Genomic DNA, 57671 nt, shown 5'->3' with positions numbered 1-57671 from the left:
TCGGGGCAGTGATGGTCTTGCATGACGTCACCGAGCAACGGGCCTTCGAACGCGTGCGCAGTGAGTTCGTCCTGCGGGCGTCCCATGAGCTGCGCACTCCGGTGACGGGCATGCACATGGCGTTCGGGTTGCTGCAGGAGCGCATGCATTTCGCCGAGGACTCCCGCGAGGCGGACCTGCTCAATACGGTCAATGAAGAAATGCAGCGGCTGATGCAGCTGATCAATGACCTGCTTAATTTCTCCCGTTACCAGAACGGCTTGCAAAAGCTCACCCTGGCGCCTTGCTCCATCGAGGAACTGTTGGAAGCGGCGAGGATGCGCTTTGCCGCACAGGCCGAGGCCAAGGGCATCGAGTTGCTTGTGGAAATCCAGGGTCCTTTGCCGCGCCTGCACGCCGATGCCGCGCAGTTGGAGCGGGTCTTGGACAACCTGATCGATAACGCCATGCGCCACACCAACGACGACGGCCAGATTCGTTTGCAGGCCCGACGCCATGGCGAGCGGGTGATCATCAGCGTTGAAGATAACGGCGAGGGGATTGCCTACGGCCAGCAAGGACGGATCTTCGAACCTTTCGTCCAGGTCGGACGCAAGAAGGGCGGTGCCGGCCTCGGCCTGGCGCTGTGCAAGGAGATCGTGCAGCTCCACGGTGGACGCATGGGCGTCTATTCCCGGCCAGGGCAGGGCACGCAGTTTTATATGGCCCTGACCGTCTGAGCAGGCGTCAGGCTTCGTCGTCCAGGCGTCGTCCAAGCCGACGCCGCCCGCGGGTAATCAATTCGATCAGTTGCACCGCGCTGAGCGCATGGGCGAACAACCAACCCTGACCAAACTTCACGCCTTCGCTGCTCAAATATGACGCCTGGGCCTCATGCTCGATGCCCTCGGCAATCACCTTGAGCTGCAATGCATGGGCCATGCGAATGATGTGCGGGGCCACGCCACTGCTGGCGGCATCATGACCCAGGGCGTCGATGAACGCCTTGTCGATCTTCAGGCAATCGACTGGCAGTGTTTGCAGGTAAGCCAGGCTGCAATAACCCGTGCCGAAATCATCGATCAGCACCTGATGCCCTACATCACGCAGCGATTGCAAGTTGTCCCGGGCAACCAGTGCATCAACCAGCCCGCGCTCGGTCACTTCAAAGGCAATCTGATGCGCCGACACGCGATGCAGCGCCAGCAAACGGGCGATCACTTCGCCGATGCGCGGCACCATCACGTCACATGCCGCCAGGTTCACCGAGATGTACAGGTGGGGATTGGCCCGCAATAGCTGGCCCAACTGGTCGAATAGCCGCTGGAGGACAAAATCGGTTATCTGGCGGATCTGCCCGGTGTCTTCAGCCATCGGTATGAACAGGTCTGGGCTGGTGAGGGTCCCGTCTGGTCGACGCCAGCGCAGCAGGGCTTCGGCGCCTACGCAGTTGCGGCTGTGCAGGTCGAAAATCGGTTGGTAAAGCACCTGCATTTCACCGCGCCGGATGGCCCCGTGCAGTTCCGCGTCCATGGATTGGCGCTGACGTGCCAGCAACAGGACCTGGAAGCCAATGCCCAGCCCCAGCAGCAGGCTGATGGGCAGCAACCACCAGGCATTAGTCGGAATCTGCAGGCTGCTGCGCGGCGCTATCAACACCAGTTGATATTCCGGATTGTCGGTCGACATCCGGTAAATCAGCCGGGTCTGCGTGACTTGCAAGGCGCTTTGACTTTTGGGTGGCCAAGGTTCCGTCGGCGGCCAACGCTGCTGGGTACCCAGTACCGGAATGGCTCGCTCACCTTGATCAAGAACCACCAACAGACTGCTGCCCGGGGGCAGGTCGACAACGTCGGTCAGGTGTCCGCGAGACGTCGCGACTCGGAAATTGCCGCGCCCCAACATCAACGCCGCGCGATTTTCGTCGGGCTCCGTGGTGGTGTTGAGCCAGTAACTGTAGGCCGGACCCCGCAAGTCAGGTGGGCGAGCCCACGACAAACCGCTCTGGCGCGGGCGATTGGAGCATACGCCGTTGCTGTCGATATAAGCCGCCTCGTATACAAAACGATAGTTGAAGCTCACCTGTTGCAGGGTGGCGATCATGTCATCGTTGCAGCCGCGCAAGGGTTGCGCCTGCAAGTCGTCGAGGCTTTCGCGCAGTTGCCCGAAAAGCTGTTCCAAGCGTTGCAGGAAGCGTTCGCCTTGGGCATTCATCTGTTCGCTTTCACGCTGCTGGATCTGCTGCACTACCACAAACAGGCTTCCCGCCAGCAACAGTCCCGTACTCAGGGCAGCCGCTATCATCGCCAGTAAGATAGGGCGATGGAGCCAGCTTTGCAGAGTCTCGCGGGCAGCCGTCATCATTGGTAATCCGAAAGTTACCAATGAGTTATAGCTTCTGTTTTGAATTTAGCCCGGCCAGTCGGACGGGCGTCATTATTTTGTCTGGTTGAGCACCTGCAAAATCGCCGCGCTTTGCGCGTCTGGCACGCCGTCGAACCGGGCCGGCCGGTAGCGCATCTGGAAGGCCGCCAGGACCTGATGAGTGGCGACGTCCCATTCGCCAGTGCGCGGAGTGGGGTAGCCGAGGCGGGCCAGCTCGGCCTGGAACCAACTGGCGCTCGGTAGCTGCTCGGCGTAAGCGGCTTGCTGCCGTGCCACAGCCTGTTCGTCTGGCCAGACACCCAGGCCGGCCTGTGCCAGGCGTTTCCACGGAAACAACGGCCCCGGATCCAGCTTGCGCATGGGCGCAATGTCGCTGTGCCCGATGATATTGACGGGGTTGATCGCGTTACGTTGGGTGATGTCCTTGAGCAAGACTATCAAGGATTGCACCTGAGCCTCGCTGTAGGGAAACCAGAGACGCCCGGTCGGCGTATCGATGTAGCCTGGATTGACGATTTCAATCCCGATGGAGCTGGAGTTGAGCCATGTCCGGCCTTGCCATTCGCTTTCACCGGCATGCCATGCGCGCCGACCTTCATCGACCAACTTGTAGATGGTCGCGTCCTTATCGTCGCCGATGAGGTAATGGGCGCTGACTTCGCCGTGAGTCAGCAGCGACAGGGAACGCTCAAGGGACGCCGAAGTGTAGTGCACCACGACAAATTGGATGCGGCTGTCATGATTGACGGACGGATGGCTGGTGTCGAGCCGGGGACCGCTCGCGCAACCGGCCAGCACAAGCAACGCAACGAGGAGCGGGAGAAATTTCATGGCGAAGAGCGTACACGCAGAAAAATAGTGCAACAGTGTAACGTATAGCCCCGTGGATGACCGACCGAAGCCCAGATATTAAACAAAATGGAACAATTGGCCTCAGCCTAGCTCCACTCGGTTACGCCCGGCATTTTTTGCACGATAAAGCGCCTGATCGGCTCTTTTAAGCACCGTATCGCTGTGTTCTCCTGGCTTGAATGCCGTCATGCCCATAGACACCGTGATCGTTACCGGTTCGCCCTTGAAATGAAACGGACAGGCTTCGATGGCCGCGCGCAAGGCTTCGGCCAGTTTCGCCCCCGCCGCCAGCGGTGTATCCGGTACCAGCAAGACAAACTCCTCGCCGCCAAAGCGGGCGATGAAGTCCCCGCCGCGCACGCGCTTGCGCAACACCGAGGCGATGAGTTTCAGCACGCGGTCGCCGGCCAGATGGCCATAGTTGTCGTTGATCCGCTTGAAGTGATCGAGGTCGAGCATGGCAATCAGCAAGCTGTTGCCGTGTTGCTGCCACTCGCCAACTTCCCGTTCGAGGCGCTCGGTCCAGGCCGCCCGGTTAGGTAAACCGGTCAGCGGATCGACGAGCGCCTTTTGCCGCTGTTCTTCCAGGTTTTCACGCACGATCAGCGCGTCCTGCTCCATCAGCGCCACACGCTCGGCGAGGCTTTTCAGGCGGGCCGAGACCTCTTTCTCACGCTGGGCACGCTGCTTCTGATGCTGATCCATCGTGCCAAGCAGGCCTTCGAGGTGATTTTCCAAAACTTGCTTGAGGCCTTCCAGGTCGTCGGCTTGCTGCACACTGCTCTGCAAGCCATCGACCTGCTCGCGGATCTGCGTATCCATTTCCATGGAGGCGGACAGATTGTCGGCATGGTCTTCACTGGCGGCCTGCAAGGTGCTCTGGAATGACTCCAACCGATCATTGAGTCGCTGCAGATAGGCTTCGAATTCATGCTGGCCGCTGTCGGTGATCGCCAGCATCAAGACCGCAAGATCGTCGAGGATCGGCAGCAGTTCGTACCAGTTCAAGCCGTTTTGCAGGCGCTCACGCATGGCTTCCGCTTGGGGTCGGTGACGCTCGGGCAGCGTCAGGTCGCCCAGCAGGCCCAGCAGGGTGTCTTCGATATGCCTGGCGACCGAACTGTAGGAAGGCTCCGGGGAGTCGGGCAGGGCATAGTGAGCCTCTTCGGATTCAACCGTTGCGGGAAGCTCGGTGGGTTCTGCGGGCGCAACCGGTGTCTCGTTGAGCGGGGGCGCCTCTGGCGTCAACTCGTCGGGATTTTCCAGTGTCGGCGCGGGTTCGACGTGTTCACTGTCGGTCGGCGCCGGCTCCAAGCTCGGCGACTCCACTGGCTTGGGCATTACCGGCGCGGGGGTAGGCTTTTCGACGGGAGCGGTGGATATGACCGGCTCGGGCGGCGTATCAGGCGCGTGGACTGGCTCCGCTATCGGTGAGGGAGCGGGAGCAGGGGCCTCGAAGATTGCACCGGCTTCCGGCTGTGGAGGGGCGAGCGGTGCTGGGGCCGGCAACGCCGTTTCCATTGTGGACGCTGCGCTCGCCTGCACAGGCGCGGGCGGCTGGGGCGGCACCTCGTCATGGCCATGGCCACCGAACAATCGTTGCAGCAGGCCCGGGCGGCTCGGCTCATCAGGCGTATCCAGCACGCTCAGGGCCTTGCCCTGCAAGCTACTCAATTCGCTGAGCAACAGGGGAATCTCCCGAGCTTGGCCGACCCGGGCCTCCAACTGCTTGGAAAATTTCTTCAAGGGCCGGCTGACGTCCTTCGGCAGCGGCAACGTTTGCAACTGGGCGACCAAGGCGGTCAGTGCAGTGCTCATTTGTTCGACCCGAGTCTCGCGGCGCTGCTCGGAATCGAGTACGGCTTTCTCCAGCCGCGGCAGCAGGGCGGCGAGGGCGGCGTCCATATCGTCGGTGCGCACCACTTCGCGCATCTCTTTCATACACTGATCTACAACCCGGTCAGTGCCCTCGGCGGCCAAAGTACTGCGCACCAGGCCGCGACGCAGCAAGTCGAGCCGAGCGTCCCAACGGCGCTCAAGCTTTTCCTGCTGTTCGATGCTCTTGAGGTATTTCTCTCTCCAGCGTTCGGCGTCGTCGCTCATTCATCGGATCCGCGAGGGGCAGGACTCAGGGCGGGAAACGCGTCAGCCGTGAGCGAACCCGGCAAACGTATTTCGACCGCGACTGGCAGGTGATCGGAAATGGGCTGGGCCAACACCTCGAACCGTTCGAGGGTCAGGGTCGGGCTCAGCAGGATATGGTCCAGGCAACGCTGGGGGCGCCAGCTGGGAAATGTCGCTTCCAGTTGCGGGGCAAGCAGGCCAAGGTCCCGCAGAGGAGAAGTCTGCAGCAAATCGTTGGCATGGGTATTCATGTCGCCCATCAATACCTGGTGCTTGTAGCCACCAATCAATTCACGAATGTAGGCCAGTTGCATCGTTCGGGTACGAGCACCAAGGGCCAGGTGCATCATCACCACGACCAGCGCCTCTGGCCCTTCGCCGAAACGCGCCAGGATCGCTCCGCGCCCCTTGGGGCCCGGCAACGGATGGTCTTCGATCGCCCACGGCCGCAGGCGGCTGAGCACGCCGTTACTGTGCTGGCCGAGCCGGCCGAGGTTACGATTGAGTTGTTGGTACCAATAAGGAAAGGCGCCCAGTTGGGCGAGGTGTTCGACCTGATTGACGTAGCCGGACCGCAGGCTTCCGCCGTCGGCCTCTTGGAGCGCGACCAAGTCGAAGTCCTTCAACAGGTCGCCGATTTTCTGCAGATTGCCGGCACGTCCGGTGTGCGGCAGCAAATGTTGCCAGCCGCGAGTCAGGTAATGCCGGTAGCGCTCGGTACTGATGCCGACCTGAATATTGAAACTGAGCAACCGCAGGCGGCTGTCAGCCGGCAGGCCCGTGGATGCGACATGATGCTCGTTGACCCGTGGTTCATGTAGGCCAACGATGCGTTCGGTACTCCAGCGGGCCATGGGCGAGGGCCGCGCTTAGTTGGCGGCAGCCTTGGTGGCCGCTCGCTCTTTGGCGATCAGCTTGTCGGCCAGTTGCAGCGCTTCATTCGCACCGCCAGCAGAGCCGATGTCAAAGCGGTATTTGCCATTGACGACCATGGTCGGTACGCCGGTGATTTCGTATTTCTTCGCCAGCTCTTTGGCCTTGTTGATCTGGCCCTTGATAGCGAAGGAGTTGAAGGTTGCGAGGAACTTGTCCTTGTCGACGCCTTGGGTGGCGAGGAACTCGGCCATGTCCTCAGGATCGGTCAGGCGCTTCTTTTCGTTCTGGATTGCATTGAACACTGCTGCGTGGACTTGATGCTCGACACCCATCGCTTCAAGGGTCAGGAACATCTGGCCATGGGCATCCCATGGGCCACCGAACATCGCAGGGATGCGGACGAAGTTCACATCGGAAGGCAGCTTCTCAACCCAAGGGTTGATGACCGGCTCGAACGCGTAGCAATGCGGGCAGCCGTACCAGAACAGCTCCACCACCTCGATTTTGCCAGGCACGGCCACCGGTACGGGGTTGGTCAACTCGACGTAGGGGGCCTTCGATTCTTCGGCGTTGGCTTGGGCAGCCATGCCGAACAGGCTGGCGGCGACGAGCGCGGCGCTGATGATCAGATTACGCATGCTTTACTCCTGGACAATGGGTGGCCTCGCGAGACCTGTTTCTAAGACAGGCCGTGGCGGGTTCAAGTTCTCTAGTGTAACGGCAGCGGCCACAAAAAAGGGCGGCCAAAGCCACCCTTTTGATGCTCGCATCGACAGATTAATCGAGCGTTAACGTTGCGAGGGGCATCCCCTCGCAACGGCCTTAGTGCAGGCCCTGGATGTAGCTGGATACTGCTGCGATATCCTCGTCGCTCAGCTTGCGAGCAATGGTGCGCATGGTCATCGCATCGCCATCGTTGGCACGACCGCCTTCTTCCTTGCGGAAATCGGTCAGCTGCTTGGTGATGTACTGGGCATGCTGGCCGCCCAGGTGCGGGAAGCCGGCGGCAGCGTTGCCTTTGCCATCCGGGGAGTGGCAGCCCGTGCAGGCTGGCAGGCCTTTTTCCAGATTGCCACCGCGGAACAGTGCTTCGCCGCGCGCAACGAGTTTTGGATCGGCAGCGCCTACGCTGCCCTTCTGGCTAGCGAAATAAGCCGCGATGTCCGCCAGGTCTTGATCGTTCAGATTGTTCAGCAGGCCCGTCATTTCCAGCACGACACGCTTGCCGTCCTTGATTTCCTTAAGCTGCTTGGTCAAGTAACGCTCGCCCTGGCCCGCCAGTTTCGGAAAGTTGGGCGCCATGCTATTGCCATCCGGGCCGTGGCAGGCCCCGCATACGGCCGCTTTCGCCTGACCGGCAGCGGCATCGCCAGCGGCGTGGGCTACGCCGGATATCCCCAAGGTCAACAGCAGACTCACGATCAGTTTGTTCATCAGCTAATCCAACTACGGCTAAGGGTTAAAGAGTTATGGGCCGGGTTTACTCGCTCATCCACTGGATGATGGCTCGGTAATCCTCGGCACTGCAGTCCATGCACAAACCACGCGGCGGCATCGCCTTGAAACCCTGGGTCACGTGTTGCACCAGCGTCTCCATACCTTTCGCCAACCTCGGCGTCCAAGCTGCCTGATCACCCTTGCGGGGCGCCATGGGTAGTTGGCCGGAATGACAGGCACCACAAACACGGTTGTACACAGCTTCCGGATCCTGTGTAGCCTGAGCGCTGTAAAGCGGCATCAAGACACCGGCAGCTAGCAGCCATTTCGTCATAAAACGACCTTTTCAGGGTTGAGAGCGAGCTGCGTTCTAGTGCGCAATTTCGGTCGGTCGCTCCCGTGAGCTTCATCCTACGCTGGGACAAAGCGCACACAAAATCTGCGGCATTATATACTGGCGTCACTGAAACGGAAACGACACAGCTTGCCGCGTCCATTCCCGACGCCGCCCACATCGGAAATCCCATGCAACTGAAGAACCCCATCCTTGGCCTGTGCCAACAGTCCACCTTCATGCTCAGCGCCGCCAAAGTCGACCAGTGCCCCGACGATGAAGGTTTCGAAGTGGCCTTTGCCGGGCGTTCCAACGCCGGCAAGTCCAGCGCGCTGAACACCCTGACCCATGCCAGCCTGGCACGCACCTCGAAAACCCCAGGCCGCACACAGCTCTTGAACTTCTTCAAGCTAGACGATGAACGGCGTTTGGTCGACCTGCCCGGTTACGGTTATGCCAAAGTGCCGATTCCGCTCAAGCAGCATTGGCAGCGCCACTTGGAAGCCTACCTGGGCAGTCGCGAGAGCTTGAAAGGGCTCATCCTGATGATGGACATCCGCCATCCGATGACCGACTTCGACCTGTTGATGCTCGATTGGGCAGTCGCCAGCGGCATGCCGATGCATATTTTGTTGACCAAGGCCGACAAGCTCACTTACGGCGCAGCCAAGAACACGCTGCTCAAAGTGCAATCGGAAATCCGCAAGGGATGGGGCGACGCGATCACCATCCAGCTGTTTTCGGCGCCCAAGCGTATGGGCCTGGAAGAAGCCTATACGGTGCTGGCCAATTGGATGGAACTGGCGGACAAAGGCAGCGACGAAGCTGAATAAGCCAAATCGCAGGCAAAAAAAACCCCGGACTTCTTATGGGGAGGGGGAAGTTCGGGGTCCAAGTTCCGGACCGCTAGGGCGGGGTCCAGATATCTGCCAACACTTAACACAACATAGGAGCATTGAAGGGCTTCACCAGCCATTCAGAATCTCTGAGTGGCAATTCACGGGTTTAGTTCAGATTATTTTTGGAAATAACCGTAGGAATATTCCGAGCTAATCAAGCCGTTCCTGGCTTTGCGCAGACTCCCCGTAGCGAGCGAGCTTGCTCCCTCGCCACGAGAACCCCTCTAGACTTAGCGTCAGTGCGCCTCGTCCCAGTTATTGCCCACGCCCACTTCCACCAGCAGCGGCACGTCCAGGGTGGCGGCGGCGCTCATGTGCAGGCGAACCTCTTCGCGCACCTGATCGACCAGGTCTTCGCGCACTTCCAGCACCAATTCGTCGTGTACCTGCAGGATGACTTTCGCATCCAGACCTGACGCCGTCAGCCAGCCATCCACAGCCACCATGGCTTTCTTGATGATGTCGGCGGCGGTGCCTTGCATCGGTGCGTTGATCGCCGTGCGCTCAGCGCCTTTGCGCAGCGCCGGGTTCTTCGCATTGATGTCCGGCAAGTACAGCCGACGGCCGAAGATGGTTTCGACGAAGCCTTGCTCGGCTGCCTGGGCACGGGTGCGCTCCATGTATTCCAGCACGCCAGGGTAGCGGGTGAAGTAGCGGTCGATGTAAGCCTGGGACTGCTTGCGATCGACACCGATCTGCTTGGCCAGGCCGAAGGCGCTCATGCCATAGATCAAACCGAAGTTGATCGCCTTGGCACTGCGACGCTGATCATGGGTGACGGCTTCCAGTTCGACGCCAAAAACTTCGGCAGCGGTGGCTCGGTGTACGTCAAGGTCGTTGCGAAACGCGTGGAGCAACCCTTCGTCCTTGGCGAGGTGCGCCATGATCCGCAGTTCGATCTGCGAATAGTCCGCCGCCAGGAGCTTGTAGCCTTTCGGCGCGACGAACGCCTGGCGGATGCGCCGGCCTTCAGCGGTGCGAATCGGAATGTTCTGCAGGTTCGGGTCGATGGACGACAAGCGCCCGGTCGCGGCGACCGCTTGCTGGTAATTGGTATGGACGCGGCCGGTGCGGCTGTTGATCTGCTCGGGGAGGCGATCGGTGTAGGTGCTCTTGAGCTTGCTCAGGGAGCGGTACTGCATCAGCACCTTGGGCAGCGGGTAATCCTGCTCCGCCAGTTCGGCAAGTACCGCTTCGGCAGTGGAGGCCTGGCCCTTGGCGGTTTTGCTGAGCACCGGCAAACCAAGCTTTTCGTACAGGATCACGCCCAATTGCTTCGGCGAGCCCAGGTTGAATTCCTCGCCGGCGATGGCAAACGCCTCACGCTCCAGTGCCACCAGTTTTTCGCCCAACTCGACGCTTTGCACGCCCAGGAGGTTGGCATCGACTAACGCGCCCTGGCGCTCGATGCGCGCCAGGACCGGCATCAACGGCATTTCGATTTCGTTGAGGACTTTGCCCAGGCTCGGCGTGGCGGCCAATTTTTCCTGTAGGGCCTGGTGCAAGCGGAAGGTCACGTCGGCGTCTTCAGCGGCGTAGGGCCCGGCCAGTTCCAGGGAGATCTGATCGAAGGTCAATTGCTTGACCCCTTTGCCGGCGATGTCCTGGAAATCCGTCTTGCTTTGGCCCAGGTATTTCAGCGCCAGGCTGTCCATGTCGTGGCGGGTCGCGGTGGAGTCCAGCACGTAGGATTCAAGCATGGTGTCGAAGGCGATACCTTGCATGAAAATGCCATTGCCCTGATCACCGCCAATGGCGCAATTGGCCAGGATGTTGGTTTCGAACTTGGCATGCTGGCCGACCTTGAGCTTGTTCGGGTTTTCCAGCAACGGCTTGAGAGCGTTGAGCACCGTGTCGCGGTCCAGCTGCTCCGGCACGCCCATGTAGGAATGGGTCAGCGGGATATAAGCCGCCTCGAACGGGGCCACGGCGAACGACAAGCCAACGAGCTGCGAATGCTGGGCATCGCCACCGTTGGTTTGCGTGACCAGGGAAAACAGCGGCGCCTGTTCAAGCTTGGACAACCAGGCATCGAAGCTCGGCTGATCGAGAATGACCTCGTACTTCGCCTCGGCGCCCCCCGGCAGCTCGTCGGCAACTTCAATGATTTCCTGCCCGGCACGCTTGGCGTCACGCTGGTTATCTTCGAACCAGCTCTTGAATTCCAGCAACGTGTACAACTCGGCAAGCTTCTCGTGATCCGGCGCGCCCATCTGCAAGTCGTCGAGGCCGATGTCCAAGGGAACGTCGGTCTTGATGGTCGCCAACTCGTAGGAAAGAAGCGCCATTTCCTTGTGCTCTTCCAGCTTGGCGGCCAACGTCTTGGCGCCACGAATCGGCAGCGTTGCAACGATATCCAGTTGCGCATACAACTCGCTCAGGCCGCCGTTGACACCCACCAAAAGGCCGGAAGCGGTTTTTGGCCCGATGCCCGGCACACCTGGGATGTTGTCGGACGAATCGCCCATTAATGCCAGATAGTCGATGATCTGCTCCGGAGCGACGCCAAACTTCTCCTTCACGCCAGCCACGTCGAGTGCGCTACCGGTCATCGTGTTGACCAAGGTAATGTGGCCATCGACCAACTGCGCCATGTCCTTGTCGCCGGTGGAGATCACCACTGGGCGGTCGGCCGCCGCGCTGCTGCGGGCCAGCGTGCCGATCACGTCGTCAGCTTCGACGTTGTCCACGCACAGCAGCGGGAAGCCCAAGGCTTTCACGCTGGCGTGCAACGGCTCGATCTGCACGCGCATGTCGTCGGGCATGCTTGGGCGGTTGGCCTTGTATTCGGCGTACAGCGCATCGCGAAACGTCCCACCCTTGGCGTCGAACACCACCGCGAACGGGCTGTCCGGATACTGCTTGCGCAGGCTCTTGAGCATGTTCAACACGCCCTTGACCGCGCCGGTCGGCAGGCCTTTGGAAGTGGTCAGCGGTGGCAGCGCGTGAAAGGCGCGGTACAGATAAGAAGAACCGTCCACCAGGACGAGGGGGGCTTGGCTCATGAGCAGGATCAACCTTTTCGGCGGGTCCGGGGCTAGAATAGCGGGACCGTTGACGACAAAGGGACAAGGTTATCATGCGTACACTAAATCGCCTGTTACTGGCTGGCTTGTTTGCATTCACCCCGCTGGCCGTCATGGCCGCGGACGACGCACCTTCGGCGGACCCGGATGTCACCATCCGCACCGAAGGCGACAGAACCATTCAGGAGTATCGCCAAAACGGCTTCTTGTACGCGATCAAGGTCACGCCCAAAAACGGCAAGCCTTACTTCCTCGTGCGCGCTGACGGCACCGATGCAAACTTCATCCGATCGGACCAGCCGGATATGCTGATCCCTTCGTGGAAAATCTTTGAGTGGTAATACCGCTCTCGACTTCAACCGGCGCTCGATGAAGAGCGCCCGTACTGGCAGTTTTAACCATGTCTGTGTTCACGCCCCTGGCTCGGCCCGAGCTGGAAACCTTTCTCGCCCCTTATGGGCTCGGCCGCCTGCTTGATTTCCAGGGGATTGCCGCTGGCAGCGAAAACACCAATTTCTTTATCAGCCTGGAACGGGGCGAATTTGTCCTGACCCTGGTCGAGCGCGGCCCTGTGCAGGAGATGCCGTTCTTTATCGAGCTGCTGGATGTACTGCACGACGCCGACCTGCCGGTGCCTTACGCCTTGCGCACCACCGACGGCGTCGCGCTGCGGGAACTGGCGGGCAAGCCGGCGCTGCTGCAACCGCGCCTGGCGGGCAAACACATCAAGCAGGCCAACGCCCAGCACTGCGCCCAGGTCGGCGAATTGCTCGCGCACCTGCACCTGGCCACCCGCGACAACATGATCAAGCGCAAGACTGATCGCGGCCTGGATTGGATGCAGGAGGAGGGCGCCAAGCTGTTGTCGCACCTCGATGCCGAGCCTCGTCGGCTGCTTGAGGCGGCGCTTGATGAAATCACGCTGAAAAAGGTCGGCATCCTGGCGCTGCCGCGCGCCAACATCCATGCCGATCTGTTCCGCGACAATGCGATGTTCGAAGGCACGCACCTGACCGGCTTGATCGACTTCTACAACGCCTGCTCCGGGCCGATGCTGTATGACGTCGCCATCGCCCTGAACGATTGGTGCTCAGATGACGACGGTGGGCTCGATGGCCCCCGGGCGCGAGCGTTGCTGGGCGCCTATGCGGCGCTACGGCCGTTCACCGCCGCCGAGGCCGAGCTGTGGCCCACCATGCTGCGCGTGGCGTGCGTGCGGTTCTGGCTGTCGCGGTTGATCGCCGCCGAATCGTTTGCCGGGCAGGATGTGTTGATCCACGATCCGATGGAGTTCCAGCAGCGGTTGGCGCAGCGGCAGACGGTTCACACGGTGTTGCCGTTCGCCCTATAGCAGCAGGCCGGTGCGACGCTGGCTGCTCTTGTGGCGAGGGGATTTATCCCCGCTGGGGCGCGAAGCGGCCCCAAGAAATATCTACCACCACGGTTCATCAGACCGAAAGCAAGGGGCTGCTGCGCAGCCCAGCGGGGCGGTGCGACGTTTCGCTAAATCCCCTCGCCACAGGTTTGGCGCTCGGCGGTGGGGTTACAACGACTCCAGGCATCCGGCCAAATCATTCCCCAACTTCTCCAACAACTGCTCATACCCCTGCGCCGTCGCCGGGGTGTAACCCCCAAGTGCATCCAGCTCCGCCAGTTTCACCGGCAGGCCGGCCACCAGGGTTTCGGCCAGGCGCGGGCGCAGGGGCGGTTCGCTGAAGACGCAAGTCTTGCCCACGGCTTGCAAGCGCGTACGCATCGCCGCCACGTGCTGGGCGCCGGGCTGGACTTCAGCGGCCACGGCGAACACCCCGGCGTGCTTGAGGCCGTAGTTGTCTTCGAAATAATCGAACGCTTCATGGAAGACAAAATACGGTTTGCCCGCGACCCCAGCCAGACGTGCCTTGAGACGCGCATCCATGGCATCGAGGCGCTGATTGAAGCCCTTGAGGTTGCTCTGATAGCGGGCCGCGTTTGCCGGATCCGCTGCGCTCAGGTCAGCCGCCATCTTGGCAGCGATCACCCGCGCATTAAGCGGAGAGAGCCAAAGATGGGCGTCCACCGTGCCGGGGCGATGGTCGTGATCATGCTCATCGCTGCCGTGATCGTCATCTTCATGGGAGGCACTGTCGTCGGCGAAATGACGCAACTTGAGCCCTGGCAGGTCCTGCACTGCAACGGAAGGCAGCGTACGACCGTTCAGCACACGCGGTAGGAAACCTTCCATGTCAGGGCCGATCCAGTACAACAGGTCCACTGACTGCACCTTGCGTACATCCGATGGCCGCAACGCATAGTGGTGCGGCGAAGCTCCGGGCGGCAGCAGTACTTGCGGAACGGCCACGCCGTCCTGCACGGCGGCGGCAATCAGTTGCAGCGGCTTGATGCTGGTGAGGACCTTGACGTCGGCCTGAACCGAGCCAATCAGTAGAAAACTTGCGACAAAAGCGACAAAGAGCGAAAAAATTCGGGACACGATGACCACTCGGAGAGACAAGAACGAGTAACATAATAACGTCTCTCACTAAACTCGTCGCTGCCCATGCCTATTACGCCCCTTGCCAGTCGTCCACATGATCACTCCCACTGCGTGCACAGCGCCTTGTCCGAGGCCGACGCCATCTGCGCGCGCCAAGGGTTGCGCCTGACCGCCCTGCGGCGGCGCGTGCTGGAATTGGTCTGGCAGAGCCACAAGCCGCTGGGCGCCTACGACATTCTTGCGGTGCTCAGCGAGCAGGACGGTCGCCGCGCCGCGCCGCCAACCGTCTATCGGGCGCTGGATTTCCTCTTGGAAAACGGCCTGGTGCATCGCATTTCGTCGCTGAACGCCTTCGTCGGCTGCAACCATCCGGAGCACGCCCACCAAGGCCAGTTCCTGATCTGCCGTGAATGCCACGCCGCCATCGAGCTGGAACAGAAGTCCATCAGCGATGCCATCATCGCCAGTGCAAAGGACGTCGGCTTTGTGGTCGATACCCAGACCGTCGAAGTGGTTGGCCTCTGCTCCGGCTGCCAGGGGGCCTGATGGGCAATGCGTTGATCCGCCTCGAACAGGTGGCCGTGACGTTCGCCGGGCAGAACGTGCTGGACAACATTCACCTGAGCGTCGAACCGGGGCAGATCGTGACGTTGATCGGCCCCAACGGCGCCGGCAAGACCACCCTGGTGCGGGCCGTGCTGGGTCTGCTCAAGCCCGACAGCGGCAGCGTCTGGCGCAAGCCCAAGTTGCGTGTCGGCTACATGCCGCAAAAGCTTCATGTCGATGCGACCTTGCCACTGTCGGTGCTGCGCTTCTTGCGCCTGGTGCCTGGGGTGGATCGCGAACGAGCCTTGGCTGCCTTGAAGGAAGTCGGTGCCGAGCAGGTCATCGACAGCCCGGTGCAAAGCGTTTCCGGTGGCGAAATGCAGCGCGTATTGCTGGCCCGCGCCCTGTTGCGCGAGCCCGAACTGCTGGTGCTCGACGAACCCGTGCAAGGCGTCGATGTGGCGGGCCAGGCCGAGCTGTACAGTTTGATTACCCGTTTGCGCGACCGCCACCGCTGCGGCGTGCTGATGGTCTCCCACGACCTTCACTTGGTCATGAGCACCACCGACCAGGTGGTTTGCCTCAACCGTCACGTCTGCTGTTCCGGGCATCCCGAGCAAGTCAGCAGTGATCCGGCGTTTGTCGAGCTTTTCGGAAAGAACGCACAAAGCCTGGCGATTTATCATCATCACCATGACCACGCCCATGATCTGCATGGCTCGGTGGTCAGTGCCTCACCTGTTTCTACCCACGTTCACGGAGATGGCTGCAAGCATGGCTGATTTTCTGTTGTACGCCCTGCTCGCAGGCCTGGCCCTCGCACTGGTGGCGGGTCCCCTGGGCTCGTTCGTGGTCTGGCGACGCATGGCCTATTTTGGTGACACCTTGTCCCACGCAGCGCTGCTCGGCGTAGCGCTGGGGTTTCTGCTGGATGTAAGCCCGGCTATCGCCGTGACCGTTGGCTGCCTGTTACTGGCGGTGGTGCTGGTCACCCTGCAACAGCGCCAGCCGCTGGCGTCCGACACACTGCTGGGCATCCTGGCACCGAGCACGCTGTCCCTCGGGCTGGTGGTGCTCAGCTTCATGCGTGACGTGCGGATCGACTTGATGGCCTATCTGTTCGGCGACCTCTTGGCGATCAGCCCGACGGATCTTTCATGGATCCTCGGCGGCAGCGCAGCAGTGCTGCTGTTACTGGTCGCGCTGTGGCGTCCGTTGCTGGCGGTCACTGTTCATGAAGAGTTGGCACGGGTCGAAGGCTTGCCCGTGGTGGGCTTGCGGCTGGCGCTGATGTTGTTGATCGCGGTGGTGATCGCCGTGGCGATGAAGATCGTCGGTGTGTTGCTGATCACTTCGTTGCTGATCATCCCGGCCGCTGCGGCGCAGCGTCACGCCCGTTCTCCCGAACAGATGGCATTGGGCGCGAGCCTGCTGGGCATGCTCGCGGTGTGTGGCGGGCTGGCGCTTTCGTGGTTCAAGGACACCCCGGCCGGCCCGTCGATCGTGGTCAGCGCCGCGGCGTTGTTTCTGCTGAGTTTTGTCCTGCCCCGTCGAGGGGTGTAGACTTGCTCGCTTTTTGCGCAAATAGAGAGTCGCAGGAATGAACCCGTTCGCCTCCCGTTATCTGCTCCTTGTCGCGTTTTCCCTACTGCTGGGCGCCTGTCAGAGCACGCCGCCGGTCACCCAGGCTCCCGATACACGGGGCCCGGCCATCGCGCAGCTTGAACAAAGCCTGGCTGCCAATGAACTGGCCACCGCCGAAAATCAACTGACCGCGTTGCAGGCTCAATCGCCCGAAGATCCCTCGCTGGAACCCTATCAGCGCCAATTGGCCGAGGCGTATTTGCGTCGCAGCCAGATCGACCTGCAAAAAGGCGACGTGAATGCCGCCGCCACGGCGCTGAGCCGGGCACGCGCGCTGATGCCAAAAGCACCAGCCCTAACCGGCGAAGTCAACAGCGCAATTGCCGAAGCCCGCAAGGCCGAACTGGAAAAAGCCGAAGCCGCGCTCCAGGCCGCCGAAGCAAAACCGGTCGCCAAGGTGATCGATCCGAGTGCGCAAAGCACCACGGTTGCGTTGAACATCGGCGATATCCGGAAGATGCGTCATCAACTGGACGCGATCGCCGCAGATATAGTGAATTATCAATGTGATGTCAGCATCCAGGCGCCGCGTACCGACGATTACCCTTGGCTGGCCACCTTGCTGACCAAGCGGGTCAAGAAACTTGATCCGGGGTTTGAGTTGAAACTCCAGAAGCAAATTTTGCGCAGTGTGCCGGCGCAGGTTGTTCTAACGCCGCGCAAGCAGTAAAAGCATCGCGAGCGAGCTCGCTCGCGATAGCGCCCTACCAGACAGCAAATCTGTTTAGGCTGGAACCGCCTTCGCCTTCGGCTCCCGCGCCCAAACCCGATGCTGAGCAATCGCCGCAAAAAACCGCGAAAAACCGCTCGCATCCGCATCTTCGATCAACCCCGCATCCACCTCCAGCTTCAACTCCACCAACAACTGCCGGGCCTCACCATGAAGCCCAATGGCTTTCAGATGCTTGTAGGCCTCCAGCACGTAGTGCAACGCCACGCCGTCGCGACTCAAGGCCTTGATCGACTCCGCGCCACCGGGCACGAACACCGCGTCGAAGGCAATCGACGGCAGCCCTTCCATGGACGCATCTACCGCCAACGTCTGCCCATCGGCGGTGGTGACCGGCGCCGAAGTTGGCCCCAGCACTTTGGCGTGGGCGCCCTCAGCCTCCAGGGCCTGCTTGAGCGCATCGATGATCGCCCCATCGACACCGTTAGCCACCAACACCGCCACTTTGCGCGTCTTGATGTCGCCGGACAGCAGGTTCGCCTGGCTTAAGGCGGGGGATTGCTCCAGCGAAGGCGTCGGAACATCGACAGTACCGGCGGTCGGTGCCGGCAAGCCGAGGTTTTTCGCCACTCGCCCGGCCAGTTCCAAGTCGATGTTGGCGAGGATTTCATTGACCTGCCGCGCCCGGATGAACTCCCGCTCCACCTTGCCCAGCTCGAAGCTGTAGGCCGCGATGATGTGCTCTTGCTCGTGAGCGCTCATGCTTTTGTAGAACAGCCGTGCCTGGGAAAAATGATCGCCGAACGAATCACCGCGTTGGCGGATCTTGTGGGCGTCGATGCGCTCCGGATAACTTTCGAAACCGCCATCCTGCGGGCCGGGCGGGGTTTCCTTCGGCCAGCCGCCGTCAATGGAATTCGGCTCGTAGGAAGCGCGCCCCTTGTCGATGGTGGTGCGGTGCATGGCATCCCGCTGGCCGTTGTGCACCGGGGTGATTGCACGGTTGATCGGCAGCTCATGAAAATTCGGCCCACCGAGTCGGCTGATCTGCGTATCGGTGTAGGAAAACAGCCGGCCTTGCAGCAATGGGTCGTTGGAAAAGTCGATGCCCGGCACGATATGCCCGGGGCAGAACGCTACCTGCTCGACTTCAGCGAAAAAATTGTCCGGATTGCGGTTCAGCACCATCTTGCCCAACGGGGTGATGGGAACGAGCTCCTCAGGGATAATCTTGGTCGGGTCGAGCAGGTCGAAGTCGAACTTGTGCTCGTCTTCCTCGGCGACGATTTGCACGCCGAACTCCCATTCCGGATAATCCCCCGTCTCAATCGATTCCCACAGATCGCGTCGGTGGTAGTCGGTATCCTTACCGGCAAGTTTTTGCGCTTCGTCCCATACCAATGAACACGTGCCGGCTTTGGGGCGCCAGTGGAACTTGACGAAGCTGCTGCGACCTTCAGCGTTAATCATGCGGAAGGTGTGGACGCCAAAGCCCTGCATGGTCCGTAGGCTCTTTGGAATTGCCCTGTCGGACATCGCCCAAATCACCATATGAGCGGACTCCGGCACCAGCGATACAAAATCCCAGAACGTGTCATGGGCCGAACCGCCAGTAGGAATTTCGTTATGGGGCTCGGGTTTCACCGCGTGGACGAAGTCTGGAAACTTCACCGCATCCTGTATGAAAAATACCGGCATGTTGTTGCCCACCAAATCGAAGTTACCCTCGTCGGTGAAAAACTTCACAGCAAAGCCACGCACGTCCCGCACGGTGTCGCCGGAACCGCGTGGACCTTGCACGGTGGAAAAGCGCACGAACACCGGGGTCTTCTTGCTCGGGTCCTGTAGGAAACCGGCCTTGGTCAGTGCTGAATGCGCTTCATAGGTCTGAAAATAACCATGGGCGCCGGTACCGCGGGCGTGAACGATGCGCTCGGGGATGCGTTCGTGGTCAAAATGCGTGATTTTTTCACGCATGATGAAGTCTTCAAGCAGGGACGGCCCACGCGGCCCGACGCGGAGAGTGTTCTGGTTGTCGGCGATTTTCACGCCTTGGTTGGTACGCAAGGCCTGTTCGGTGGCGTCGGAGCGAAACTGCTCCAGACTCTCGAGCTTGGCGTTGGTATTGCTGCGATCCAGTGTGTCGGTCCCGGCCAGTTGGCTGGGGGCGGCAGGTTTTTTGGTGCTCATCAGGCATGACTCCTCGTTGCGATCCCCGCCGTGGCCAGGACCCGTGAGTTCGATGCGCCAGGCACGGTACCTGGGCATGTTTGGAGTTGCTTAATGAGTGACCGATGCCGTTTCGCTGTGTTCCTTTTTTATGTCCTTTGATCGCCTTATTGCCAATTCGCTGGTCCCATCTCAAATAAATGCTAAGAACCTCTATACGGACAGGCTAAAATGCGCGCCCGGCTAACCGCTGATCCTTTTCCAACGCGCCCCACAAGGTTCGCTACGTGATCGAGTTTCAAAACGTCCATAAAACCTACCGGGTATCCGGTAAGGATATCCCCGCCCTGCACCCGACCAATCTGACGATTGAGAATGGCCAGGTCTTCGGCCTGATCGGCCATTCCGGTGCAGGAAAAAGTACCCTGCTGCGCCTGATCAATCGCCTGGAAGATTCCACGGGCGGCAAGATCATCGTCGACGGAGAAGAAGTCACCGCCCTGGACGCCAGCGGCCTGCGCCGTTTTCGCCAGCAAGTCGGGATGATCTTCCAGCACTTCAACCTGCTGGCGTCCAAGACCGTGGCCGACAACGTCGCGCTGCCGCTGACGCTGGCCGGTGAGTTGTCCCGCAGCGACATCGACCGCCGTGTCGCCGAGCTGCTGGCGCGGGTAGGGCTGTCCGACCACGCCCGCAAATACCCGGCGCAGCTGTCCGGCGGCCAGAAGCAGCGCGTCGGCATCGCCCGCGCCCTGGCGACCAAGCCAAAAATACTGTTGTGCGACGAGGCCACCAGCGCCCTCGACCCGCAGACCACCGCCTCGGTGCTGCAACTGCTGGCGGAGATCAACCGTGAGCTGAAGCTGACCATCGTGCTGATCACCCATGAAATGGACGTGATCCGCCGAGTCTGCGATCAAGTGGCGGTGATGGATGCCGGCGTGATCGTCGAGCAAGGACCGGTGGCCGAGGTGTTCCTGCACCCCAAGCACCCGACCACCAAGCGTTTCGTCCAGGAGGACGAGCAGATCGACGAAAGCGAACAGCGCGACGATTTCGCACACGTGCCGGGGCGCATCGTGCGTCTGACGTTCCAAGGCGATGCGACCTACGCACCGTTGCTCGGAACCGTAGCCCGGGAAACCGGTGTGGACTACAGCATCCTGGCCGGTCGCATCGACCGCATCAAAGACACCCCCTACGGGCAACTGACCCTCGCCATCACCGGCGGTGACATGGAGGCGGCGTTCGCCCGCTTCACCGCGGCTGATGTCCACATGGAGGTGCTGCGCTGATGGAACTGTTGAATTCGTTTTTCTCCAACATCGACTGGCTGGAAATCTGGCTGGCGACCGGCGACACCTTCCTGATGCTGTTCGGTTCGCTGCTGTTCACCGTGCTGCTCGGCCTGCCGCTGGGGGTGTTGCTGTTCTTGTGCAGCCCGCGCCAACTGCTCGAAGCCCGGGGCCTTTATGCGCTGCTGTCGCTGATCGTGAACATCCTGCGCTCGCTGCCATTCATCATCCTGTTGATCGTGATGATCCCGTTCACGGTATTGATCACCGGCACCTCCCTGGGCGTGGCCGGCGCAATTCCACCGCTGGTGGTCGGCGCGACACCGTTTTTCGCCCGCCTGGTGGAAACCGCGCTGCGGGAAGTCGATCGCGGCATCATCGAAGCGACCCAGGCCATGGGCGCAACGACGCGGCAGATCATCGTCAACGCCTTGCTGCCGGAAGCCCGTCCAGGCATTTTTGCAGCGATCACGGTGACTGCGATTACGCTAGTCTCCTACACGGCCATGGCCGGTGTGGTCGGCGCCGGTGGCTTGGGCGACCTGGCGATCCGCTTCGGCTACCAGCGTTTCCAGACCGATGTGATGGTGGTCACGGTGGTGTTGCTGCTGGTGCTGGTGCAAGTCCTGCAAACCGTGGGCGACAAGTTGGTTGTGCATTTCTCTAGAAAATAAGGCCTCGCGCCAATAAACATGAGCCGGCCATTCGCTGGCAGGCGCCGAGAGCAGGCGCCTCAAAAGGAGTTAGCTGAATGAAGAAGTTACTGGTTGCCTTCGCTGCCGCCGCAGCGTTTTCCGCCCACGCCGACACCCTGACCGTCGCGGCCACGCCGGTCCCCCACGCGGAAATCCTCGAATTCGTGAAGCCGGCGTTGGCGAAGGAAGGCGTGGACCTCAAGGTCAAAGTCTTCACCGACTACATCCAGCCCAACGTACAAGTCGCTGAAAAGCGCCTGGACGCCAACTTCTTCCAGCACCAGCCGTACCTGGATGAGTTCAACAAGGCCAAGGGCACGCATTTGGTGAGCGTGGCGGGTGTGCACTTGGAACCACTGGGCGCGTATTCCAGTAAGTACAAGGCACTTACCGAATTGCCGGGTGGCGCTAACGTGGTGATCCCTAACGACGCTACCAACGGTGGCCGTGCGCTGCTGCTGCTGGCGAAAGCTGGGGTGATCAAGCTGAAGGATTCGAACAACATTCTGTCGACTACCAAGGACATTGTTGAGAACCCGAAGGACCTGAAATTCCGTGAACTGGAAGCGGCGACCATTCCGCGGGTGCTGACTCAGGTGGATCTGGCGTTGATCAATACCAACTATGCGTTGGAAGCCAAGCTTGATCCTTCCAAGGATGCGCTGGTTATTGAAGGTAACGACTCGCCTTATGTGAACATCCTGGTGGCTCGTGAGGATGATAAAGACAGTGAGGCGATGAAGAAGCTGGTGGCGGCGTTGCATACGCCGGAAGTGAAGGCTTTTATTCTTGAGAAGTACAAAGGGGCGGTTTTGCCGGCGTTTTGAGCTGATTGGGTGTGAAGAAACGGGGCTGTGCGGAAGCAAGGTCCCGTTTTTTTAAATCTGATGGCGTTACGCGCGACCTGTCATAGCAATATGGACAACCCCATCCGGCCAATTAGGAACACCAATAAAAAAAGAAACAATATACGAATTAATCCACTCCCATAACGCAAAGCCAAAAATGTGCCTGTCAGGGCACCCGCCATATTACACACCGCGACCAGCCCGCCAATTATCCACAGCACATGACCTGACGGTATAAAAAATAGCAGCGCCGCGCTAAACGTTCCCAAGTTAACCAGTTTTGCTGAAGCGGATGCATTAAGAAAATCGTAGCCAAAATACTTAACGAAAATAAATAACAAAAAACTACCACTGCCGGGACCAAAGACCCCATCATAAAATCCAATTACACCACCAAAAAAAACCCCAAGTAGCACTTCTCTGGGTCCGCATTGAGCGTTCGAGTGAACAAGCCCTAGATCCTTTTTTGCGAATGTATAAACAGCCATTACCACCAATACAAAAAAGACAAAATATTCCATTATCGCCTTCGGAACGAGCGAGACGGAAAAAGCGCCCACAAACGAAAATACAAAAGCCGAGAGCATAGTCGGAAGCATCAGCCTCCAAACAATTTTTATTCTTTTAACGTAACTAAATATAGAAGAAAGATTTCCTGCAAGTACAGCCAGCTTATTAGTTCCAAAAACTGTGCTCAGCGAGTGCTGAGGCAATGCGTGAAGGAGGGCGGGTACTTGAACCAGCCCACCTCCCCCCACGGCAGCATCGATCATCCCCCCGCAAAAAGCAAAAAAACCCAACGCAACCATGGCGTATTCAATTTGCATAAAAATCATCCACTATCAACTTCATTATCGGGCATTATTACCTAATTAAAAAACCTGAGCATGTACAGTCGATCTTTGGATAGTTCGGCCGAATTATATTCGGAAAGCATTCAAGAGATATCAATATTGATTAATAGCATTTTTTTGCCTACGCAATATCACCAGAAGCCACGCTGAGAGGGAACGCTTAACCAATGCAACCGCTTGCTGCTCTCCTTAAATTACAGCAGCGCTTCATGCAGGGCATGGAAAGCTCTTCCGACACGTTGATTGTAATCAAGCATAACGTCCTTGAGCTGATCAATATCAAGCCTCTGGTCGACAAGACGACCGAAAGCTTGCGCTGCGGCTAAAGCATGATCCTTAAAGGTTTACAGAAGGCAACGATCCAACATTCAAGTCACCATTAAGTGCGGGCAAATAATAGAAACCACAGGCAAGGCGCACAAGCCGGCGGGTTCCGGCGTAGTTGTAGGCAAAGGCGCTAGGATGAGTAGCTTGGTGGAAGGGTTGGTGGGGGGCGAATAAACAGAGTTCGTCTTTAGCCTGTAGTTCGGAACGAGAGTGCGTGCCTCAACCAAAAGCAAACCCGACGCATGGCGTCGGGTTTTCTGTGGCGGCTGTTTACCTGCTATCGCGGATCGACGTTATCCAGCACCCGATTCGTCAGCAATGAACCCAATTCGATCAATTGTTGGATGCCGAGAAGGATGTGACGACGCGGTCCTTCCAGGTCGAAGGCCAGGTTGCTGACCATCGCGTCGGCTGCCGCCAGGGTTTCGCTGAGGTTGGCGAGGAGGGATTCGTTGTCGGCATTTTTTGCGACGGTGAAGAGCTGGCCCGGTTGGGACGTATCTTCGGACTTTTCCGGTTTTGGTAGCAGGTAGTAATCCAAGGCACGATTGGTGGCTTCGTCGTGCTTTTTGGCTTTGGATTTGGTTCGCGGGGAAGCTGGGTCCGCCTCTGGCGGATTCGGTGTAGGTTTGAACATGTACTAAGTCTTGTAGGTGAAGCCGCAACCCTCTAGCTACTAAACAAGGGGTGGCAGCTGTACGCAGGTTAGTAGACCGGGGACTTAGCAAGCCGGCGCGCCCGAGGGCGCCCTGCGCACAACCGCCATCAAATACAGGCATGGAAATACCTGACTGATAGAGCTTTGCACCTTACTAAATACCTCGGGCTACTAAACCCGACCACTGATGGGCAGTGGCAGGGAAACGATAGAGCCCGGGGGCAGGGTGCACAAGCGGGCGGATTCTGGCGTAGTTGTAGGTAAAGGCGCAAGGTTGGGTAGCCTGACGGACGGGAAGTGGCGGGTGGATAAACAAGGCTCGGTTTTGGCCCGTAAATTGGAGCTAGACGGGTTTACGGTTGGGGCTCGAAGTGGGTGATACGGTTTTGTCTGTAGGATTTTTTCGGGGAGGGTGGGGCTGCTTTGCAGCCCAGCGGGAGCAAGCTCCCTCGCCACGAATATTTGACCGGCTTGGGTATGCTGCGCAACCCAAGGATCTGCTTCATTGTTCTACAGCCCTCATGATAGATTCCCGCCGCGACCTCTAATCAATAGAGGCATTCAGGGAGAGAAATGAGTGATCAAGTCTTTGTTGGTTGGGGCATTGTTGGCTATGGCATCAGCATCGGCATCTGCCATGAGTTGCGATAACCCTAGAAACGCCTATGACAGGACCTATTGCGCGTCGCTGAAAATGGTTCAGTCGGATCAGGACATCAACGATCAATACAAGAAGACGATGAGTGCCCTGAACCCGGATCAAAAGAAAAAAGTGAAAACCGCTCAAATCCAGTGGATCAAGATTCGCGACAACGCCTGTTCCAACGATGGCCTGCTTTACCTGGACTGTGCCAATGAGAAGACCGAAGCGCGTATCGTCATACTCAAAGCTATCGAGCGCGAGTGCCGTGCTGCCGGTTGCGACGACGCTAAGCTGTCGCAAGTCGAGTAACCCGTAAACAATGAGCACGTCGGGCTGACTCTTGAAGAAGCGATAGGCACGCGAAAAGCCGTACCCCACGAAGAACCCGACGTAAAGCGTCGGGTTTTTCTTTGGTGGGTTCACCCGCTATGGCGGTTCAGTGCTATTCAACATCCGATTCGATTCGGGCTGATCTTGGTTTGTCGGTAGGAATGGTTGGGGCTGCTACGCTGCCCAGCGGGAGCAAACTCCCTCGCCATGGGGTTCGGCTAAACCGAGATATCGGACCGTGGGCGTAATTCGGTTGTTTGCGTTAGTGGCAGGGTGCCACAATCGCTTTTTCTTGTTGCATCACGATCAGGTGGATCACATGGATGGCCCAGGATCTCGTAATGGTCAGGATTCCTTTATAGCCGAGCAGGTACGAACCGATCGGTTGCAGCAACTGTTTCGCCAATCTGTTTCCGCGGTGTTTGGCAGTTACCTCGCGGCCATCATGCTGAGTTGGCTGTGTTGGGATCGTTTTGAGCACAGCTTGTTGGTTTGGTGGTTGGCCATCCTGACCGGATCGACGCTGTTGCGTATCGCGATGTTCGTTGCGTATTTGCGCAGCGACGAACACGAGCGTACGCCTCAACGCTGGGAGCGCAGGTACTGGGTCTCGCTGGTGCTATCCGCCAGCATCTGGGGCGGCGGCGCGTTCGTTGTCATGCCGGCGGATGATTTGTTATCGCAAGCGTTGGTCATGCTCTTTACGGTGGGGATGTCCGTCAGCGCCGTGTCCTGCTATTCGGCCTACCGCGACATGACGCTGGTTTCCATCGGCCTGGTGCTGCTTCCCTGCACCGCCTGGCTGCTGTTTCAGCCGTCTGCGATTCAAGTCGGCATGGCACTTTCTATTCTGGTGTTCGCGGCCTTTGCGGCCCGCGCCACACACAAAATGTCCCAGGCACTGGAAACCGCTTTTCGACTGACTCGAGAAATGGAGCAGGCGAACAGCATTTCAACCCGCGCCGCACAAACCGATGAACTGACCGGCCTCAAGAGTCGACGGGCTTTTTTCGAACATGCCCAGCAGCTTTATGACGAATGTAAGACCAACCGGCTGGGGTTGTGTGCGGTCATGTTGGACATGGATCACTTCAAGCACATCAACGACACCTACGGTCATCAGGTCGGCGATCAGGTGTTGCGCCAAATGGGGGTGGTGATCAGCTCGTCCTTTCGGGCGACGGACATTCACGGCCGGCTAGGTGGGGAAGAGTTCGCCATCCTGCTTCCGGACACCTCCATCGAAGTCGCTACCCAGATTGCAGAAGAGCTCATCCAAAGCATTGCCGGATTGATGATCGAGCCCATCCATCGAATTACCGCCAGCCTTGGGGTGGCTTCGATGGAGTCGGGGCATAAGGATCTTCACGGTTTGATGAACAATGCTGACAAGGCGCTGTATCGCGCGAAGGCGTTGGGGCGCAATCGAGTGGCTGTTGCTTAGAAGAAGGCCGTTTCGGCGGTATAAACTCGCACTGGAGAACGATCAGTTGAAAAAAAAGCATTTATCGGATTTATATTTTCCTCTCTCGCAGGATGCACCTTCACCTCCGTTGATAAGGTGGGTCCAGGCGAATATATGCTTACCAACAGCGGGAGTGTCTTCAATTCAAGGGAAGGCATGTTGGAAGATATAAATCAGAAAGCCAAAAAGGTGTGTAACGGAAAGCCGTACCGCCTCGAAGGTAATGCGGACACTCGCACACTCATCAGCACTCCGACTCAGATTGGCTCCACTCCAACCACCTTCCTCGCTCTGAAAGCAATTTGCTCAGATGACAGCCCCGCACCTCGCTAAATAACCACGGGCGACTTAACACGGGCATTTGATCGTTGATCGTTCCCTCGCTCTGCGTGGGCATGCATCCCGTGACGCTCTGCGTCACATCCCAGAAGCGGAACGCGGAGCGTCCCTGGCGGCATTCCCACGCAGGAGCGTGGGAACGATCGAGAAGCCCATCCTTCTGATTTGAACTTCCTTTATTCGAAGGTCTGCAATTGCACTGGATCTGCTGATCCCGCTAGCACCTCCTTCCTCTTGGTTCACCTACGCGACCCACGCGAGCTGGCGACACTGCTTTGCCTGAAAATTAATCTCTTATAGATCAAACAGTTAATCAAAAATCAATATTTTTTTAGAAATTTATCTTGCGCGCAAACTATTCATCCGTTAACTTTATCTCAACTGGTTAGCGCACAAACATTTAGCGCAAACCAACAAAACTTAATCACACCTTCAGCAAGCGAGGAAACACCATGAACGTTCTCTATACCGCAGTCGCAACTTCCACCGGTGGCCGTGATGGCCGTGCTGTTTCCAGCGACAAGATTCTCGACGTGAAGCTGGCCACTCCAAAAGCCCTGGGCGGCGCCGGTGGTGAAGCCACCAACCCTGAGCAGTTGTTCGCCGCCGGCTACTCGGCCTGCTTCATCGGCGCATTGAAGTTTGTCGCCAGCCAGAGCAAACGCAGCATTCCTGCTGACGCCTCGATCACGGCACACGTCGGCATCGGCCAGATTCCTGGCGGTTTCGGCCTGGACATCGACCTGCACATCGACCTGCCTGGTCTGGAGCAAGCCGATGCTCAAGCGCTGGTCGACGCGGCTCACCAGGTTTGCCCGTACTCCAACGCGACCCGCGGCAACGTCGACGTCCGTTTGCACGTCACCGTCTAACTCACTTAACTTCGAATACAAGGATCACGACATGAAAACTTTCAGCAAAACGCTCGTTGGCTCGCTTCTGGTACTGTCGCTCGGCAATGCGTTCGCGGCTTCTTTTGTCCAACCTACATTCGCTGAGGGCGGTTCGGATCGCCTGATCGAGAAACGAATAGCCGAAGGTGGCTCGGATCGCCTGATCGAGAAACGCGTAGCCGAAGGTGGTTCCGATCGTCTTATCGAGTTACGGGTAGCCGAAGTTGGCTCGGATCGCCTGGGCGAGAACGGTTAGCTGAAGGGGCTCGGATTGGTTGCAAAACAGGGGTGGGCTGAACAATCCCTTCAACGCTTCGATAGTTGGTCAAATCAACCAATGTTGCTTCGAAAAGAAAAAACGCCGCTTCTCTCGGATGAGGAAGCGGCGTTTTGTTGCATGGCGTCATAGCGATCCCGTGGCGAGGGCACTATGTTCATGCTTTTGATAACGCAGCTAGACGATGCTATCCACCACGCCGCCATCAACTCGCAGCGCCGCTCCGGTGGTGGCCGAGGCCTGTTCCGAGCTGACGTAGATGATCATGTTGGCGACTTCCTCTACCCGTGCCGCGCGCTGGATGATCGAGGTACTGCGGTGCTCGTTGACGAAATCTGCCGCGACCTTTTCCAGGCTTTCCCCGCTGCGCTCGACGTCCGCCTGGAGCATCTTGGCAACGCCTTCGGAAAGTGTCGGCCCAGGCAATACCGAGTTCACCGTTACGCCCGTGCCGGCGAGGCGTTTGGCCAGGCCGCGAGCAATTGAAAGCTGGGCGGTCTTGGTGAAGCCGTAGTGGATCATGTCGGCGGGAATGTTCACGCCCGACTCCGATGAGACAAACACGATCCGCCCCCAACCACGCTCGACCATGCCCTGCGCGTAGGCCCTGGAAACCCGCACGCCAGACATCACGTTGGTTTCGAAGAACCGCTGCCATTCGCTGTCCGGCGTCTCGAAGAAGTCTTCCTGCTTGAAAATGCCCAGGTTGTTAATGACGATATCGAAGCTTGGATGCTTGGCGATCAATGCCTTGCAGCCCGACTCGTTGCTGAGATCGCCAACAAAGCCCGTCGCCCTGGAAGCGAGATTGCCCAGGCGCTGCAACGCGTCCTCCACGCTGCTCTCACTGCGCCCGTTGATGACTACCTGGGCGCCAGCTTCCAGGAAGCCTTTGGCTGTTGCAAAACCGATACCGCTGGTAGACCCGGTGACCAACACGTGACGGCCGGTGAAGTCGATTTTCATGAGTGAAACTCCTGATTAATTGACCAAAGGGACAATGCGCTAGGTTTGGCTGGGCGATACGCCGGCACCGCCAACTCCACAGGCATTCATCATAGGACGTTTGATGATTGCGCCTGCCCGCACGTAATGGTTGAGAGTGACGTCGGTAAGTTGGAGTTCGTTTGCGATGGCGATATATGGGTGAGCATCGTTGGTGAATGTGTCGGCTTCTTCGCGAGCAAGCTCCCACAGGGTTCGGGGCGTGCCCGAAAGCATGTGGGAACGGGTCTTCAGTACCACCGCGCCTCGCCCGGCGGGCGTTTCTTGAAGCGTTTCATGCTCCACATGTACTGGCTCGGGTAGGCGCGTACGTAGCGCTCCACGACTTTGCTCATGGCGGCGCAGGCGGTTTCGGTGTCGGTGCTGTACATCTCGTCCGGGGCAGCTTCGAGAATGACTTTGTAGCCCGAACCGTCCGGCAGGCGCAGTGCGTGGAGGAAGACGCCGACCGCTTTACCGCCGGCGAGCATGTTCGGCACGAATTTGCTGGTCAGGGCCTGCGTGGCGAAGAAGGGGACGAAGATCCCAGCGGATTCGGACGGTTCCGGGTCGGCAGGGATGCCGACCTGGCCGCCTTTGCGCACTTCCTTGATGACACTGAGGATGCCTTCCTTGGTCGACGCCGCGACTTTGTTGCCCAACTGCACGCGTTGCTTTTGCAGCAGTTCATCCACCGCCTTGAGCTTGGGCGGACGGTAGAAAATGATCGGTTTGCACTGACTGCAATAGAAGTGGTTGAGCACTTCCCAGTTGCCCAGGTGGCTGGTGATGCCCACTACGCCTTTGCCGGAGGCCAGGGCTTCTTTCAGTATCTCCAGGCCTTCGACTTCGCGCACCAGTTCGATGGAGCGCTGGGCCGGCCAGATCCAGGCGCAGGCGCTTTCGGTCAGGGATTTGCCGATGTCCTTGAGGCTCTGGCCCACCAGGCGCTCGCGCTCGGCCGGGTCCATCTCTGGGAAACACTTGGCGAGGTTGATCCGCACCACGTCGCGGGAACGGTTGGGAAATTTCCACATGAGCCAGCCAATGGCCGAGCCCACCGCCTGCACCGCCCGCCAGGGCAGCAGCGCAAACAACCGCAGAGCGCCGACCAGCAAGGCGCCTTTCAACTTATCCACAGGTCACTCCTGAATTCATGGGCGTGTCGCGAGCCGGCTATTCTAACCACCGTTTGCCAGCTCGGCGTAGCGGTCGCAGTCCTGGGTGTGGTCCATGACCATGCCCGAGGCCTGCATCAACGCATAACAAATGGTCGGGCCGACGAAGGTGAACCCGGCTTTCTTCAGGCCTTTACTCATCGCCAGCGCGTCGGGCGTGATGGCCGGCACTTCGGTGCGGTCCTTGAAATGGTTGATGATGGGCTTGCCGCCCACGAACGACCAGAGGAACGCCACCGGGTCTTCCAGGGCCAGCCAGGCCTGGGCATTGCGGCGGGCGCCCTTGAGCTTGAGGCGGTTGCGGATGATGCCGGGGTCGAGCATCAGTTCATCGATTTCGGCGTCGCTCATTTGCGCCACTCGCTGCACATCGAAGCCGTACAGCACTTCCCGGTAGCGCTCGCGTTTGCGCAAAACGGTGATCCAGGACAACCCGGCCTGGAACCCTTCGAGCAAAAGCAACTCGAACAAACCCTGCGCATTGCGCAGCGGCGTGCCCCACTCCTGATCGTGATAAGCCATGTACAAAGGATCGTCAGAACACCAAAAGCAGCGTGGCATAAGGCTCCAGGGGGCGTGCGCACGAACGAATCGGGTATACTCCCGCTCTTTAAATCGCAGCCCAAGAAACAGGTGAATTTCGTGAGCCAGCCTACGCCAGCCGTGCGTACCTTCCAAGACTTGATCCTCGCCCTCCAGCAATACTGGGCCGAGCAAGGTTGCGTGGTACTTCAGCCCTACGATATGGAAGTAGGCGCCGGCACTTTCCACACTGCCACGTTCCTGCGTGCCATCGGCCCGGAAACCTGGAACGCCGCTTATGTGCAGCCCAGCCGCCGCCCGACTGACGGCCGCTACGGCGAAAACCCGAACCGCCTGCAGCACTACTACCAGTTCCAGGTCGTGCTGAAGCCGAACCCGGAAAACTTCCAGGAGCTGTACCTGGGCTCCCTCAAGCACGTCGGCCTTGATCCGCTGGTGCACGACATTCGTTTCGTCGAAGACAACTGGGAGTCGCCAACGCTGGGCGCCTGGGGCCTGGGCTGGGAAGTCTGGCTCAACGGCATGGAAGTGACCCAATTCACCTACTTCCAACAAGCGGGCGGCATCGAGTGCTACCCGGTGACCGGCGAAATCACCTACGGCCTGGAACGCCTGGCCATGTACCTGCAAGGTGTGGATTCGGTCTATGACCTGGTGTGGGCCGACGGCCCGTTCGGCAAAGTGACCTATGGCGATGTGTTCCACCAGAACGAAGTGGAGCAATCGACCTATAACTTTGAACACGCCAACGTCGAGAAGCTGTTCGAACTGTTCGATTTCTATGAAAGCGAAGCCAAGCGCCTGATCGAGCTGGACCAGCCGCTGCCGTTGCCGAGTTATGAAATGGTGTTGAAGGCATCCCATACCTTCAACCTGCTGGACGCGCGCCGGGCGATTTCCGTGACCGCGCGCCAGCAATACATCCTGCGTGTACGCACCCTGGCGCGTTCCGTCGCGCAAGCCTACCTGCTGGCCCGTGCCAAGCTGGGCTTCCCGATGGCGACCCCGGACTTGCGTGATGAAGTGTTGGCTAAGCTGGAGGCTGCACAATGAGTGCTCAAGATTTTCTGGTTGAACTGGGCACCGAAGAATTGCCACCCAAAGCCCTGAACACCTTGGCCGATGCGTTCCTGGCCGGTATTGAAAAAGGCCTGCAAGGCGCTGGCCTGAACTTCGAAACCAAACACGTCTATGCCGCGCCGCGCCGCCTGGCCGTGCTGATCACCGCCCTGGCGACCCAACAGCCGGACCGCAGCATCAACCTCGACGGCCCGCCACGCCAGGCCGCGTTCGATGCCGACGGCAACCCGACCCAAGCCGCCCTGGGCTTCGCCAAGAAGTGCGGCGTGGACCTGAGCGAAATCGACCAGAGCGGTCCGAAGCTGCGCTACAGCCAGAGCATCAAGGGCAAGCCGACCGCCAGCCTGTTGCCGACCATCGTCGAAGACTCCCTCAATGACCTGCCGATTCCCAAGCGCATGCGCTGGGCGGCGCGCAAGGAAGAGTTCGTGCGTCCAACCCAGTGGTTGGTCATGCTGCTCGGTGACCAAGTCATCGACTGCACGATCCTCGCGCAGAAGGCCGGTCGCGATTCCCGTGGCCACCGCTTCCATCATCCGCACAACGTGCGCATCACCTCGCCGGCCAATTACCTGGCCGACCTGCGTGCCGCCTACGTGCTGGCCGACGCCAACGAACGCCGCGAGCTGATCAGCAAGCGCACCGAAGAGCTGGCGACCAGCCAGGAAGGCACCGCCATCGTGCCGGCCAACCTGCTGGACGAAGTGACCGCGTTGGTGGAATGGCCAGTGCCGCTGGTGTGCTCGTTCGAGGAACGTTTCCTCGAAGTGCCCCAGGAAGCGCTGATCACCACCATGCAGGATAACCAGAAGTATTTCTGCCTGCTGGACGCCGAAGGCAAGTTGCTGCCGCGTTTCATCACGGTCGCCAACATCGAAAGCAAGGATCCGCAGCAGATCATCGCCGGTAACGAAAAAGTCGTTCGCCCGCGCCTGACCGACGCCGAGTTCTTCTTCAAGCAGGACAAGAAACAATCCCTGGAAAGCTTCAATCTGCGTCTGCAGAACGTGGTCTTCCAGGAAAAACTCGGCAGCGTCTACGACAAGGCCGAGCGCGTTTCCAAGCTGGCGGCATTCATCGCCCCGCGTATCGGCGGCGACGCCCAGCGCGCGGCCCGTGCCGGCATCCTGTCCAAGTGCGACCTGTCCACCGAAATGGTCGGTGAGTTCCCGGAGATGCAAGGCATCGCCGGCTACTACTACGCCCTCAACGATGGCGAGCCGCAAGACGTAGCGCTGGCGCTGAACGAGCAATACATGCCACGCGGTGCCGGCGCTGAGTTGCCGACCACCCTGACCGGGGCGGCCGTGGCGATCGCCGACAAGCTCGATACCCTGGTGGGGATTTTCGGCATCGGCATGTTGCCCACCGGCAGCAAAGACCCTTATGCCTTGCGTCGCGCGGCGCTGGGCGTGCTGCGGATCCTGATCGACAAACAACTGGACCTGGACCTGAACGACGCCGTGGCATTCGCCGTCAATGCGTTCGGCAGCAAGGTCAAGGCCGCAGGCCTGGCCGATGCGGTGCTGGAATTCATCTTCGACCGCCTGCGTGCGCGTTATGAAGATGAAGGCGTCGACGTCGCAACCTACCTGTCGGTGCGCGCCCTGAAGCCGGGTTCGGCCCTGGACTTCGACCAGCGTGTACAAGCGGTGCAGGCGTTCCGCCAACTGCCGCAAGCAGCGGCCCTGGCCGCGGTGAACAAGCGTGTGTCGAACCTGCTGAGCAAGGCCGAAGGCAACATCGCGGCCACCGTCGAAGCCAAATACTTCGATAACGCCAACGAGTTCTCCCTGTACTCGGCGATCCAACAGGCAGACCAGGCGGTTCAGCCGATGGCAGCGGCGCGTCAGTACAGCGAAACCCTGGCGCGCCTGGCAGCATTGCGCGAACCAGTTGATGCGTTTTTCGAAGCGGTGATGGTCAATGCCGAAGACGCCAATGTGCGGGCCAACCGCTATGCGCTGCTGGCGCGGCTGCGTGGCTTGTTTCTCGGTGTTGCCGATATTTCGCTGCTGGGGTAAATCTTGAAGCTGCTGATTCTCGATCGGGACGGAGTGATCAATCACGACTCCGACGCTTACATCAAGTCGGTAGAGGAGTGGCTGCCGCTCCCCGGTTCGATCGAAGCCATCGCGAAGTTGAGCAAGGCCGGCTGGACCGTGGCGGTTGCCACCAACCAGTCGGGCATTGCTCGCGGTTACTATGACCTCGCCGTCCTTCAGGCCATGCATGATCGCTTGCGCGACTTGGTGGCGGAGCAGGGCGGTGAAGTCGGGTTGATCGTCTATTGCCCGCACGGGCCGGACGACGGCTGCGATTGCCGCAAGCCCAAGCCAGGCATGTTGAAAACCATTGCCGCTCATTACGATGTGGCGTTGGCGGGTGTGTGGTTCGTCGGCGACAGCCTCGGTGACCTGGAGGCGGCCAAGGCCGTCGATTGTCAGCCAGTTTTGGTAAAGACCGGAAAAGGCGAGAAGACTCTGGGCAAGACCCTACCGGTGGGCACCTTGATTTTTGACGACCTGGCGGCGATTGCCGCTGAACTTATCCACAATTAGAGCTCCCAAGACAACCTGATCAAGGATTGTTCGGGAAGCGCTTGAACAGGCGGGCATTGCCCGCAACGGTAAACGCCGCTATGTCGATATTGCAGGCCATCAGAGCCTTTCTCTTTTACCTGCTGTTGGGCACCAGTTCCTTGCTGTGGTGCTCCCTGAGTTTTTTTATCGCGCCTTTCTTGCCGTTCAAGGCGCGCTACCGTTTCATCAATGTGTACTGGTGTCGCTGCGCACTGTGGCTGAGCAAGGTGTTTCTGGGCATCAGCTATGAAGTCAAAGGCGCCGAGAACGTGCCTGACCGGCCGTGTGTCATCCAGTCCAACCACCAGAGCACCTGGGAGACCTTCTTTCTCTCGGCCTACTTTGAACCGTTGAGCCAAGTGCTCAAGCGTGAGCTGTTGTTCGTGCCGTTCTTCGGCTGGGCCATGGCGATGCTGCGCCCGATTGCCATTGACCGTGACAACCCGAAGGTTGCTCTCAAGCAGGTCGCGAAAAAAGGCGATGAACTGCTCAAGGATAACGTCTGGGTGTTGATTTTCCCGGAAGGCACCCGTGTGCCTTATGGCACGATTGGCAAGTTTTCCCGTAGCGGTTCCGCATTGGCGGTAAATGCTGGCCTGCCGGTGCTGCCAATTGCACACAATGCGGGAAAATTCTGGCCCAAGTCGGGCTGGCTCAGGACGCCGGGAATTATCACCGTGGTGATTGGCCCGCCGATGTATGCCGAGGGCAGCGGGCCTCGCGCCGTTGCCGAACTGAATGACCGTGTACAGGCGTGGAATGAACAGACCCAAAGGGAGCTGGGTTCACTGCCTCCAGCGCCTGCTGCGCCCGCAACGACGGACAAGGTTGCTGTCTGATAATTGTGGATAACCTGTGTACCGTTTCGTCTGATCCCGTTGTTTTTGTTACGTAACTATGTGTTTTTAATACATATTTCCTAAAAACATAAAACATCTGTAAAGGTGCATAAGTTTTTATAGCCTCGTAGGTCTGGGGTATTGCCGCAGGCCGCGATTTTCTGGTCACTCGTTCAGCAGCGGAAACCGCAAACTGAACGTGGTCCCTTCGCCTACGACGCTGCGACACTCGATATTCCCACCATGACGGTCCACCACCGCCTTGACCATCGATAAACCCAAACCAATACCATCCACCCCATGGGCGGAGGAGAAGCGCCGGTACTGGATGAACAAATCCGGCAGCTCTTCGGGACCAATGCCCTTTCCCTGGTCAACGACGTGACACGCTAACCAACCCTGCATGCAACGAACCTGTAGGGAAATGCGTGTTTGTGTCGGACTGTACTTGATGGCGTTTTCCAGCAAATTGAACAGTGCCCGGGTGAGCAAGGGTTGATCGGCGTTGACCATGGCTTCCTCATCGTCCAGCTCGTGCTCCAACTGGATATTTTTGGCCTGTGCGATCGGCAACGCCTGGTCAATCACATCCAGAATCAGCATGGCGAACAACGTAGGCCGAAATTGGTAGGCCTCGGATTCTGCCTTGGCCAACTGCACAAAACCGTCCGTCAGGTCCAATGCGCGGCGCACCTGGCGTTCGATCTGGTCGAATAATGGATTCTCTACGCCGGCCTCATGCCGCTGCACATCGAGCAACGCCAGGATGGCTGAGTGAGGCGCGCGCAGGTCATGTGACAGGAACCGGAGCATTACGCCGCGCTGCTCTTCGGCTTCACGCTCGGCACTCAGGTCGGTCAGGCTCAGCAACCAGCCCACAGGCACGTCGTTGTCAGCCGGTACCAGTGCGGCCCTCTCAAGGCGTAGGCTGCGCTCGCGAATGTCGCGAAATTCTACCAGCGGCAACGTGGACAAGCGGTGGACAGGGGAGTGCGCCAATGCCGGATAGCCCAGCCGAGCCAATTCCTCCAGCACGTCGCCCCCCGCCAAAGCATGACCGAACAACTCGCGAGCCTTGCGGTTGCCAAGCAATATCTTGCCCTGCGGATCGCTGATCATGGTGGCCACGGGCAAATATTCCAGGCCATCCGCAATAAAGCGACGCGTATCCCGCGTCCGGCTCATGGCCTGTTCCAATGCCATGATTTGTCCCTGCAAACGGTCAGTGCCGGTGTAAGAGGCCCGACGACGCTCCGGGAATACCTTCGGCTCCGCATCCAAGCGCGCCAGTTCCCAGCCAAAATAAGCCAGCACCACGCTCAGACGCCGCCAGTTCCAGATCAGATAGCCAAACAGCATTCCCAATAAACTGGCCACCGGTGACCACCACCAACCCCACGCATCCACCAGCGCGCTGATCAACAGGGCTACGCCCATCCCCGCTAGCGTCGTTCCCACGGCAAGGCGAGGGCGCCACAACAGCAGGCCTAATACGCCGCCAACTAGACCGACCGACAGCAAGGCGGCGAGCCCACTACGGGCTGGCTGCATACAAAACGAAAGCAGCGCTGTCAGGGGCAACAAAAGCAGACTTATCCACAACCACTCACGCACCAATTGTCGGAACAATCGTTGGACCTGAGTGGGTTCACGGCTTTCACGGCGAGGTGGGTTAGTCATAGGCACCTTGGCTGAACACAAGGAGGTAGATTGTGTAATGGATCATGGGGTGTACCGACAGGCAGGAAGCCCAGGACTATAGCCGACTCGATGGGTGGTGCGCTGCTGCCTTTCCCTCTGGGCCGCGAGCCGGTATTGTCGCAGCCAGCGATAGGAGGAAGGTTGCGTTACCTCCTGAGATGTCCGTTATTTTCGAGATCAAGGAAATCGCATTCCATGCGAGTCGCCATACTGGATGATGAACCGGCCGAACTGCGCCGGGTAGAACACACACTTCAACAAATACCGGGCAGGGGAGAACAAGCCTGGACCCTGCACAGCTTTGAAAGAGGCGAAGACCTGCTGCGGCAACTGCGCCGGGAAACCTTCGACTTGTTGATCCTTGACTGGCAACTGCCCGACGTCAGTGGGCTTTCGCTGCTGCGCTGGACCCGCGAGCACATGGATTCGCCACCGGCTGCCATCATGCTGACCAGCCGCGACGGCGAGCACGACATCGTCCAGGCCCTCAACGCCGGCGCCGACGACTACGTGAGCAAACCCTTCAGACCCAACGAGCTCAAGGCCCGGGTCACCGCCGTGCTACGCCGTCACAACCTGCAACGCGTGCCCACCAGCGACGTGCTGGTGTTCAACGATCTAGCGTTCGACGACGCCGAACTGACTGTCACCCGGGCTGGTATCCCCATCAGCCTGACCGAGCGTGAATATCGCCTGGCCCGTTGCCTGTTCGCCAACCTGGGCCGGCCACTGTCCCGGGAATACTTTTACGAACGCTTCTGGACCCACGAGGAAATGACTTCATCCCGTCCACTGGACACTCATATCTATCGCTTACGCAATAAGCTCGGGCTGACGGCAGATAGGGGTTGGCAATTGTTGACGATTTATGGGTACGGGTATCGGCTTGAGAGTGTCGCTGCCGGAAGTGATGAGGATTCGGTGGCGAGTTAATAAAAAAAGGCCAACGCATAAGCGTTGGCCTTTTTTGTTTCAGCAGGGCAAGCCGGATCAGAAATCCAGGTTGGACACCGCCAACGCATTGCTCTCGATAAAGTCACGACGAGGCTCGACCGCATCACCCATCAAGGTGTTGAAGATCTGGTCGGCGCCAATGGCGTCTTCGATGGTGACTTTCAGCATCCGGCGCGAACTTGGGTCCATGGTGGTTTCCCACAATTGATCCGGGTTCATCTCGCCCAGACCTTTGTATCGCTGGATGGTGTGGCGCTTGGTGCTTTCGGCCATCAGCCATTCAAGGGCTTCCTTGAACTCCGTCACGGCTTTCTTGCGTTCGCCACGTTGGATGTACGCCCCATCGTCCAGCAGCGTGCTCAGTTGCGCGCCGAGGGATACCACGGTCTTGTAGTCGTTGCTGCCGAAGAAATCGCGGTTGAAGGTGACGTAGTTCGACAGGCCGTGGGAGATCAATTCGACCTCCGGCAGCCAGACGTTACGCTCACGGTCTTCACGCAAGCTGGCTTTGTAGACCAGGCCGGACTTCTCGACAGTGCGCAGGCGTACTTCGTACTGGGCCAGCCAATCCTGCATCGCTGCGTGATCGGACAGTTGCTCCAGGCTCACGGCTGGCAGGTAGATGAAGTGCTCGGTCAGTTCCTGTGGGTACAGGCGCGACAGGCGCTTGAGGGTCTTCATCACCAGGCGGAAGTCATTCACCAGACGCTCAAGGGCTTCGCCGGAAATGCCCGGGGCATCTTCGTTCAGGTGCAGGCTCGCGTCTTCCAGGGCCGACTGCGTCATGTACTCTTCCATGGCGTCGTCGTCTTTGATGTATTGCTCTTGCTTGCCTTTCTTGACCTTGTACAGCGGCGGCTGGGCGATGTAGATGTAGCCGCGCTCGATCAGCTCCGGCAGCTGACGGAAGAAGAAGGTCAGCAGCAGGGTACGGATGTGCGAACCGTCGACGTCAGCATCGGTCATGATGATGATGTTGTGATAGCGCAACTTGTCGATGTTGTACTCTTCGCGGCCGATGCCGCAGCCCAGCGCAGTGATCAAGGTGCCGACTTCCTGGGAGGAAATCATCTTGTCGAAGCGCGCCTTCTCGACGTTGAGGATCTTGCCCTTGAGCGGCAGGATGGCCTGGGTACGGCGGTTGCGACCCTGCTTGGCGGAACCGCCAGCAGAGTCACCTTCCACCAGGTACAGCTCGGACAGGGCAGGGTCCTTTTCCTGGCAATCAGCCAGCTTGCCCGGCAGGCCGGCGATGTCCAGCGCGCCCTTGCGGCGAGTCATCTCACGGGCCTTGCGCGCCGCTTCACGGGCACGAGCCGCGTCGATCATCTTGCCGACCACCAGCTTGGCTTCGTTCGGATTCTCCAGCAGGAAGTCGGAGAAGTACTTGCCCATTTCCTGTTCGACCGCGGTCTTCACTTCGGAAGACACCAGCTTGTCCTTGGTCTGGGAACTGAACTTCGGATCCGGCACCTTCACCGAAATGATCGCCGTCAGGCCTTCACGGGCATCGTCACCGGTGGTGGCGACTTTGTGCTTCTTCGCCAGGCCTTCCTGTTCGATGTAGGTGTTCAGGTTACGGGTCAGCGCCGAACGGAAGCCCACCAGGTGGGTACCGCCATCACGCTGTGGAATGTTGTTGGTGAAGCACAACAGGTTCTCGTTGAAGCTGTCGTTCCACTGCAGGGCGATTTCAACGCCGATGCCGTCTTCACGCTGGACGTTGAAGTGGAACACCTGGTTGACCGGGGTCTTGTTGGTGTTCAGGTACTCAACGAACGCACGCAGGCCACCTTCGTACTTGAACAGCTCCTCCTTGCCGCTGCGTTCGTCCTTGAGGACGATGCCGACACCGGAATTGAGGAAGGACAGTTCACGAATCCGCTTGGCCAGGATGTCCCAGCTGAAATGGATGTTCTTGAAGGTATCGCTCGAAGCCTTGAAGTGGATCTGGGTGCCGGTGCTTTCGCTGTCGCCCACGATCGCCATCGGTGCCTGAGGCACACCGTGAACGTAGGTTTGTTCCCAGATCTTGCCGCTGCGGCGAACGGTAAGAACAAGCTTTTCGGACAGGGCGTTCACAACGGAAACACCTACACCGTGGAGACCACCGGATACTTTGTAGGAGTTGTCGTCGAATTTACCGCCGGCGTGCAGCACGGTCATGATGACCTCGGCCGCGGATACGCCTTCTTCTTTGTGCACGTCTACCGGGATGCCACGGCCGTTGTCGCGAACGGTGATGGATTCATCCGGGTGGATAATGATGCTGATGTCGTCGCAATGGCCGGCGAGGGCTTCGTCGATGGAGTTGTCGACCACCTCGAACACCATGTGGTGCAGACCGCTACCATCGTCGGTGTCGCCAATGTACATACCGGGACGTTTGCGTACGGCATCCAGGCCTTTAAGCACTTTAATGCTTGTTGAGTCGTACGTATTTTCTTCGCTCAATGCCTTCACTCCCGATGGTCGTGGGTCTGGGTGATACGGCCCTGTTCCACGTGGAACAGAGCGACTGGCGTTTCCGTCTGCCAGCCTTCCCTCAATAATTCGTGGTCTACACAAGTGATGAACACTTGGCAGCGTAAGTCTTCCAGCAAGCGGCACAGCGCGCGGCGGTGGGCTTCGTCCAGTTCGGACGGCAAGTCATCCACCAGATAAATACACTGACCGCGACGGGCCTGGCTGACCAGATGCCCCTGGGCAATACGCAAAGCACACACCACCAGTTTCTGCTGACCTCGGGACAAAATGTCCGCGGCATTGTGTGCGCCCAATCTGAGACGCAAGTCAGCACGTTGTGGTCCGGCCTGGGTATGGCCCATCTGCTGATCACGCTGAAGCGAGCCAGCCAATACGGCACTCAACTCCCGGTCCTTGTCCCAACCTCGGTAATAGCTGAGCGTCAGGCCCTCAAGCTCAACCAGTTCGCTCAAGGTCTGTTCAAAGACCGGTTTCAAGGCTTTGATGTAAGCACGGCGGTATTCATCAATTTCAGCGCTGGCCTGACACAGTTCCCTGTCCCAAACCGCCTGTGAAACGGCGTCAAGTGTACCATGTCGCAGCCAAGAGTTTCGCTGGCGCAGCGCCTTCTGCAAGCGTTGCCAAGTCGCCATGAAACGTGGTTCCACGTGGAACACGCCCCAGTCGAGAAACTGCCGACGAATCTTCGGCGCGCCCTCCAGCAGTCGGAAGCTGTCCGGGTTGATCAGCTGCAGCGGAAGAATCTCTGCCAGTTGCGCGGCACTGCGGGCATTCTGCCCGTCGATGCGGATCTGGAACTCGCCTTGCCGGTCGCGCGAGATCCCCAGGGCGCTGTGGCCACCTTCCGCCAGTTCCACCTGCCCGAACACCGTGCACGCAAGTTGGTCGTACTGGATGACCGGTAACAGACGGCTGCTTCGAAACGAACGGGCAAGCCCAAGCAGGTGAACGGCTTCCAGGACGCTGGTTTTGCCGCTGCCGTTGGCGCCGTAAAGGATATTGATGCGAGGGGAAGGGGAGAAGGTCACCGGGTGCAGATTGCGCACCGCGGTGACCGAGACGCGACTTAAGGACATCTAGCTGATTCTGACTACAGACGCATCGGCATGACAACGTAGGCCGAATCGTCGTTATCGGATTCTTGCACCAGCGCACTGCTGTTGGAGTCAGACAGGATCAGTCGTACCTGCTCAGTGGTCATCACGCCCAGCACGTCGAGCAAATAGCTGACGTTGAAGCCGATTTCCAGGGAGCCGCCGTTGTAGTCCACGCCTACTTCTTCTTCTGCTTCTTCCTGCTCCGGGTTGTTCGCCTGGATTTTCAGCTGACCATTGGCTAATTGCAGGCGAATGCCACGGTACTTCTCGTTGGACAGAATCGCGGTTCGGCTGAAGGCTTCGCGCAGTGCCTGCCGGTCACCCAGCACTAGTTTGTCGCCACCTTTCGGCAACACACGTTCGTAATCCGGGAACTTGCCGTCTACCAGCTTCGAAGTGAAAGTGAATTCACCCGTGGTCGCGCGGATATGATGCTGGCCCAGCACGATGCTGACGTTGCCGTCGGGCTCAGTCAGCAGGCGCGCCAATTCAAGGATACCCTTGCGCGGTACGATCACCTGATGACGATCCGGCTGACCGATATCGGCCTGCATCGAGCACATCGCCAAGCGGTGACCGTCGGTGGCCACGGCGCGGATGATACCGGCGGAAACTTCCAGCAGCATGCCGTTGAGGTAATAACGCACGTCCTGCTGGGCCATTGCGAAACTGGTGCGCTCAATCAGACGACGCAACTTGCTTTGCTCAAGGCTGCAAGTCAGCGAGCCTGGGCCTTCTTCCACAGTCGGGAAGTCATTCGCCGGCAGGGTCGACAAAGTGAAGCGGCTACGCCCCGCCTTGACCACCAGCTTCTGCTCGTCGACCTTGATATCGATCAGCGCGTCGTTCGGCAGGCTCTTGCAGATGTCCATCAGCTTGCGCGCCGGCACCGTGATGGAGCCTGGATCGGCCGGCTCTTCAAGTTGGACACGACCAACCAGTTCGACTTCCAGGTCGGTACCGGTCAGCGACAATTGCTGGCCTTCGACAACCAGCAGCACGTTGGAAAGTACCGGCAAGGTCTGGCGGCGTTCGACAACGCCCGCGACCAGTTGCAGGGGTTTCAACAGGGCTTCGCGTTGAATGGTGAAATGCATGGTCTAGTCCCTTGCCTTAATAAGCTGCGCTGGTGGTCATCAAGTGGTCAGTGTACGCAGCAGGTTCTTGTAGTCCTCGCGGATGTCCGCGTCGGATTCCTTAAGTTCATTGATCTTGCGGCAGGCGTGAAGCACTGTCGTATGGTCGCGACCGCCAAACACATCGCCGATTTCCGGCAGGCTGTGGTTGGTCAGCTCCTTGGACAAGGCCATCGCCACCTGACGTGGACGCGCCACCGATCGCGAACGGCGCTTCGATAGCAGATCGGATATCTTGATCTTGTAGTATTCAGCAACGGTGCGCTGAATGTTATCCACAGATACCAGCTTATCCTGAAGCGCCAACAGATCCTTCAGCGATTCGCGAATCAGCTCGATGGTGATATCGCGGCCCATGAAGTGCGAGTGGGCGATGACGCGTTTAAGCGCGCCTTCAAGCTCACGCACGTTCGAGCGAATACGCTGAGCGATGAAGAACGCCGCGTCATGAGGCAACTCGACCTTGGCCTGGTCGGCCTTCTTCATCAGGATCGCGACCCGGGTTTCCAGCTCCGGTGGCTCGACGGCTACCGTCAGGCCCCAGCCGAAACGCGACTTCAAACGTTCTTCCAGGCCTTCGATCTCTTTCGGGTACCGGTCGCTGGTGAGAATGACCTGCTGGCCACCTTCAAGCAATGCGTTGAAGGTGTGGAAAAACTCTTCCTGTGAACGTTCCTTGCGAGCGAAGAACTGAATATCGTCGATCAGCAAAGCATCCACCGAACGGTAGAAACGCTTGAACTCGTTGATGGCGTTCAGCTGCAGCGCCTTGACCATGTCGGCCACGAAACGCTCGGAATGCAGGTAGACGACCTTGGCATTCGGGTTCTTCTTTAACAGATGGTTACCCACGGCGTGCATCAAGTGGGTTTTACCCAAGCCAACACCGCCATAAAGGAAGAGCGGGTTATAGCCATGCTTGGGGTTATCCGCCACCTGCCAGGCTGCCGCTCGGGCCAGCTGGTTGGACTTACCCTCGACGAAGTTTTCGAAGGTAAAGGTGCGGTTCAGATAGCTGGTGTGCTTGAGCGCACCTTCTACTTGAACGGTGCGTTGTTCTGCCCGTACCGGGGCCTGCTGGGAGCTTGCACCCGCCATGGGGTCGAAGCTGTCCCTTGAGGGCTCTTCGCTGACCTCAGCGGTTTTTTGTGCGTTGCGTTTGCTTGAAGTAGGCGCGGGTGCCGGCGCGGCATGGTTGTTGACCGGCGCGGCGGCCGCCTGGGCTTGGGACGCCGAGGCGGCCAGTGGCGCATTGGGAGCGGCCCGCGGCGCCGAGCTGCGTTTGCTGCCTATTAATAAGGACAACGCGGGCGCCATGCCATTGCCATGCTCATCGAGCAGTTCCATGACCCGGCCCAGGTACTTTTCGTTGACCCAGTCGAGAACGAAACGGTTCGGTGCATAGACACGCAACTCGTCGCCTTCGGCTTCGACCTGTAGTGGACGGATCCAAGTGTTGAATTGTTGGGCAGGCAGCTCATCGCGCAAAAGCTCCACGCACTGCTGCCAAAGTTCCACTGACACGGATATCCCCTAAGTTGAAAGCCGGTGAGGCAAAAACAAGCGGCCATTGTAGCGATCAGTCGTTCACTTATCCACATGCAGGTTGCTCAACGTCCATGATTTATCAACGCTTTAACCATGAGAAAGGCGACGAATGGTCGGTGGCTAAGCCCTGTGGATAAATCACCCTAAGGCCGTTGCATAACTGGGGGTTAAAGTCAGTGGATAACCGCCCTGTGGATAAATACCTATTCCACCCACAGGTTATCCGACAGTGCGGCACAGGGTTGCCACCGCTTTCCCCTGTAGTTGTCATTCTCTGTACATGGCGGATTACAAGGCGTAGGCATGGTTATCCACAGACAAGTGGCACCCTTGCTTTTATAAGCTTTACAGAAAAGCTTTAAATAATTCCCTTCTTTATTTCTATATCTAGCGCAGCGTGATGAATCCGCGGGAAGCGCCTGGAGATCTATTTAAAGGAAACGCTGGTTGGAAATTGACCTAGAGGCTTGCTTTCTCTAGAATCCCCGGTCTCTTAAAACGGGGGCCATTCCGGCCCGTTGTGGACGAACCAGGTAACACGACATGAAACGTACTTTCCAACCAAGCACTATCAAACGCGCTCGTACTCACGGTTTCCGTGCTCGCATGGCTACCAAGAACGGTCGTGCCGTCCTGTCGCGTCGTCGCGCCAAAGGTCGTGCGCGTCTGGCAGTTTGATAATCCGGCACTGGAGGTGAGTCAGGACTTCAGTCGGGAAAAGCGTCTGCTTACCCCCCGGCATTTCAAGGCAGTCTTTGACTCCCCTACCGGCAAGGTTCCGGGGAAAAATCTCCTGCTCCTTGCGCGCAGTAACGATCTCGATCACCCCCGACTCGGGCTGGTTATCGGGAAAAAGAGCGTAAAGCTCTCCGTTCAGCGCAATCGCCTCAAACGTCTGATGCGCGAATCGTTTCGCCTGAACCAGGATTCACTGGTCGGCTGGGACATTGTTATCGTCGCGCGCAAAGGTTTGGGTGATGTAGAAAACCCCGAATTGATTCAGCATTTCGGCAAGCTCTGGAAACGCCTGGCTCGTAACAAGCCAGCACCGGCAGTCAACACCGAAACTGTAGGGGTAGACAGTACCGATGCGTAAACTGGCACTCGTTCCGATCCAGTTTTACCGCTACGCCATTAGTCCTCTGATGGCCAGCCACTGTCGTTTCTACCCCAGTTGTTCCTGCTACGCGTATGAAGCCATAGAAAATCATGGCCTTCTGCGCGGTGGCTGGCTGACCTTTCGTCGTTTAGGTCGCTGTCATCCGTGGAATCCCGGCGGTTATGACCCGGTTCCGCCTATCCCTACCTCCCGTTCTTCTTCGATGGCCGAGTAATCATGGATATCAAACGCACGATCCTGATCGTCGCCCTGGCAATCGTGTCCTATGTCATGGTCCTTAAATGGAACCAGGACTACGGCCAGGCTGCCCTGCCGACTCAGAATGTTGCAGCCAGCAATACCGCACCGAGCCTGCCGGATACAGCAACTGGCAATAGCACCGCCAGCAATGACGATGTCCCGCGCGCGGCAAGCGACACCAGTGCTCCAGCCGAAGCCCCCGTGGCGGCCAGCAAGGACCTGATCCAGATCAAGACCGACGTGCTCGAGCTGGCAATCGATCCACAAGGTGGCGATGTCGCCCAGTTGAAGCTGCCTTTGTATCCGCGTCGCCAGGACCATCCGGAAATCCCGTTCCAGTTGTTCGACAACGGTAACGAGCGTACCTATCTGGCGCAAAGCGGCCTGATCGGCGCCAACGGCCCGGATGCCAACCCGGCCGGTCGTCCGGTTTATTCGGCCGAGAAGAAGGTTTATCAACTGGCTGACGGTCAGGACCAACTGGTCGCCGACCTGAAGTTCAGCAAGGATGGCGTCAATTACATCAAGCGTTTCACCCTGAAGCGCGGCATGTATGACGTGACTGTGACTTATCTGGTCGACAACCAGAGCGCCCAACCTTGGTCTGGCGCGATGTTTGCGCAGCTCAAGCGTGACGCCAGTGATGATCCTTCCTCCAGCACCGCCACCGGCACCGCGACTTACCTGGGCGCTGCCCTGTGGACAAGTTCGGAGCCGTACAAGAAAGTGTCCATGAAAGACATGGACAAGGCGCAGCTCAAGGAAACCGTCCAAGGCGGCTGGGTTGCCTGGTTGCAGCATTATTTTGTAACAGCGTGGATTCCGCAGAAGGGCGAAAACAACCTCGTCCAGACGCGTAAAGACAGCAAAGGCAACTACATCGTCGGTTACACCGGCCCGGCCCTGACCGCCGCGCCAGGTGCGAAAGTCGAAACCAGCGCCATCCTGTACGCCGGGCCAAAAAGCCAGGCTGTGCTCAAGGAGTTGTCCCCAGGCTTGGAACTGACCGTGGACTACGGTTTCCTGTGGTTCATTGCCCAGCCTATCTTCTGGCTGCTGCAACATATCCACAGCATCGTCGGTAACTGGGGCTGGTCGATTATTTTCCTGACCATGCTGATCAAGGGGATTTTCTTCCCACTGTCGGCCGCCAGCTATAAATCCATGGCGCGCATGCGGGCCGTTGCGCCGAAACTGGCAGCGCTGAAAGAGCAACATGGCGATGACCGGCAGAAAATGTCCCAGGCCATGATGGAGTTGTACAAGAAAGAGAAGATCAACCCCTTGGGCGGTTGCTTGCCAATTCTTGTTCAGATGCCAGTGTTCCTCGCGCTGTACTGGGTTCTGCTGGAAAGCGTGGAGATGCGTCAGGCACCGTTCATGCTGTGGATTACCGACCTGTCGATCAAGGATCCGTTCTTCATCCTGCCGATCATCATGGGCGCGACCATGTTCATCCAGCAGCAGTTGAACCCGACACCTCCGGATCCGATGCAAGCGAAGGTCATGAAGATGATGCCGATCATCTTCACCTTCTTCTTCCTCTGGTTCCCAGCAGGTCTTGTGCTGTACTGGGTTGTGAACAACGTGTTGTCCATCACCCAGCAGTGGTACATCACGCGTAAGATCGAAGCGGCTGCGAAAAAAGCCGAGGCGTAACTTGCTCTGTGGATAACCACACAAAACGCCCCCTAGTGGGGCGTTTTGCTATCTGCCACTTTTGTCTGGATACCGGTTTATGAGTGCACCGCGTGAAACCATCGCTGCTGTCGCCACCGCCCAAGGTCGCGGCGGTGTTGGCATCGTCCGTATTTCCGGGCCGTTGGCCAGTGTTGCGGCCCATGCTATCAGCGGCCGTGAACTCAAACCGCGGTTCGCCCATTACGGCCCGTTTTTCAGTGATGACCAGCAGGTACTGGACGAAGGGGTGGCCCTGTATTTCCCTGGACCGAATTCGTTCACCGGCGAAGACGTACTGGAACTGCAAGGACACGGCGGTCCCATCGTGCTGGACATGCTGCTCAAGCGTTGCCTGGAACTGGGCTGCCGCCTGGCCCGTCCGGGTGAGTTCAGCGAAAGGGCATTCCTCAACGACAAACTCGACCTGGCCCAGGCCGAAGCCATCGCTGATCTGATCGAAGCCAGTTCTGCACAGGCCGCCCGCAACGCCTTGCGTTCGCTGCAAGGCGCTTTTTCCCAGCGTGTGCATAACCTCACCGAACAATTGATTGGCCTGCGCATCTATGTCGAGGCTGCAATTGACTTTCCGGAGGAAGAAATCGACTTCCTCGCCGATGGTCACGTGCTGAGCATGCTCGATAAGGTTCGCGACGAGTTATCCACAGTACTGCGCGAGGCCGGGCAAGGTGCATTGTTGCGCGACGGGATGACTGTGGTGATCGCTGGACGACCGAATGCCGGCAAGTCCAGCCTATTGAATGCCCTGGCCGGCCGCGTGGCGGCGATCGTCACCGAGATCGCCGGCACCACCCGGGACATCCTCCGCGAACATATCCACATTGACGGCATGCCGCTGCACGTGGTGGATACGGCCGGTTTGCGCGACACCGAGGACCAGGTGGAAAAAATCGGCGTCGAACGCGCACTCAAGGCCATCGGTGAAGCCGACCGGGTATTGCTAGTGGTGGATGCCACCGCGCCGGAAGCGGACGATCCCTTTGCCTTGTGGCCTGAATTCCTCGAGGTCCGTCCGGATCCGGCGAAAGTCACCCTGATTCGCAACAAGGCTGACCTGACCGGGGAGGCGATTGCCCTGGATGTCAGCGATGACGGGCACGTGACCATCAGCCTGAGCGCTAAGTCGGCGGGTGAAGGCCTGGAGCTGCTGCGCGAGCACCTCAAGGCTTGCATGGGCTACGAGCAGACCTCGGAAAGCAGCTTCAGCGCTCGCCGGCGGCACTTGGAAGCGTTGCGCCATGCGAGCGCTGCCTTGGAACATGGTCGCGCGCAGCTGACCCTGGCGGGGGCTGGCGAGCTGTTGGCCGAAGATCTGCGCCAGGCACAACATTCCCTAGGGGAAATTACCGGGGCTTTCAGCTCCGATGACTTACTGGGCCGGATCTTTTCCAGCTTCTGCATCGGTAAGTAGTCCGCCTTTAAAACCGGGTTTGCCCTCGAAACCTAACGAGCGCAACGCAAACCCGGTCCTGTCTTTTTAAACGATTGCCCTTGATGGCGGCTTGCCTGTGGACGCTGCTGCGACTCCGTAGCGGCTCTTTTCTGTGGATTAAGCCCTGTGAATAACCGCCATTGAGGTCGGTTGATAAACCACCTCCAAAGCTGAGGATAACCGCCCCTGTGGATAACCACCCCTTTAATCCACAGGCTTACACCGGTTATCCAAGCCCCTCACTGCCACATGGCCACAGGGTTTTGAATCTCTGTACACGAAGTAAATTAAGGTCTGCAGAGCTTTATCCACAGAAAAGTGGCTCAGTAAGAATAAACATAAAAACAAAGATTTTATAAATTTCTCTCTTTTTAATTTCTTTAACCGCCAGTTCTCCACAGCTGGTTAAATTTTGTGCAAAGGGTTCTTTAGGATGGGCGAAGTCCCTATACTTGCCGACCTGGTTCGAAAAACGCCCAGGACTCGACCCAAATCTATTTCTGAATTACCTGAATAAAGCAGGCACGAGGTGCGTGGTGGATTTCCCTTCCCGTTTTGAAGTGATCGTCATCGGCGGCGGTCATGCCGGTACCGAGGCAGCACTTGCATCAGCACGCATGGGCGCAAAAACCCTGCTGTTGACGCATAACGTGGAAACCCTCGGTGCCATGAGTTGCAACCCCGCTATCGGTGGGATCGGCAAGAGTCATCTGGTCAAGGAAATCGATGCCCTTGGCGGTGCGATGGCGATGGCCACCGATAAAGGCGGCATCCAGTTTCGCGTTTTGAACAGCCGCAAAGGCCCAGCGGTGCGTGCTACTCGCGCCCAGGCCGACCGTATCCTGTACAAGGCCGCTGTCCGCGAAATCCTGGAAAACCAACCGAACCTGTGGATATTTCAACAAGCAGCCGATGACCTGATCGTCGAGCAGGACCAGGTTCGTGGCGTCGTCACCCAGATGGGCCTGCGTTTCTTCGCCGATTCCGTGGTACTGACCACCGGAACCTTCCTCGGTGGACTTATCCACATCGGTCTGCAAAATTTTTCCGGCGGGCGCGCGGGTGATCCACCCTCGATCGCGCTGGCCCAGCGCCTGCGTGAAATGCCACTGCGTGTGGGTCGGTTGAAAACCGGTACGCCCCCTCGCATCGATGGCAAGTCCGTGGATTTCTCGGTGATGACCGAGCAGCCTGGTGATACTCCGATCCCGGTGATGTCGTTCATGGGCAACAAGGAACAGCATCCACGGCAAGTCAGTTGCTGGATCACCCATACCAACGCCCGCACCCACGAAATCATTGCGGCGAATCTCGATCGTTCGCCGATGTATTCCGCCGCCGGTGAAATCGAAGGCGTCGGCCCGCGTTATTGCCCGTCGATCGAAGACAAGATCCATCGCTTTGCCGACAAGGAAAGCCATCAGGTGTTCATCGAGCCGGAAGGTTTGACCACCCATGAGCTGTATCCGAACGGGATATCCACAAGTCTGCCGTTCGACGTGCAATTGCAGATCGTGCAATCGATTCGCGGCATGGAAAACGCCCACATCGTTCGCCCGGGCTACGCCATCGAATACGACTATTTCGACCCGCGTGACCTGAAATACAGCCTGGAAACCAAAGTCATCGGCGGTCTGTTCTTTGCCGGCCAGATCAACGGCACCACCGGTTACGAAGAAGCCGGCGCCCAAGGATTGCTCGCCGGCGCCAACGCTGCGCTGCGCGCCAAGGGCAAAGAAAGTTGGTGCCCGCGTCGCGACGAGGCGTATATCGGCGTGCTGGTGGATGACCTGATCACCCTGGGTACCCAGGAACCGTATCGGATGTTCACGTCCCGCGCCGAATATCGCCTGATCCTGCGGGAAGACAACGCCGACCTGCGCCTGACCGAAAAAGGTCGTGAGCTGGGCTTGGTGGATGAGGTGCGCTGGGCCGCGTTCTGCAAAAAACGCGAGAGCATCGAGCTGGAAGAGCAGCGCCTGAAAAGCACCTGGGTTCGTCCCGGTACCGAGCAGGGCGATGCCATCGCGGCGAAATTCGGTACGCCGCTGACTCACGAATACAACTTGCTCAATCTCTTGAGCCGCCCGGAAATCGATTACGTCGGGCTGGTGGAAGTGACCGGCCAGGGCGCGGAAGATCCACAGGTGGCTGAACAGGTCGAGATCAAGACCAAATACGCCGGTTACATCGACCGCCAACAGGACGAAATCGCCCGGCTGCGAGCCAGCGAAGACACCAAGCTGCCTGTGGATATCGATTACACCGGTATTTCCGGGTTGTCGAAGGAAATCCAGGGCAAGCTCGGTGCGACCCGTCCCGAAACCCTGGGCCAGGCCTCGCGCATCCCTGGCGTCACGCCGGCAGCCATTTCGCTGTTGATGATTCATTTGAAAAAACGCGGCGCCGGCCGCCAGTTGGAGCAAAGCGCTTGAGCTCGATGGTCACCTCGCAACACGCTGAAGAGTTATCCACAGGTGCACTTCAACTCGGCGTCAGCCTGAGCGAAGCCCAGCAGGCACAATTGCTGGGTTATCTGGCGCTGTTGATCAAGTGGAACAAGGCCTACAACCTGACCGCCGTGCGCGATCCGGATGAAATGGTTTCGCGGCATTTGCTCGACAGCCTCAGCATCATGTCCTTCATCGAAAACGGTCGCTGGCTGGACGTCGGCAGCGGCGGAGGCATGCCGGGCATCCCGCTGGCGATCCTTTTTCCCGATTCACAAGTGACCTGCCTCGACAGCAACGGCAAGAAAACCCGCTTCCTGACCCAGGTCAAACTCGAACTAAAACTGGATAACCTTCAAGTTATCCACAGCCGCGTCGAAGCGTTCCAGCCTGCCGAGCCGTTCAACGGAATCATCTCCCGGGCGTTCAGCAGCATGGAGAACTTCAGCAACTGGACTCGCCACCTGGGCGATGCCGATACGCGCTGGCTGGCAATGAAGGGCGTTCATCCGGCCGATGAGCTGGTAGCATTGCCGGCAGACTTCCACCTCGATAGCGAACACGCCTTGGCCGTACCCGGTTGCCAAGGCCAACGCCATCTGCTGATACTGCGCCGCACGGCATGATTGGGAACACAAGCAAGAATGGCTAAGGTATTCGCGATAGCGAACCAGAAAGGTGGTGTGGGCAAGACCACCACCTGTATCAACCTCGCAGCATCCCTGGTCGCGACCAAGCGCCGGGTGCTGTTGATCGATCTCGATCCACAGGGCAACGCCACCATGGGTAGCGGTGTGGATAAGCACGGCCTGGAAAACTCCATCTACGACGTCCTAATCGGCGAATGCGATCTGGGCCAGGCCATGCATTTCTCTGAACACGGCGGTTATCAACTGCTGCCCGCCAACCGTGACCTGACGGCGGCGGAAGTGGTGCTGCTGGAAATGCAGATGAAGGAAAGCCGCCTGCGCAGCGCACTGGCGCCGGTCCGCGAGAACTACGACTACATTCTGATCGACTGCCCGCCGTCGCTGTCGATGCTGACCCTCAACGCCTTGGTGGCTGCCGATGGGGTCATTATCCCCATGCAGTGCGAATACTTCGCCCTCGAAGGGCTGAGCGACCTTGTGGATAACATCAAGCGCATCGCCGAGTTGCTCAATCCAGACCTGAAGGTCGAAGGCCTGCTGCGGACGATGTATGACCCGCGCTTGAGCCTGATGAACGACGTATCGGCCCAGCTCAAGGAGCACTTCGGCGAGCAGCTCTACGACACCGTCATTCCGCGCAACATCCGCTTGGCCGAAGCGCCGAGCTACGGCATGCCGGCCCTGGCTTATGACAAACAATCCCGTGGTGCGCTGGCTTACCTGGCCCTGGCGGGCGAGATGGTTCGCCGCCAGCGCCGTCAGCCACGCATCGCTGCAGCCCAGCCAACTTAAGGAAACCCCATGGCCGTCAAGAAACGAGGTCTCGGACGTGGACTGGATGCGCTGCTCAGCGGCCCCACAGTCAGCTCGCTGGAAGAGCAGGCCGTGCAGGCTGACCAGCGCGAATTGCAGCATCTGCCCCTGGACCTGATCCAGCGTGGCAAATACCAGCCGCGCCGGGACATGGACCCGCAGGCACTGGAAGAGCTGGCTCAATCGATCAAGAGCCAGGGCGTGATGCAACCGATCGTGGTCCGGCCGATCGCCAATGGGCGTTTCGAGATCATCGCTGGCGAACGTCGCTGGCGCGCCAGCCAGCAGGCTGGCCAGGAAACCATTCCGGCGATGGTCCGCGATGTTCCGGATGAAACCGCCATCGCCATGGCATTGATCGAAAACATCCAGCGCGAAGACCTCAACCCAATTGAGGAAGCCGTGGCCCTGCAACGCTTGCAGCAGGAATTCCAACTGACCCAGCAACAAGTCGCCGAAGCAGTGGGTAAATCCCGGGTGACCGTGGCCAACCTGCTTCGGCTGATTGCGTTGCCGGAAGTCATCAAGACCATGCTGTCCCACGGTGACCTGGAGATGGGGCATGCCCGGGCATTGCTCGGTTTGCCGGAAAATCAACAAGTTGAAGGGGCGCGACATGTTGTCGCACGCGGCCTGACAGTGCGCCAAACCGAGGCACTGGTTCGCCAGTGGCTGAGCGGGAAACCGGCCCCTGTCGAAGCGCCAAAGACCGATCCGGATATCGCTCGCCTGGAGCAGCGGTTGGCCGAGCGCCTGGGCTCTGCGGTGCAGATTCGCCATGGAAAGAAGGGCAAAGGTCAGTTGGTGATCGGCTATAACTCTCTCGACGAGTTGCAGGGCGTGCTTGCGCACATTCGCTGAAACAATTGCTCTTGTAGCGCGCAGTCGGAAATCACTACCTGAAGGTTGAATAGGGGCAGAACCGCCCCTATACTCTGCGCGCATTTTGTCGGCACAAATTATGCCAAGTTATTGAATTTCGGCAGCCGACCCTTGGAGAGCAAAAGCGATGGAAACACGCACGCCAAACCGCTTGCCGTTCCATCGTCTGGCAGTTTTCCCGGTATTGATGGCCCAGTTTGTCGTTGTACTGATCGCCGCGTTGGCGCTTTGGCAATGGAAGGGAGTCGTCGCCGGATACTCAGGTCTTTGCGGAGGCCTGATAGCCTTGCTTCCCAATATTTACTTCGCTCACAGGGCATTTCGGTTTTCCGGCGCCCGAGCAGCCCAAGCCATCGTCCGGTCTTTTTATGCCGGCGAGGCAGGGAAACTGATTTTGACGGCAGTGCTGTTTGCACTGACGTTTGCAGGTGTGAAGCCTTTGGCGCCGCTGGCTGTATTCGGCGTGTTCCTATTGACCCAGATGGTCAACTGGTTCGCTCCCCTGTTAATGAGAACAAGACTTTCGAGACCTTAGGGCGTTTGAGGCAACCATGGCAGAGACAACCGCTTCGGGCTATATCCAGCACCACTTGCAGAACCTGACCTTCGGGCAGCTACCCAATGGCGGCTGGGGCTTTGCTCACACCGCAGCAGAAGCCAAGGAAATGGGCTTCTGGGCTTTCCACGTCGATACCCTCGGCTGGTCGGTCGCGTTGGGTCTGATCTTCGTTTTCCTTTTCCGCATGGCGGCAAAGAAAGCGACCTCCGGTCAGCCTGGTGCATTGCAGAACTTCGTTGAAGTATTGGTCGAATTCGTCGATGGCAGCGTGAAAGACAGCTTCCATGGCCGTAGCCCGGTGATTGCGCCGCTGGCACTGACCATCTTCGTCTGGGTGTTCCTGATGAACGCCGTCGACCTGGTACCGGTCGACTGGATTCCTCAGCTGGCCATCCTGATCTCCGGCGATGCGCACATCCCGTTCCGCGCCGTGTCGACCACCGACCCGAACGCGACCCTGGGCATGGCGTTGTCGGTTTTCGCACTGATCATTTTCTATAGCATCAAGGTCAAGGGCATCGGCGGCTTCATCGGCGAACTGACCCTGCACCCGTTCGGCAGCAAGAACGTCCTCGTTCAGGCCCTGCTGATCCCGGTGAACTTCCTCTTGGAATTCGTGACCCTGATCGCCAAGCCAATCTCTCTGGCCCTGCGTCTGTTCGGCAACATGTATGCCGGCGAGCTGGTGTTCATCCTGATCGCTGTGATGTTCGGCAGCGGCCTGCTCTGGCTCAGCGGCCTGGGCGTGGTGCTGCAATGGGCGTGGGCTGTGTTCCACATCCTGATCATCACCTTGCAGGCGTTCATCTTCATGATGCTGACCATCGTCTACCTGTCGATGGCGCACGAAGAAAACCATTAAGGCCAGTCTCGACTAGTCTGATGTCCTTCCCGGTCAAACGGGAAGGGGCCCGAACGGGCTCGATGAAACGATTTGTTTTACCGCTTTAATCTAAAAAACCTAAACCATACGACGTAAAAGTCGGGAGGAAAGATGGAAACTGTAGTTGGTCTAACCGCTATCGCTGTTGCACTGTTGATCGGCCTGGGCGCACTGGGTACCGCAATTGGTTTCGGCCTGTTGGGCGGCAAATTCCTGGAAGGCGCTGCGCGTCAGCCAGAAATGGTTCCAATGCTGCAAGTGAAAATGTTCATCGTTGCCGGTCTGCTCGACGCCGTAACCATGATCGGTGTTGGTATCGCTCTGTTCTTCACCTTTGCGAACCCGTTCGTTGGTCAGATCGCTGGCTGATTACTCGGATCTTCCGGGTAATTTGGTGTGATGGACAACGTAACTGCGAGGTGTTGGCGTGAACATTAATGCGACCCTGATTGGCCAGTCCGTTGCGTTCCTGATTTTTGTACTGTTCTGCATGAAGTTCGTATGGCCACCGGTCATTGCGGCATTGCACGAACGTCAAAAGAAGATCGCTGATGGTCTGGACGCTGCCAGCCGAGCAGCTCGCGACCTGGAGTTGGCCCATGAGAAAGTGGGTCAGCAACTGCGCGAAGCGAAAGCTCAGGCAGCTGAAATCATCGAGCAAGCCAAGAAACGCGGTACCCAGATTGTCGACGAGGCCCGTGAACAGGCTCGCGTCGAAGCTGACCGTGTGAAGGCTCAGGCTCAAGCCGAGATCGAACAGGAACTGAACAGCGTCAAAGACGCCTTGCGTGCCCAAGTGGGTGCCCTGGCTGTTGGCGGTGCTTCGAAGATCCTGGGTGCCACAATCGATCAAAATGCGCACGCAGAGCTGGTAAACAAACTGGCTGCTGAAATCTAAGCGAGGGCGATCATGGCAGAACTGACCACGTTGGCCCGACCTTACGCTAAGGCGGCCTTCGAGCACGCTCAGGCCCACCAGCAACTGGCCAATTGGTCAGCCATGCTCGGCCTGGCAGCAGCGGTGTCGCAAGACGACACCATGCAGCGCGTGCTCAAGGCCCCGCGACTGACGAGCGCAGAAAAGGCCGCCACGTTTATTGACGTGTGCGGCGACAAGTTCGATGCCAAGGCACAGAATTTCATTCACGTCGTTGCCGAAAACGACCGTCTCCCGCTTCTGCCGGAGATCGCCGCTCTTTTCGACCTGTACAAGGCCGAGCAAGAGAAGTCGGTAGACGTGGAAGTGACCAGTGCTTTTGCATTGAACCAAGAACAGCAAGACAAACTCGCCAAGGTTCTCAGTGCACGACTCAACCGGGAAGTGCGCCTGCAAGTCGAGGAAGACAAGTCCCTGATAGGGGGCGTTGTAATCCGCGCCGGCGACCTGGTTATCGATGGCTCGATTCGCGGCAAAATCGCGAAACTTGCCGAAGCATTGAAATCTTGAGTTTGAAGGGGCAGCAGAGCAATGCAGCAACTCAATCCTTCCGAAATAAGTGAAATTATCAAGGGCCGCATCGACAAGCTCGATGTGACCTCCCAAGCCCGTAACGAAGGCACTGTCGTCAGCGTATCTGACGGCATCGTGCGGATTCACGGTCTGGCCGACGTCATGTACGGCGAGATGATCGAGTTTCCGGGCGGCGTCTACGGTATGGCCCTCAACCTGGAGCAAGACTCTGTAGGTGCCGTGGTATTGGGCGCGTACACGTCGCTGGCTGAAGGCATGAGCGCCAAGTGCACCGGCCGCATCCTCGAGGTTCCTGTTGGTAAGGAACTGCTGGGCCGCGTAGTCGACGCACTGGGTAATCCTGTTGACGGCAAAGGTCCGCTGAACAACACCGAGACCGATGCGGTCGAGAAAGTTGCTCCAGGCGTGATCTGGCGTAAGTCGGTAGACCAGCCTGTACAGACTGGCTACAAGGCTGTCGATGCCATGATCCCTGTCGGCCGTGGCCAGCGTGAGCTGATCATCGGTGACCGTCAGATCGGTAAGACCGCTCTGGCGATCGACGCGATCATCAACCAGAAGAACAGCGGCATTTTCTGCGTCTACGTTGCCATCGGTCAGAAGCAATCGACCATCGCCAACGTGGTTCGCAAGCTGGAAGAAAACGGCGCCCTGGCCAACACGATCATCGTGGCGGCCAGTGCTTCGGAATCTCCTGCGCTGCAGTTCCTGGCTCCGTACTCCGGCTGCACCATGGGCGAGTACTTCCGCGACCGCGGTGAAGACGCGCTGATCGTTTATGACGATCTGTCCAAGCAAGCAGTGGCTTACCGCCAGATTTCCCTGCTGCTGCGCCGTCCACCAGGCCGTGAAGCCTACCCAGGCGACGTGTTCTATCTCCACTCCCGTCTGCTGGAGCGCGCATCCCGCGTTTCGGAAGACTACGTAGAGAAGTTCACCAACGGCGCAGTGACTGGCAAGACCGGTTCCCTGACCGCCCTGCCGATCATCGAAACCCAGGCTGGTGACGTTTCCGCGTTCGTTCCGACCAACGTGATTTCCATCACCGACGGTCAGATCTTCCTGGAATCGGCCATGTTCAACTCGGGCATCCGTCCTGCTGTGAACGCCGGTGTTTCGGTATCCCGTGTGGGTGGTGCCGCTCAGACCAAGATCATCAAGAAGCTCTCCGGTGGTATCCGTACCGCTCTGGCTCAGTACCGTGAACTGGCGGCATTCGCCCAGTTCGCTTCTGACCTGGACGAAGCGACCCGTAAGCAACTTGAGCATGGTCAGCGCGTTACCGAGCTGATGAAGCAGAAGC

The 57671-nt window shown here is 58.7% G+C and carries 56 protein-coding genes (2 of these 56 cut by a window edge); 36 read left to right on the top strand and 20 right to left on the bottom strand.

The window, feature by feature from the left end; genetic code table 11:
• On the top strand, window positions 1-719 hold the end of the coding sequence (locus HU762_RS04355) for an ATP-binding protein (protein WP_186633413.1). Its footprint begins 1072 nt before the window's first position; 719 of the gene's 1791 nt are visible here — the last part of the coding sequence; its start codon lies off the left edge, out of view; its stop codon occupies window positions 717-719.
• Between the two features lie 7 nt (window positions 720-726).
• Here the strand turns inward: HU762_RS04355 and HU762_RS04350 are convergent, their stop codons facing one another.
• The 7 genes from HU762_RS04350 to HU762_RS04320 form a co-directional block, all read right to left on the bottom strand.
• Window positions 727-2340 carry an EAL domain-containing protein gene (locus tag HU762_RS04350; protein WP_186634410.1) on the bottom strand — a complete coding sequence of 538 codons (1614 nt, stop codon included), beginning with the start codon at window positions 2338-2340 and terminating at the stop codon, window positions 727-729.
• A 75-nt stretch (window positions 2341-2415) separates the two neighbouring features.
• On the bottom strand, window positions 2416-3195 hold the full coding sequence (locus tag HU762_RS04345; RefSeq protein ID WP_186633410.1) for an N-acetylmuramoyl-L-alanine amidase: 780 nt from the start codon (window positions 3193-3195) through the stop codon (window positions 2416-2418).
• A gap of 102 nt (window positions 3196-3297) precedes the next feature.
• A complete protein-coding gene (locus HU762_RS04340; protein WP_186633407.1) occupies window positions 3298-5319 on the bottom strand; it encodes a GGDEF domain-containing protein in 2022 nt (673 codons plus the stop codon).
• A complete protein-coding gene (locus tag HU762_RS04335; protein ID WP_186614197.1) occupies window positions 5316-6194 on the bottom strand; it encodes an endonuclease/exonuclease/phosphatase family protein in 879 nt (292 codons plus the stop codon). Before HU762_RS04335 ends, HU762_RS04340 begins: the two co-directional genes overlap by 4 nt.
• 15 nt (window positions 6195-6209) lie before the next feature.
• Window positions 6210-6854, bottom strand: coding sequence for a thiol:disulfide interchange protein DsbA/DsbL (locus HU762_RS04330; RefSeq protein WP_186633404.1), 645 nt, complete (start codon window positions 6852-6854; stop codon window positions 6210-6212).
• 184 nt (window positions 6855-7038) lie between these two features.
• Window positions 7039-7650, bottom strand: a complete 612-nt coding sequence (locus HU762_RS04325; protein WP_186614193.1) for a c-type cytochrome — start codon at window positions 7648-7650, stop codon at window positions 7039-7041.
• A 46-nt stretch (window positions 7651-7696) separates the two neighbouring features.
• Window positions 7697-7987, bottom strand: coding sequence for a c-type cytochrome (locus HU762_RS04320; protein WP_186614191.1), 291 nt, complete (start codon window positions 7985-7987; stop codon window positions 7697-7699).
• A gap of 191 nt (window positions 7988-8178) precedes the next feature.
• On the opposite strand from HU762_RS04320, the gene yihA reads away from it, so the two are divergent.
• Window positions 8179-8820, top strand: coding sequence for a ribosome biogenesis GTP-binding protein YihA/YsxC (gene yihA / locus HU762_RS04315; RefSeq protein ID WP_186633401.1), 642 nt, complete (start codon window positions 8179-8181; stop codon window positions 8818-8820).
• Between the two features lie 302 nt (window positions 8821-9122).
• Here the strand turns inward: yihA and polA are convergent, their stop codons facing one another.
• Window positions 9123-11891, bottom strand: coding sequence for a DNA polymerase I (gene polA / locus HU762_RS04310; RefSeq protein WP_186633398.1), 2769 nt, complete (start codon window positions 11889-11891; stop codon window positions 9123-9125).
• Window positions 11892-11965: 74 nt separating this feature from the next.
• On the opposite strand from polA, the gene HU762_RS04305 reads away from it, so the two are divergent.
• Both HU762_RS04305 and HU762_RS04300 read left to right on the top strand, forming a co-directional pair.
• Complete coding sequence (locus HU762_RS04305; RefSeq protein WP_122567709.1) at window positions 11966-12253, top strand: DUF2782 domain-containing protein; 288 nt, start codon at window positions 11966-11968, stop codon at window positions 12251-12253.
• Between the two features lie 59 nt (window positions 12254-12312).
• Complete coding sequence (locus HU762_RS04300) at window positions 12313-13263, top strand: homoserine kinase (RefSeq protein WP_186633395.1); 951 nt, start codon at window positions 12313-12315, stop codon at window positions 13261-13263.
• Window positions 13264-13455: 192 nt separating this feature from the next.
• Here HU762_RS04300 and znuA read toward each other — a convergent pair whose 3' ends face one another.
• Window positions 13456-14385 (bottom strand): zinc ABC transporter substrate-binding protein ZnuA, encoded by a 930-nt coding sequence (znuA, locus tag HU762_RS04295; RefSeq protein WP_186633392.1) that lies wholly within the window; start codon window positions 14383-14385, stop codon window positions 13456-13458.
• 66 nt (window positions 14386-14451) lie between these two features.
• Here znuA and zur point away from each other — a divergent pair, with 66 nt between their 5' ends.
• The 4 genes from zur to HU762_RS04275 are packed head-to-tail and all read left to right on the top strand — an operon-like array spanning window position 14452 to window position 17248.
• A complete protein-coding gene (gene zur / locus HU762_RS04290) occupies window positions 14452-14934 on the top strand; it encodes a zinc uptake transcriptional repressor Zur (RefSeq protein WP_018602776.1) in 483 nt (160 codons plus the stop codon).
• Entirely contained in the window at window positions 14934-15716 is a 783-nt protein-coding gene (gene znuC, locus HU762_RS04285) for a zinc ABC transporter ATP-binding protein ZnuC (RefSeq protein ID WP_186633389.1), read from the top strand. Before zur ends, znuC begins: the two co-directional genes overlap by 1 nt.
• Window positions 15709-16497, top strand: a complete 789-nt coding sequence (gene znuB / locus HU762_RS04280; protein WP_186614181.1) for a zinc ABC transporter permease subunit ZnuB — start codon at window positions 15709-15711, stop codon at window positions 16495-16497. Before znuC ends, znuB begins: the two co-directional genes overlap by 8 nt.
• A 37-nt stretch (window positions 16498-16534) precedes the next feature.
• Window positions 16535-17248, top strand: a complete 714-nt coding sequence (locus HU762_RS04275; protein WP_186633385.1) for a PA5502 family lipoprotein — start codon at window positions 16535-16537, stop codon at window positions 17246-17248.
• 54 nt (window positions 17249-17302) lie between these two features.
• On the opposite strand, the gene katE is transcribed toward HU762_RS04275, so the two are convergent.
• Window positions 17303-19438 carry a catalase HPII gene (katE, locus tag HU762_RS04270; RefSeq protein ID WP_186633383.1) on the bottom strand — a complete coding sequence of 712 codons (2136 nt, stop codon included), beginning with the start codon at window positions 19436-19438 and terminating at the stop codon, window positions 17303-17305.
• A gap of 266 nt (window positions 19439-19704) precedes the next feature.
• Here katE and HU762_RS04265 point away from each other — a divergent pair, with 266 nt between their 5' ends.
• From HU762_RS04265 to HU762_RS04255, 3 genes are all read left to right on the top strand, one after another.
• Complete coding sequence (locus HU762_RS04265; RefSeq protein WP_186614175.1) at window positions 19705-20712, top strand: ATP-binding cassette domain-containing protein; 1008 nt, start codon at window positions 19705-19707, stop codon at window positions 20710-20712.
• Window positions 20712-21386 (top strand): methionine ABC transporter permease, encoded by a 675-nt coding sequence (locus HU762_RS04260; RefSeq protein WP_186614173.1) that lies wholly within the window; start codon window positions 20712-20714, stop codon window positions 21384-21386. The genes HU762_RS04265 and HU762_RS04260 overlap by 1 nt, the downstream gene beginning before the upstream one ends.
• Before the next feature lie 77 nt (window positions 21387-21463).
• Complete coding sequence (locus tag HU762_RS04255; RefSeq protein ID WP_186633380.1) at window positions 21464-22234, top strand: MetQ/NlpA family ABC transporter substrate-binding protein; 771 nt, start codon at window positions 21464-21466, stop codon at window positions 22232-22234.
• 80 nt (window positions 22235-22314) lie between these two features.
• Here HU762_RS04255 and HU762_RS04250 read toward each other — a convergent pair whose 3' ends face one another.
• Window positions 22315-23082, bottom strand: coding sequence for a TSUP family transporter (locus HU762_RS04250; RefSeq protein ID WP_186633378.1), 768 nt, complete (start codon window positions 23080-23082; stop codon window positions 22315-22317).
• Between the two features lie 194 nt (window positions 23083-23276).
• Between HU762_RS04250 and HU762_RS04245 the strand changes: the two genes are divergently transcribed.
• Entirely contained in the window at window positions 23277-23435 is a 159-nt protein-coding gene (locus HU762_RS04245; RefSeq protein WP_186633375.1) for a hypothetical protein, read from the top strand.
• A 278-nt stretch (window positions 23436-23713) separates the two neighbouring features.
• On the opposite strand, the gene HU762_RS04240 is transcribed toward HU762_RS04245, so the two are convergent.
• A complete protein-coding gene (locus HU762_RS04240) occupies window positions 23714-24073 on the bottom strand; it encodes a DUF6124 family protein (protein ID WP_186633372.1) in 360 nt (119 codons plus the stop codon).
• Between the two features lie 598 nt (window positions 24074-24671).
• Here HU762_RS04240 and HU762_RS04235 point away from each other — a divergent pair.
• From HU762_RS04235 to HU762_RS04220, 4 genes are all read left to right on the top strand, one after another.
• A complete protein-coding gene (locus tag HU762_RS04235) occupies window positions 24672-25046 on the top strand; it encodes a lysozyme inhibitor LprI family protein (RefSeq protein ID WP_186614165.1) in 375 nt (124 codons plus the stop codon).
• A gap of 340 nt (window positions 25047-25386) precedes the next feature.
• Window positions 25387-26511: a diguanylate cyclase gene (locus HU762_RS04230; RefSeq protein WP_186633369.1), complete on the top strand. Its 1125-nt coding sequence runs from the start codon at window positions 25387-25389 to the stop codon at window positions 26509-26511.
• A gap of 812 nt (window positions 26512-27323) precedes the next feature.
• Window positions 27324-27743 (top strand): organic hydroperoxide resistance protein, encoded by a 420-nt coding sequence (locus HU762_RS04225; protein WP_186633366.1) that lies wholly within the window; start codon window positions 27324-27326, stop codon window positions 27741-27743.
• Window positions 27744-27774: 31 nt separating this feature from the next.
• Window positions 27775-28020, top strand: coding sequence for a hypothetical protein (locus HU762_RS04220; RefSeq protein ID WP_186633363.1), 246 nt, complete (start codon window positions 27775-27777; stop codon window positions 28018-28020).
• 198 nt (window positions 28021-28218) lie between these two features.
• Here HU762_RS04220 and HU762_RS04215 read toward each other — a convergent pair whose 3' ends face one another.
• From HU762_RS04215 to HU762_RS04205, 3 genes are all read right to left on the bottom strand, one after another.
• The gene (locus HU762_RS04215) at window positions 28219-29007 is read right to left on the bottom strand and encodes an SDR family oxidoreductase (protein ID WP_186633361.1); all 789 of its coding nucleotides are present in this window, start codon (window positions 29005-29007) and stop codon (window positions 28219-28221) included.
• Between the two features lie 269 nt (window positions 29008-29276).
• The gene (locus HU762_RS04210) at window positions 29277-30164 is read right to left on the bottom strand and encodes a lysophospholipid acyltransferase (protein ID WP_186633358.1); all 888 of its coding nucleotides are present in this window, start codon (window positions 30162-30164) and stop codon (window positions 29277-29279) included.
• A 42-nt stretch (window positions 30165-30206) separates the two neighbouring features.
• On the bottom strand, window positions 30207-30764 hold the full coding sequence (locus HU762_RS04205) for a DNA-3-methyladenine glycosylase I (protein WP_186633356.1): 558 nt from the start codon (window positions 30762-30764) through the stop codon (window positions 30207-30209).
• A gap of 81 nt (window positions 30765-30845) precedes the next feature.
• Here HU762_RS04205 and glyQ point away from each other — a divergent pair, with 81 nt between their 5' ends.
• The 4 genes from glyQ (at window position 30846) to HU762_RS04185 (ending at window position 35247) form a co-directional block, all read left to right on the top strand.
• On the top strand, window positions 30846-31799 hold the full coding sequence (gene glyQ, locus HU762_RS04200) for a glycine--tRNA ligase subunit alpha (RefSeq protein ID WP_003177094.1): 954 nt from the start codon (window positions 30846-30848) through the stop codon (window positions 31797-31799).
• On the top strand, window positions 31796-33850 hold the full coding sequence (gene glyS / locus HU762_RS04195; protein WP_186633353.1) for a glycine--tRNA ligase subunit beta: 2055 nt from the start codon (window positions 31796-31798) through the stop codon (window positions 33848-33850). Before glyQ ends, glyS begins: the two co-directional genes overlap by 4 nt.
• A gap of 3 nt (window positions 33851-33853) precedes the next feature.
• A complete protein-coding gene (gene gmhB / locus HU762_RS04190; protein ID WP_186633350.1) occupies window positions 33854-34387 on the top strand; it encodes a D-glycero-beta-D-manno-heptose 1,7-bisphosphate 7-phosphatase in 534 nt (177 codons plus the stop codon).
• A gap of 80 nt (window positions 34388-34467) precedes the next feature.
• A complete protein-coding gene (locus tag HU762_RS04185) occupies window positions 34468-35247 on the top strand; it encodes a lysophospholipid acyltransferase family protein (protein ID WP_186633347.1) in 780 nt (259 codons plus the stop codon).
• 165 nt (window positions 35248-35412) lie between these two features.
• Here HU762_RS04185 and HU762_RS04180 read toward each other — a convergent pair whose 3' ends face one another.
• Entirely contained in the window at window positions 35413-36927 is a 1515-nt protein-coding gene (locus HU762_RS04180; RefSeq protein WP_186633344.1) for a HAMP domain-containing sensor histidine kinase, read from the bottom strand.
• Between the two features lie 216 nt (window positions 36928-37143).
• On the opposite strand from HU762_RS04180, the gene HU762_RS04175 reads away from it, so the two are divergent.
• Window positions 37144-37881 (top strand): response regulator transcription factor, encoded by a 738-nt coding sequence (locus tag HU762_RS04175; protein WP_186633341.1) that lies wholly within the window; start codon window positions 37144-37146, stop codon window positions 37879-37881.
• Between the two features lie 57 nt (window positions 37882-37938).
• Here the strand turns inward: HU762_RS04175 and gyrB are convergent, their stop codons facing one another.
• Genes gyrB through dnaA form a run of 4 tightly spaced genes read right to left on the bottom strand, consistent with a single transcriptional unit; the run spans window position 37939 to window position 44146 of the window.
• On the bottom strand, window positions 37939-40356 hold the full coding sequence (gene gyrB / locus HU762_RS04170) for a DNA topoisomerase (ATP-hydrolyzing) subunit B (RefSeq protein ID WP_186633338.1): 2418 nt from the start codon (window positions 40354-40356) through the stop codon (window positions 37939-37941).
• Window positions 40357-40361: 5 nt separating this feature from the next.
• Window positions 40362-41465 carry a DNA replication/repair protein RecF gene (gene recF, locus HU762_RS04165; RefSeq protein WP_186633335.1) on the bottom strand — a complete coding sequence of 368 codons (1104 nt, stop codon included), beginning with the start codon at window positions 41463-41465 and terminating at the stop codon, window positions 40362-40364.
• Between the two features lie 14 nt (window positions 41466-41479).
• On the bottom strand, window positions 41480-42583 hold the full coding sequence (dnaN, locus tag HU762_RS04160) for a DNA polymerase III subunit beta (RefSeq protein ID WP_025211054.1): 1104 nt from the start codon (window positions 42581-42583) through the stop codon (window positions 41480-41482).
• A 39-nt stretch (window positions 42584-42622) separates the two neighbouring features.
• A complete protein-coding gene (gene dnaA, locus HU762_RS04155) occupies window positions 42623-44146 on the bottom strand; it encodes a chromosomal replication initiator protein DnaA (protein ID WP_186633332.1) in 1524 nt (507 codons plus the stop codon).
• A 567-nt stretch (window positions 44147-44713) separates the two neighbouring features.
• Between dnaA and rpmH the strand changes: the two genes are divergently transcribed.
• The 15 genes from rpmH to atpA all read left to right on the top strand — a co-directional run.
• Window positions 44714-44848 (top strand): 50S ribosomal protein L34, encoded by a 135-nt coding sequence (gene rpmH / locus HU762_RS04150; RefSeq protein WP_003213577.1) that lies wholly within the window; start codon window positions 44714-44716, stop codon window positions 44846-44848.
• Window positions 44849-44864: 16 nt separating this feature from the next.
• Window positions 44865-45266: a ribonuclease P protein component gene (gene rnpA / locus HU762_RS04145; protein WP_039593248.1), complete on the top strand. Its 402-nt coding sequence runs from the start codon at window positions 44865-44867 to the stop codon at window positions 45264-45266.
• Window positions 45259-45504, top strand: a complete 246-nt coding sequence (gene yidD / locus HU762_RS04140; protein ID WP_010465488.1) for a membrane protein insertion efficiency factor YidD — start codon at window positions 45259-45261, stop codon at window positions 45502-45504. Before rnpA ends, yidD begins: the two co-directional genes overlap by 8 nt.
• Window positions 45505-45506: 2 nt before the next feature.
• Window positions 45507-47189, top strand: coding sequence for a membrane protein insertase YidC (yidC, locus tag HU762_RS04135; protein ID WP_186633331.1), 1683 nt, complete (start codon window positions 45507-45509; stop codon window positions 47187-47189).
• A 79-nt stretch (window positions 47190-47268) separates the two neighbouring features.
• Entirely contained in the window at window positions 47269-48639 is a 1371-nt protein-coding gene (gene mnmE, locus HU762_RS04130) for a tRNA uridine-5-carboxymethylaminomethyl(34) synthesis GTPase MnmE (RefSeq protein WP_186633328.1), read from the top strand.
• A 557-nt stretch (window positions 48640-49196) separates the two neighbouring features.
• Entirely contained in the window at window positions 49197-51095 is a 1899-nt protein-coding gene (mnmG, locus tag HU762_RS04125; RefSeq protein WP_186633325.1) for a tRNA uridine-5-carboxymethylaminomethyl(34) synthesis enzyme MnmG, read from the top strand.
• Between the two features lie 5 nt (window positions 51096-51100).
• Entirely contained in the window at window positions 51101-51736 is a 636-nt protein-coding gene (gene rsmG, locus HU762_RS04120) for a 16S rRNA (guanine(527)-N(7))-methyltransferase RsmG (protein WP_186634407.1), read from the top strand.
• 18 nt (window positions 51737-51754) lie between these two features.
• Window positions 51755-52552, top strand: a complete 798-nt coding sequence (locus tag HU762_RS04115; protein ID WP_186633322.1) for a ParA family protein — start codon at window positions 51755-51757, stop codon at window positions 52550-52552.
• Window positions 52553-52561: 9 nt separating this feature from the next.
• The gene (locus tag HU762_RS04110) at window positions 52562-53434 is read left to right on the top strand and encodes a ParB/RepB/Spo0J family partition protein (RefSeq protein WP_003187197.1); all 873 of its coding nucleotides are present in this window, start codon (window positions 52562-52564) and stop codon (window positions 53432-53434) included.
• Between the two features lie 148 nt (window positions 53435-53582).
• Complete coding sequence (locus tag HU762_RS04105) at window positions 53583-53990, top strand: F0F1 ATP synthase subunit I (protein ID WP_186611296.1); 408 nt, start codon at window positions 53583-53585, stop codon at window positions 53988-53990.
• Window positions 53991-54006: 16 nt separating this feature from the next.
• Window positions 54007-54876, top strand: a complete 870-nt coding sequence (gene atpB, locus HU762_RS04100; RefSeq protein ID WP_186633319.1) for a F0F1 ATP synthase subunit A — start codon at window positions 54007-54009, stop codon at window positions 54874-54876.
• 132 nt (window positions 54877-55008) lie between these two features.
• Complete coding sequence (atpE, locus tag HU762_RS04095) at window positions 55009-55266, top strand: F0F1 ATP synthase subunit C (RefSeq protein ID WP_003097235.1); 258 nt, start codon at window positions 55009-55011, stop codon at window positions 55264-55266.
• 58 nt (window positions 55267-55324) lie between these two features.
• Complete coding sequence (locus HU762_RS04090; RefSeq protein ID WP_047230097.1) at window positions 55325-55795, top strand: F0F1 ATP synthase subunit B; 471 nt, start codon at window positions 55325-55327, stop codon at window positions 55793-55795.
• Window positions 55796-55807: 12 nt separating this feature from the next.
• On the top strand, window positions 55808-56344 hold the full coding sequence (locus tag HU762_RS04085) for a F0F1 ATP synthase subunit delta (protein ID WP_003187192.1): 537 nt from the start codon (window positions 55808-55810) through the stop codon (window positions 56342-56344).
• A gap of 21 nt (window positions 56345-56365) precedes the next feature.
• Window positions 56366-57671, top strand: the 5' portion of a protein-coding gene (atpA, locus tag HU762_RS04080) for a F0F1 ATP synthase subunit alpha (RefSeq protein ID WP_186611298.1). It continues 239 nt past the right edge of the window; 1306 of the gene's 1545 nt are visible here — the first part of the coding sequence; it begins with the start codon at window positions 56366-56368; its stop codon lies off the right edge, out of view.

Origin of the sequence: Pseudomonas sp. SWRI92 (genome assembly GCF_014268685.1) — a bacterium.
In the GTDB taxonomy this organism is placed as follows: domain Bacteria; phylum Pseudomonadota; class Gammaproteobacteria; order Pseudomonadales; family Pseudomonadaceae; genus Aquipseudomonas; species Aquipseudomonas marvdashtae.
Note: the sequence above shows the minus strand (reverse complement) of the source record. Positions and strands in the feature narration are given on the sequence as shown.

Coding starts and splice junctions, on each gene's coding strand:
- yidC (WP_186633331.1), top strand. CDS start 45,507: ATGGATATCAAACGCACGATCCTGATCGTCGCCCTGGCAATCGTGTCC.
- HU762_RS04305 (WP_122567709.1), top strand. CDS start 11,966: ATGCGTACACTAAATCGCCTGTTACTGGCTGGCTTGTTTGCATTCACC.
- yihA (WP_186633401.1), top strand. CDS start 8,179: ATGCAACTGAAGAACCCCATCCTTGGCCTGTGCCAACAGTCCACCTTC.
- HU762_RS04350 (WP_186634410.1), bottom strand. CDS start 2,340: ATGACGGCTGCCCGCGAGACTCTGCAAAGCTGGCTCCATCGCCCTATC.
- HU762_RS04185 (WP_186633347.1), top strand. CDS start 34,468: ATGTCGATATTGCAGGCCATCAGAGCCTTTCTCTTTTACCTGCTGTTG.
- HU762_RS04110 (WP_003187197.1), top strand. CDS start 52,562: ATGGCCGTCAAGAAACGAGGTCTCGGACGTGGACTGGATGCGCTGCTC.
- HU762_RS04245 (WP_186633375.1), top strand. CDS start 23,277: ATGCAACCGCTTGCTGCTCTCCTTAAATTACAGCAGCGCTTCATGCAG.
- HU762_RS04255 (WP_186633380.1), top strand. CDS start 21,464: ATGAAGAAGTTACTGGTTGCCTTCGCTGCCGCCGCAGCGTTTTCCGCC.
- HU762_RS04330 (WP_186633404.1), bottom strand. CDS start 6,854: ATGCGTAATCTGATCATCAGCGCCGCGCTCGTCGCCGCCAGCCTGTTC.
- HU762_RS04180 (WP_186633344.1), bottom strand. CDS start 36,927: ATGACTAACCCACCTCGCCGTGAAAGCCGTGAACCCACTCAGGTCCAA.
- mnmE (WP_186633328.1), top strand. CDS start 47,269: ATGAGTGCACCGCGTGAAACCATCGCTGCTGTCGCCACCGCCCAAGGT.
- HU762_RS04335 (WP_186614197.1), bottom strand. CDS start 6,194: ATGGCCCGCTGGAGTACCGAACGCATCGTTGGCCTACATGAACCACGG.
- HU762_RS04320 (WP_186614191.1), bottom strand. CDS start 7,987: ATGACGAAATGGCTGCTAGCTGCCGGTGTCTTGATGCCGCTTTACAGC.
- dnaN (WP_025211054.1), bottom strand. CDS start 42,583: ATGCATTTCACCATTCAACGCGAAGCCCTGTTGAAACCCCTGCAACTG.
- polA (WP_186633398.1), bottom strand. CDS start 11,891: ATGAGCCAAGCCCCCCTCGTCCTGGTGGACGGTTCTTCTTATCTGTAC.
- HU762_RS04220 (WP_186633363.1), top strand. CDS start 27,775: ATGAAAACTTTCAGCAAAACGCTCGTTGGCTCGCTTCTGGTACTGTCG.
- HU762_RS04250 (WP_186633378.1), bottom strand. CDS start 23,082: ATGCAAATTGAATACGCCATGGTTGCGTTGGGTTTTTTTGCTTTTTGC.
- yidD (WP_010465488.1), top strand. CDS start 45,259: ATGCGTAAACTGGCACTCGTTCCGATCCAGTTTTACCGCTACGCCATT.
- HU762_RS04300 (WP_186633395.1), top strand. CDS start 12,313: ATGTCTGTGTTCACGCCCCTGGCTCGGCCCGAGCTGGAAACCTTTCTC.
- rsmG (WP_186634407.1), top strand. CDS start 51,101: ATGGTCACCTCGCAACACGCTGAAGAGTTATCCACAGGTGCACTTCAA.
- HU762_RS04105 (WP_186611296.1), top strand. CDS start 53,583: ATGGAAACACGCACGCCAAACCGCTTGCCGTTCCATCGTCTGGCAGTT.
- katE (WP_186633383.1), bottom strand. CDS start 19,438: ATGAGCACCAAAAAACCTGCCGCCCCCAGCCAACTGGCCGGGACCGAC.
- HU762_RS04175 (WP_186633341.1), top strand. CDS start 37,144: ATGCGAGTCGCCATACTGGATGATGAACCGGCCGAACTGCGCCGGGTA.
- atpE (WP_003097235.1), top strand. CDS start 55,009: ATGGAAACTGTAGTTGGTCTAACCGCTATCGCTGTTGCACTGTTGATC.
- znuC (WP_186633389.1), top strand. CDS start 14,934: ATGGGCAATGCGTTGATCCGCCTCGAACAGGTGGCCGTGACGTTCGCC.
- rpmH (WP_003213577.1), top strand. CDS start 44,714: ATGAAACGTACTTTCCAACCAAGCACTATCAAACGCGCTCGTACTCAC.
- HU762_RS04240 (WP_186633372.1), bottom strand. CDS start 24,073: ATGTTCAAACCTACACCGAATCCGCCAGAGGCGGACCCAGCTTCCCCG.
- HU762_RS04205 (WP_186633356.1), bottom strand. CDS start 30,764: ATGCCACGCTGCTTTTGGTGTTCTGACGATCCTTTGTACATGGCTTAT.
- HU762_RS04325 (WP_186614193.1), bottom strand. CDS start 7,650: ATGAACAAACTGATCGTGAGTCTGCTGTTGACCTTGGGGATATCCGGC.
- HU762_RS04340 (WP_186633407.1), bottom strand. CDS start 5,319: ATGAGCGACGACGCCGAACGCTGGAGAGAGAAATACCTCAAGAGCATC.
- glyS (WP_186633353.1), top strand. CDS start 31,796: ATGAGTGCTCAAGATTTTCTGGTTGAACTGGGCACCGAAGAATTGCCA.
- HU762_RS04215 (WP_186633361.1), bottom strand. CDS start 29,007: ATGAAAATCGACTTCACCGGCCGTCACGTGTTGGTCACCGGGTCTACC.
- HU762_RS04260 (WP_186614173.1), top strand. CDS start 20,712: ATGGAACTGTTGAATTCGTTTTTCTCCAACATCGACTGGCTGGAAATC.
- znuB (WP_186614181.1), top strand. CDS start 15,709: ATGGCTGATTTTCTGTTGTACGCCCTGCTCGCAGGCCTGGCCCTCGCA.
- recF (WP_186633335.1), bottom strand. CDS start 41,465: ATGTCCTTAAGTCGCGTCTCGGTCACCGCGGTGCGCAATCTGCACCCG.
- HU762_RS04345 (WP_186633410.1), bottom strand. CDS start 3,195: ATGAAATTTCTCCCGCTCCTCGTTGCGTTGCTTGTGCTGGCCGGTTGC.
- HU762_RS04085 (WP_003187192.1), top strand. CDS start 55,808: ATGGCAGAACTGACCACGTTGGCCCGACCTTACGCTAAGGCGGCCTTC.
- atpB (WP_186633319.1), top strand. CDS start 54,007: ATGGCAGAGACAACCGCTTCGGGCTATATCCAGCACCACTTGCAGAAC.
- HU762_RS04225 (WP_186633366.1), top strand. CDS start 27,324: ATGAACGTTCTCTATACCGCAGTCGCAACTTCCACCGGTGGCCGTGAT.
- HU762_RS04230 (WP_186633369.1), top strand. CDS start 25,387: ATGGATGGCCCAGGATCTCGTAATGGTCAGGATTCCTTTATAGCCGAG.
- HU762_RS04275 (WP_186633385.1), top strand. CDS start 16,535: ATGAACCCGTTCGCCTCCCGTTATCTGCTCCTTGTCGCGTTTTCCCTA.
- HU762_RS04115 (WP_186633322.1), top strand. CDS start 51,755: ATGGCTAAGGTATTCGCGATAGCGAACCAGAAAGGTGGTGTGGGCAAG.
- zur (WP_018602776.1), top strand. CDS start 14,452: ATGCCTATTACGCCCCTTGCCAGTCGTCCACATGATCACTCCCACTGC.